This window comes from Brevundimonas sp. UBA4553 (assembly GCF_002387245.1).
In the GTDB taxonomy this organism is placed as follows: domain Bacteria; phylum Pseudomonadota; class Alphaproteobacteria; order Caulobacterales; family Caulobacteraceae; genus Brevundimonas.
On sequence record NZ_DGLD01000012.1, the window covers coordinates 1 to 57671 of the forward strand.

At 62.8% G+C, this 57671-nt stretch carries 49 protein-coding genes (1 of these 49 running past the window's edge); 26 read left to right on the forward strand and 23 right to left on the reverse strand.

What is annotated here, in order from left to right; translation table 11 throughout:
- The first annotated feature begins 161 nt into the window (after positions 1 to 161).
- From B4A39_RS07345 to aguB, 4 genes are all read left to right on the forward strand, one after another.
- Positions 162 to 1406, forward strand: coding sequence for a capsular biosynthesis protein (locus B4A39_RS07345; protein ID WP_292034878.1), 1245 nt, complete (start codon positions 162 to 164; stop codon positions 1404 to 1406).
- Positions 1407 to 1600: 194 nt separating this feature from the next.
- On the forward strand, positions 1601 to 4120 hold the full coding sequence (locus B4A39_RS07350) for a TonB-dependent receptor (RefSeq protein WP_292034879.1): 2520 nt from the start codon (positions 1601 to 1603) through the stop codon (positions 4118 to 4120).
- A gap of 189 nt (positions 4121 to 4309) precedes the next feature.
- A complete protein-coding gene (locus tag B4A39_RS07355; protein WP_292034882.1) occupies positions 4310 to 5323 on the forward strand; it encodes an agmatine deiminase family protein in 1014 nt (337 codons plus the stop codon).
- Positions 5323 to 6189: an N-carbamoylputrescine amidase gene (aguB, locus tag B4A39_RS07360; protein ID WP_292034884.1), complete on the forward strand. Its 867-nt coding sequence runs from the start codon at positions 5323 to 5325 to the stop codon at positions 6187 to 6189. Before B4A39_RS07355 ends, aguB begins: the two co-directional genes overlap by 1 nt.
- Here aguB and B4A39_RS07365 read toward each other — a convergent pair whose 3' ends face one another.
- From B4A39_RS07365 to B4A39_RS07390, 6 genes are all read right to left on the reverse strand, one after another.
- On the reverse strand, positions 6190 to 7176 hold the full coding sequence (locus B4A39_RS07365) for a right-handed parallel beta-helix repeat-containing protein (RefSeq protein ID WP_292034886.1): 987 nt from the start codon (positions 7174 to 7176) through the stop codon (positions 6190 to 6192). It abuts the gene before it with no gap.
- Positions 7176 to 7991 carry a phosphatase PAP2 family protein gene (locus B4A39_RS07370; protein ID WP_292034889.1) on the reverse strand — a complete coding sequence of 272 codons (816 nt, stop codon included), beginning with the start codon at positions 7989 to 7991 and terminating at the stop codon, positions 7176 to 7178. Before B4A39_RS07370 ends, B4A39_RS07365 begins: the two co-directional genes overlap by 1 nt.
- Positions 7991 to 8488, reverse strand: coding sequence for a hypothetical protein (locus B4A39_RS07375; RefSeq protein ID WP_292034892.1), 498 nt, complete (start codon positions 8486 to 8488; stop codon positions 7991 to 7993). The genes B4A39_RS07370 and B4A39_RS07375 overlap by 1 nt, the downstream gene beginning before the upstream one ends.
- Positions 8489 to 8560: 72 nt before the next feature.
- A complete protein-coding gene (locus tag B4A39_RS07380) occupies positions 8561 to 8881 on the reverse strand; it encodes a ribonuclease (RefSeq protein ID WP_292034894.1) in 321 nt (106 codons plus the stop codon).
- A gap of 109 nt (positions 8882 to 8990) precedes the next feature.
- Complete coding sequence (locus B4A39_RS07385) at positions 8991 to 10043, reverse strand: 1,9-bis(guanidino)-5-aza-nonane synthase (RefSeq protein WP_292034898.1); 1053 nt, start codon at positions 10041 to 10043, stop codon at positions 8991 to 8993.
- Positions 10044 to 10159: 116 nt separating this feature from the next.
- Entirely contained in the window at positions 10160 to 11422 is a 1263-nt protein-coding gene (locus tag B4A39_RS07390) for a type III PLP-dependent enzyme (protein ID WP_292034902.1), read from the reverse strand.
- 262 nt (positions 11423 to 11684) lie between these two features.
- Between B4A39_RS07390 and phnC the strand changes: the two genes are divergently transcribed.
- The 4 genes from phnC (at position 11685) to B4A39_RS07410 (ending at position 15492) form a co-directional block, all read left to right on the forward strand.
- Positions 11685 to 12482, forward strand: a complete 798-nt coding sequence (gene phnC, locus B4A39_RS07395) for a phosphonate ABC transporter ATP-binding protein (protein WP_292034903.1) — start codon at positions 11685 to 11687, stop codon at positions 12480 to 12482.
- The gene (gene phnD, locus B4A39_RS07400) at positions 12479 to 13486 is read left to right on the forward strand and encodes a phosphate/phosphite/phosphonate ABC transporter substrate-binding protein (RefSeq protein ID WP_292034905.1); all 1008 of its coding nucleotides are present in this window, start codon (positions 12479 to 12481) and stop codon (positions 13484 to 13486) included. The genes phnC and phnD overlap by 4 nt, the downstream gene beginning before the upstream one ends.
- A 65-nt stretch (positions 13487 to 13551) precedes the next feature.
- Positions 13552 to 14295: a phosphonate ABC transporter, permease protein PhnE gene (gene phnE / locus B4A39_RS07405; RefSeq protein WP_292035000.1), complete on the forward strand. Its 744-nt coding sequence runs from the start codon at positions 13552 to 13554 to the stop codon at positions 14293 to 14295.
- Positions 14296 to 14409: 114 nt separating this feature from the next.
- Positions 14410 to 15492 carry a substrate-binding domain-containing protein gene (locus tag B4A39_RS07410; RefSeq protein ID WP_292034907.1) on the forward strand — a complete coding sequence of 361 codons (1083 nt, stop codon included), beginning with the start codon at positions 14410 to 14412 and terminating at the stop codon, positions 15490 to 15492.
- Between the two features lie 176 nt (positions 15493 to 15668).
- Here the strand turns inward: B4A39_RS07410 and B4A39_RS07415 are convergent, their stop codons facing one another.
- Positions 15669 to 16496, reverse strand: coding sequence for a phytanoyl-CoA dioxygenase family protein (locus B4A39_RS07415; protein ID WP_292034914.1), 828 nt, complete (start codon positions 16494 to 16496; stop codon positions 15669 to 15671).
- A 129-nt stretch (positions 16497 to 16625) separates the two neighbouring features.
- Here B4A39_RS07415 and B4A39_RS07420 point away from each other — a divergent pair, with 129 nt between their 5' ends.
- Positions 16626 to 19070, forward strand: a complete 2445-nt coding sequence (locus B4A39_RS07420; RefSeq protein WP_292034917.1) for a glycosyltransferase — start codon at positions 16626 to 16628, stop codon at positions 19068 to 19070.
- A gap of 1 nt (position 19071) precedes the next feature.
- Here B4A39_RS07420 and B4A39_RS07425 read toward each other — a convergent pair whose 3' ends face one another.
- Positions 19072 to 20157 carry a glycosyltransferase family 4 protein gene (locus tag B4A39_RS07425; protein WP_292034920.1) on the reverse strand — a complete coding sequence of 362 codons (1086 nt, stop codon included), beginning with the start codon at positions 20155 to 20157 and terminating at the stop codon, positions 19072 to 19074.
- 73 nt (positions 20158 to 20230) lie between these two features.
- Positions 20231 to 20692 carry an Lrp/AsnC ligand binding domain-containing protein gene (locus tag B4A39_RS07430; protein ID WP_207823431.1) on the reverse strand — a complete coding sequence of 154 codons (462 nt, stop codon included), beginning with the start codon at positions 20690 to 20692 and terminating at the stop codon, positions 20231 to 20233.
- 117 nt (positions 20693 to 20809) lie between these two features.
- Between B4A39_RS07430 and putA the strand changes: the two genes are divergently transcribed.
- The 12 genes from putA (at position 20810) to B4A39_RS07490 (ending at position 37995) form a co-directional block, all read left to right on the forward strand.
- A complete protein-coding gene (gene putA / locus B4A39_RS07435) occupies positions 20810 to 23926 on the forward strand; it encodes a bifunctional proline dehydrogenase/L-glutamate gamma-semialdehyde dehydrogenase PutA (RefSeq protein WP_292034925.1) in 3117 nt (1038 codons plus the stop codon).
- Between the two features lie 145 nt (positions 23927 to 24071).
- Positions 24072 to 24848, forward strand: a complete 777-nt coding sequence (locus B4A39_RS07440; protein ID WP_292034927.1) for an ABC transporter permease — start codon at positions 24072 to 24074, stop codon at positions 24846 to 24848.
- A gap of 30 nt (positions 24849 to 24878) precedes the next feature.
- A complete protein-coding gene (locus tag B4A39_RS07445) occupies positions 24879 to 26036 on the forward strand; it encodes a chain-length determining protein (RefSeq protein ID WP_292034929.1) in 1158 nt (385 codons plus the stop codon).
- Positions 26037 to 26086: 50 nt separating this feature from the next.
- Positions 26087 to 26713 (forward strand): ABC transporter ATP-binding protein, encoded by a 627-nt coding sequence (locus tag B4A39_RS07450; RefSeq protein WP_292034931.1) that lies wholly within the window; start codon positions 26087 to 26089, stop codon positions 26711 to 26713.
- 24 nt (positions 26714 to 26737) lie between these two features.
- Positions 26738 to 27631, forward strand: coding sequence for a hypothetical protein (locus B4A39_RS07455; RefSeq protein ID WP_292034934.1), 894 nt, complete (start codon positions 26738 to 26740; stop codon positions 27629 to 27631).
- A gap of 142 nt (positions 27632 to 27773) precedes the next feature.
- On the forward strand, positions 27774 to 28400 hold the full coding sequence (locus B4A39_RS07460) for a D-sedoheptulose-7-phosphate isomerase (protein ID WP_292034936.1): 627 nt from the start codon (positions 27774 to 27776) through the stop codon (positions 28398 to 28400).
- A 785-nt stretch (positions 28401 to 29185) separates the two neighbouring features.
- Positions 29186 to 31564, forward strand: coding sequence for a glycosyltransferase (locus B4A39_RS07465; RefSeq protein ID WP_292034937.1), 2379 nt, complete (start codon positions 29186 to 29188; stop codon positions 31562 to 31564).
- A 64-nt stretch (positions 31565 to 31628) separates the two neighbouring features.
- Positions 31629 to 33593 carry a glycosyltransferase gene (locus B4A39_RS07470; protein WP_292034939.1) on the forward strand — a complete coding sequence of 655 codons (1965 nt, stop codon included), beginning with the start codon at positions 31629 to 31631 and terminating at the stop codon, positions 33591 to 33593.
- Positions 33594 to 33598: 5 nt separating this feature from the next.
- The gene (locus B4A39_RS07475) at positions 33599 to 34567 is read left to right on the forward strand and encodes an NAD-dependent epimerase/dehydratase family protein (RefSeq protein ID WP_292035002.1); all 969 of its coding nucleotides are present in this window, start codon (positions 33599 to 33601) and stop codon (positions 34565 to 34567) included.
- A complete protein-coding gene (locus B4A39_RS07480) occupies positions 34567 to 36186 on the forward strand; it encodes an HAD-IIIA family hydrolase (RefSeq protein WP_292034942.1) in 1620 nt (539 codons plus the stop codon). Before B4A39_RS07475 ends, B4A39_RS07480 begins: the two co-directional genes overlap by 1 nt.
- Before the next feature lie 23 nt (positions 36187 to 36209).
- Positions 36210 to 37166: a hypothetical protein gene (locus B4A39_RS07485; protein WP_292034944.1), complete on the forward strand. Its 957-nt coding sequence runs from the start codon at positions 36210 to 36212 to the stop codon at positions 37164 to 37166.
- Between the two features lie 97 nt (positions 37167 to 37263).
- Positions 37264 to 37995, forward strand: a complete 732-nt coding sequence (locus tag B4A39_RS07490; RefSeq protein WP_292034946.1) for a class I SAM-dependent methyltransferase — start codon at positions 37264 to 37266, stop codon at positions 37993 to 37995.
- 55 nt (positions 37996 to 38050) lie between these two features.
- Here the strand turns inward: B4A39_RS07490 and rfbA are convergent, their stop codons facing one another.
- From rfbA to rfbC, 4 genes are read right to left on the reverse strand one after another with little or no spacing between them, the layout of a single operon-like run.
- Positions 38051 to 38920, reverse strand: a complete 870-nt coding sequence (gene rfbA / locus B4A39_RS07495; protein ID WP_292034948.1) for a glucose-1-phosphate thymidylyltransferase RfbA — start codon at positions 38918 to 38920, stop codon at positions 38051 to 38053.
- Positions 38917 to 39819, reverse strand: coding sequence for a dTDP-4-dehydrorhamnose reductase (gene rfbD, locus B4A39_RS07500; protein ID WP_292034950.1), 903 nt, complete (start codon positions 39817 to 39819; stop codon positions 38917 to 38919). Before rfbD ends, rfbA begins: the two co-directional genes overlap by 4 nt.
- Positions 39812 to 40870, reverse strand: a complete 1059-nt coding sequence (gene rfbB / locus B4A39_RS07505) for a dTDP-glucose 4,6-dehydratase (protein WP_292034952.1) — start codon at positions 40868 to 40870, stop codon at positions 39812 to 39814. Before rfbB ends, rfbD begins: the two co-directional genes overlap by 8 nt.
- Before the next feature lie 14 nt (positions 40871 to 40884).
- Positions 40885 to 41460 (reverse strand): dTDP-4-dehydrorhamnose 3,5-epimerase, encoded by a 576-nt coding sequence (rfbC, locus tag B4A39_RS07510; protein WP_292034955.1) that lies wholly within the window; start codon positions 41458 to 41460, stop codon positions 40885 to 40887.
- A gap of 52 nt (positions 41461 to 41512) precedes the next feature.
- On the opposite strand from rfbC, the gene B4A39_RS07515 reads away from it, so the two are divergent.
- Positions 41513 to 43450 carry a tetratricopeptide repeat protein gene (locus B4A39_RS07515; protein ID WP_292034958.1) on the forward strand — a complete coding sequence of 646 codons (1938 nt, stop codon included), beginning with the start codon at positions 41513 to 41515 and terminating at the stop codon, positions 43448 to 43450.
- On the opposite strand, the gene B4A39_RS07520 is transcribed toward B4A39_RS07515, so the two are convergent.
- From B4A39_RS07520 to B4A39_RS07530, 3 genes are read right to left on the reverse strand one after another with little or no spacing between them, the layout of a single operon-like run.
- Positions 43447 to 44763 carry a glycosyltransferase family 4 protein gene (locus tag B4A39_RS07520; RefSeq protein WP_292034961.1) on the reverse strand — a complete coding sequence of 439 codons (1317 nt, stop codon included), beginning with the start codon at positions 44761 to 44763 and terminating at the stop codon, positions 43447 to 43449. The genes B4A39_RS07515 and B4A39_RS07520 overlap by 4 nt on opposite strands.
- Positions 44764 to 44814: 51 nt before the next feature.
- Positions 44815 to 45738, reverse strand: coding sequence for a hydroxymethylglutaryl-CoA lyase (locus B4A39_RS07525; protein ID WP_292034964.1), 924 nt, complete (start codon positions 45736 to 45738; stop codon positions 44815 to 44817).
- Complete coding sequence (locus B4A39_RS07530; protein ID WP_292034967.1) at positions 45738 to 47411, reverse strand: ArnT family glycosyltransferase; 1674 nt, start codon at positions 47409 to 47411, stop codon at positions 45738 to 45740. The genes B4A39_RS07525 and B4A39_RS07530 overlap by 1 nt, the downstream gene beginning before the upstream one ends.
- Before the next feature lie 105 nt (positions 47412 to 47516).
- On the opposite strand from B4A39_RS07530, the gene B4A39_RS07535 reads away from it, so the two are divergent.
- Both B4A39_RS07535 and B4A39_RS07540 read left to right on the forward strand, forming a co-directional pair.
- Positions 47517 to 48269 (forward strand): glycosyltransferase family 2 protein, encoded by a 753-nt coding sequence (locus tag B4A39_RS07535; RefSeq protein WP_292034970.1) that lies wholly within the window; start codon positions 47517 to 47519, stop codon positions 48267 to 48269.
- Between the two features lie 67 nt (positions 48270 to 48336).
- Positions 48337 to 48762: a hypothetical protein gene (locus B4A39_RS07540; RefSeq protein WP_292034973.1), complete on the forward strand. Its 426-nt coding sequence runs from the start codon at positions 48337 to 48339 to the stop codon at positions 48760 to 48762.
- A gap of 148 nt (positions 48763 to 48910) precedes the next feature.
- Here the strand turns inward: B4A39_RS07540 and B4A39_RS07545 are convergent, their stop codons facing one another.
- Together B4A39_RS07545 and phaR are read right to left on the reverse strand one after the other, a co-directional pair.
- Positions 48911 to 49273: a hypothetical protein gene (locus B4A39_RS07545; protein ID WP_292034976.1), complete on the reverse strand. Its 363-nt coding sequence runs from the start codon at positions 49271 to 49273 to the stop codon at positions 48911 to 48913.
- On the reverse strand, positions 49270 to 49890 hold the full coding sequence (gene phaR / locus B4A39_RS07550) for a polyhydroxyalkanoate synthesis repressor PhaR (protein WP_292034978.1): 621 nt from the start codon (positions 49888 to 49890) through the stop codon (positions 49270 to 49272). The genes B4A39_RS07545 and phaR overlap by 4 nt, the downstream gene beginning before the upstream one ends.
- Before the next feature lie 206 nt (positions 49891 to 50096).
- Between phaR and galE the strand changes: the two genes are divergently transcribed.
- Positions 50097 to 51068, forward strand: coding sequence for a UDP-glucose 4-epimerase GalE (gene galE / locus B4A39_RS07555; RefSeq protein ID WP_292034981.1), 972 nt, complete (start codon positions 50097 to 50099; stop codon positions 51066 to 51068).
- Here galE and trhA read toward each other — a convergent pair.
- Complete coding sequence (trhA, locus tag B4A39_RS07560) at positions 51065 to 51769, reverse strand: PAQR family membrane homeostasis protein TrhA (RefSeq protein ID WP_292034984.1); 705 nt, start codon at positions 51767 to 51769, stop codon at positions 51065 to 51067. The genes galE and trhA overlap by 4 nt on opposite strands.
- A gap of 148 nt (positions 51770 to 51917) precedes the next feature.
- Here trhA and B4A39_RS07565 point away from each other — a divergent pair, with 148 nt between their 5' ends.
- Positions 51918 to 53093, forward strand: a complete 1176-nt coding sequence (locus B4A39_RS07565; protein WP_292034987.1) for an acetyl-CoA C-acetyltransferase — start codon at positions 51918 to 51920, stop codon at positions 53091 to 53093.
- A 75-nt stretch (positions 53094 to 53168) separates the two neighbouring features.
- Here the strand turns inward: B4A39_RS07565 and B4A39_RS07570 are convergent, their stop codons facing one another.
- From B4A39_RS07570 to argB, 4 genes are all read right to left on the reverse strand, one after another.
- On the reverse strand, positions 53169 to 55241 hold the full coding sequence (locus tag B4A39_RS07570; protein ID WP_292034991.1) for a S8 family peptidase: 2073 nt from the start codon (positions 55239 to 55241) through the stop codon (positions 53169 to 53171).
- Positions 55242 to 55580: 339 nt separating this feature from the next.
- Positions 55581 to 56450, reverse strand: a complete 870-nt coding sequence (gene dapD / locus B4A39_RS07575; protein ID WP_292034994.1) for a 2,3,4,5-tetrahydropyridine-2,6-dicarboxylate N-succinyltransferase — start codon at positions 56448 to 56450, stop codon at positions 55581 to 55583.
- Positions 56447 to 57145: a pyrimidine 5'-nucleotidase gene (locus tag B4A39_RS07580; RefSeq protein ID WP_292034996.1), complete on the reverse strand. Its 699-nt coding sequence runs from the start codon at positions 57143 to 57145 to the stop codon at positions 56447 to 56449. Before B4A39_RS07580 ends, dapD begins: the two co-directional genes overlap by 4 nt.
- Before the next feature lie 8 nt (positions 57146 to 57153).
- Positions 57154 to 57671, reverse strand: the 3' portion of a protein-coding gene (argB, locus tag B4A39_RS07585; RefSeq protein ID WP_292034998.1) for an acetylglutamate kinase. The gene runs 412 nt beyond the window's last position; the window shows 518 of its 930 coding nt (coding positions 413-930); its start codon lies beyond the right edge, outside the window; its stop codon occupies positions 57154 to 57156.

The following is a 57671-nucleotide window of genomic DNA, read 5'->3' on the forward strand; positions in this document are numbered from 1 at the left end:
CCCGATGATCTTGAAGGTCGAGAATCTGGCCGCCGACTTCTTTTTGAGGCGGCGGCTTCTTTCTGCACAACGTTGTTCTTTTTCCTTTGCTCAACCGTCTTGTCATAGGCGAGGGGTTGGCCCTAGGAAGGGGGCTCGTTCCTTGGAAAGACACCCCGCGTTTGCTCGCGCCATTTGATCCCGATCAGCCGAACGCGATGCCGCTGGTACAGGCGGACTTGCGCGGCCGCCGCTTCCTGATTGTCACGGCCCCCTTCGGCGGCTTTGGGCGCCTGCTGGCCCAAGCCATCGTCGATCGCGGCGGTGAGGTCAGCCGCATGATTTTCAACGCCGGCGACTTGGCGACCTGGCGTCGGCCAGGTGGCGTGGCCTTCCGCCAGGATGTCCGGCGATGGCCGGCGCGTGTTCGCCAACTGGGCAACCAATTTACCGACCTCATCGTCTTCGGCGAGGGCGGTCCCTACAATCAAGGGGTGCTGTCGCAAGCCGGGACCTTGAACGCCCGGGTCTGGGTGCTTGAGAACGGCTATTTCCGCCCGGACTGGATCACGCTGGAGAGAAACGGCGTCAACGGCAGCAGCAGCCTGCCGCGAACGGCGGCGGGTTACGCTATGCCGGGACCCGAGTTGCCGGTGACGCGGCCTGTCGGCCGGATCCTGCCGCATCACGTCGTCAACATCAGCCTTTACCACGCCTTGCAGGCTCTGGGCTCGGTGGCTTTCCCTCGCTATCGCCAGCCCTATACGGTTTCGCCATGGCGGCAGTTCTTCGGGCACATACGCCGCTATTTCGGTCTGGCGACGCGGACGAAACATGCCTGTGACGCCGATCTGATCGGCGGTCGTGGCCCCTTCTTCATCGCCTGCCTGCAGCGAGAGGGCGATGCCCAATTGCTGCGTTATTCTTCCTACGCGGACAACACGGCCTTTTTGGCCGAGGTGATGGGCAGCTTCGCCCGCCATGCGCCCAAGGATTGCAGGCTCGTCGTCAAGAATCATCCGCTGGACCCAGGTCTGTCGGACCTGGAGCACATCACCCGCTGTCTGGCGATCGAGCGAGGGTTGGACGACCGGGTCGATTTCATCGATGGAGGCAACCTAGCCCAGTTGTGTCGCGCGTCGCGCGGCATGGTGGTCAATAACTCCAGCGCGGCTCTCTCGGCCCTTGGTTTCCGCACGCCCGTCAAGGTGCTGGGCGAGGCATTCTTCGATTTCGAAGGCCTGACCGATCAGCAGCCGCTTGATGGGTTCTGGGAGGAGCCTGTCGCCGCCCACGCCGAGCTGTTTGCGGCCTTCCGGGCGCATGTGATCGCGCGCAGCCAGATCAACGGCAACTACCATGAGCCGCGCGCAATGCGGCCCACGGCGGGGTTGGTGGCGGACGCTTTCGCCGCGCGCGCAGGCTAGCGGCCAGGCATTCGTCTCGGGATGTGAATGGTCCACAGGGGTGTGGCGTTATGGCAACCCCTGGGGTTTGTCATATCACTGTCACATGACTGTCGCCCAACCTTCCCTCAGCGGCCTTAAGGCCCAGCCCATCTCGACAGGCGCCACGGCCTGCCGTCATGGCGCTACGCCTTCATCACTGGGGATACCAACAGATGACCAACCGCAAACAGCTCTTCTGGGCGACCACCGCCCTCATGAGCGGCCTTCTCATGGCCGGCGCCGCTTCGGCCCAGTCGACCGGCACCGAAGCTACGGAAGTTAGCGACGTGGTCGTCACCGGCCAGCGCGGCCCTCGCAACATCGAAGGCCTGGCTGTTGCTGAAACGGTCGCCAAGACCCGCAACACCGTCAACCAGGAATTCATCGCCACCCAGGCGGCGGGTCAGACCATCCTGCAGACCCTGAACCTGACGCCCGGCCTCAGCTTCACCAACGCTGATCCCTATGGTTCGTCGGGCGGCAACATTCGTCTGCGCGGCTTCGACGGTGCTCGCGTTTCGCTGACCTTCGACGGTATTCCACTGAACGACACCGGCAACTATTCGTCGTATACGAACCAGCAGATGGACCCGGAACTGATCGAGCGCGCCTCGGTCAACACCGGTTCGACCGATGTCGACAGCCCCACCGCTTCGGCCACGGGCGGCACCATCAACTACGTGACGCTGCGCCCGACCACCGACATGGGCGGCTGGGTCCAGGGTTCGCTGGGCGATTTTAACTATCGCCGCATGATGGGCCTGTTCAACACGGGCGAGTTCGGCCCCTGGGGCACGACCGCCTGGTTCGCCGCCTCTTATCAGAACTATGACAAGTTCAAGGGCATCGGCGAACTGGAGAAGGTTCAATACAACGCGCGCATCTGGCAGCCGCTGGGTGACAACGGCGACTTCGTGGCCCTGTCGGGTCACTACAACGAGAACCGCAACAACAACTACAACGGCCCGAACCTCGGCACCTCCACCGGCTTCTGCGACGTCGCCAAGACCCAGGTTTGCGTCGATCAGGTCAATGATCCGACGAACCCGTTCGGCTGGGGTGTCGACTTCGACCGCACCTATGTCGCGCCGACCTTCCGTAATGGCGTTGCCGACAATGACGCCAACGGTTCCAACTACTGGGGATTGCGTGTCAACCCGTCGAACACGGGCAACATCCGCGGTAACTCGCGCTTCACCCTGCGCGACGGTCTGACCCTGACGGTCGACCCCTCGTTCCAGTACACCTTGGCCAACGGCGGGACTCAACAAACGGTTCTGTCCGAAACCGACCTGTTGCTGCGCGGCACGAAGACCACGGGCGGCGTCGACCTGAACGGCGACGGCGACACCCTGGACCGCGTGCGCGTCATGTCGCCGTCCAACACCAACACCCATCGCTACGGCCTGAACAGCTCGCTGATCTGGGAGTTGAACGACAATCACCGTCTGCGCGCCGCCTATGCGCTGGACTGGGGTCGTCACCGCCAGACCGGCAACTACGGCTTCGTCGACTTCTCGAACCCGTCCAACCCGACCTTCGTTGACGTCTTTGGCGGCCGCAACAAGACGGACAACCGCGTCATCAATCTGGACGGTTACGACCTCCAGTCGCGCGATCGTCTGTCCATCGCTTCGCTGAACCAGTTCTCGCTCGAGTACCGCGGTCGCTTCCTGCAGGAAGCGCTGACGGTCACCCTGGGCGTTCGCGCTCCCTTCTTCAAACGTGAGCTGAACCAGAACTGCTTCACGCAGAACGGTTCGTCGAACGTGCTCTGCACCTCGGAAGTGCCGAACGCGACCCTGGCCAACGGCAACGTCACCTTCGCTGGCCGTGGCACGACGCAGTATATCAAGCCGTACTCGCGTGAAGTGAAGTTCGACGACATCCTGCCCAACGTCGGCGCCACCTACCGCTTCGGTGAAGGCCACTCGGTCTTCGGTAGCTACAGCGAGTCCCTGTCGGCTCCGCGTACGGACAGCCTGTACGCCGTCACCCGCTTCGCTGATGGTTCGATCGGCAACCCGACGGTCCAGCCGGAAACCTCGAAGAACATCGACCTGGGCTATCGCTACACGACCTCGACCATCGTGGCCCAGGCCTCGGTGTTCCAGAACCAGTTCGACAACCGCATCGTCAGCACCTGGGATGAAGACCTGGGTCAGTTCGTTGATCGTAACGTCGGCTCGGTTGAAAGCCTCGGCTTCGAAGCGTCGCTGGGCTGGTCGCCGACTGAAAATCTGAACCTGTACGGTACTGTGTCGCTGCTCGACAGCGAACTGCAGGACAACTACCGCTACAACGCTGCCGGCGCCGAGCTGCAGACCAAGGGCAAGAAGCAGGTTGAAACGCCGGAACAAATGTTCTCGCTGCGCGCCTCGTACAAGTTCAACGACGTCTTCTCGGCTGGCGTCCAGGGCAAGTACACCGGCGAGCGCTGGGTCACCGACGTCAACGACCTGAAGGTTGACGCCTTCACCGTCGTCGATCTGGACGCCCGCTTCGACTTCTCGACCCTGGGCCTGGACGGCACCTACCTGCAACTGAACGTCATCAATCTGTTTGACGAGCAGTACTACTCGACCCTGGGCACCCGCGCTTCGGCGACCCCGGGCCAGCTGGGTTACAGCCGTCCGTTCGCAGGTGTCGGCGCTCCGCGCACCGTCATGGCCTCGATCCGCTACAGCTTCTAAGCTCCAGCTTCGACCTGATGGGGAAGGGCGGTCCGGAAACGGGCCGCCCTTTCTTTTTGACCTATCGCGCTTTGCGTTGCTTGAGGCCGTATTGGGCAGATGCGGCGTTTGGCCCGCAAACATTGAACCCGGGCATCTCTCGGCCTATCTGCCGCGGTCAGCCTCCTTGCAGCCGGATAGACTTCGCCCATGACCTCGCCCCTGACCTTGGCCATCCCCGCCGAATGGACGCCGCATCGCGCCATGTGGGTCGGCTGGCCGAGCCACGCCGAGCTGTGGGGCGGGGACTTCGAACAAGCTCAGAACGAGGTCGAGGCTCTGGTCCGCGCCCTGGCTGGTCCGGGTCGCGAGCAGGTCAAGCTGATGGTCGGCAGTGACGAGGCTCTGCCAGGCGCCCGCGCGCGTCTGGGCGGCGTTGACGGGATCGAGATCGTGCCCGCCCGGTTCGGCGACATCTGGCTGCGCGACACCGGCCCGATCTTCAACGCGGGTTCGACGACGGCCCAGGCCTTCGCCTTCAACGGTTGGGGCGGCAAGTACGACTATCCGCACGACGACGAGGTCGCCGACCAGATCGCCGAGTTCTCGCGCGTGCCGACGACGCGCCATGACTTCATCCTAGAAGGCGGCGCCCTGGATCATGACGGCGAAGGCACGGTCCTGACCACGCGCCAGTGCCTGCTAAACCGGAATCGCAACACCGGTTGGACCCAGGCCGACGCCGAGGCCGCCCTGGCCGCCTCGGTCGGCGCCAAGGTGGTGGTCTGGCTGGGCGACGGTCTGCTGAACGACCACACCGACGGCCACGTCGACAACCTGGCCCGCTTCGTCGCGCCGGGCGTCGTAGCCTGCCCCATCGCTTTCGGCCGCAAGGATCCGAACGCCGAAGTCTATGACGAGACCGCCCGTCTTCTGTCGGAAACCACAGACGCCATGGGCCGCAAGCTCAAGGTGCTGCGCATCCCGTCGCCCGGCCTGGTGCTGGACGCGGACGAGCGCCCGGTTCCTGCCAGCCATATGAACTTCCTGATCGCCAACGGCGCCATCGTGGTGCCGACCTATGGCGATGACGTCGCCGCACGTCTGGCAGGCGAGGCCCTGGCCACGGTCTTCCCCGACCGTGAGATCGTGCTGTCGCCGTCGAACGCCGTCCTGACCGGGGGCGGATCATTCCACTGCATCTCGCAACAGGAGCCCGCATAATGGCCCGCACCGTCACGGTCGCCGCCCTGCAGACCGCCTATGGCGAAGACATGCAGGCCAATATCGACAAGACCATCGACCTGATCCGTCAGGCGGCGGCCAAGGGCGCGCAGGTCATCCTGCCGTCGGAGCTGTTCCAGGGGCCTTACTTCTGCGTGACGCAGGAGGAGCACTGGTTCGCCTCGGCCTATCCGTGGCGCGAGCATCCGGCCGTTGTGCAACTGCAGCCGGTGGCAAAGGAGCTGGGTGTCGTCATCCCCGTCTCGATCTTCGAGAAGGAAGGGCCGCACTACTTCAACTCGATGGTCATGCTGGACGCCGATGGCGAGGCCCTGGGCGTCTATCGCAAGAGCCATATCCCTGACGGTCCCGGCTATCAGGAGAAGTACTACTTCCGGCCCGGCGACACCGGCTTCAAGGTCTGGAGCACCCGCTTCGGCCGCATCGGCGTCGGCATCTGCTGGGACCAGTGGTACCCCGAGAGCGCGCGCGCCATGGCTCTGCAGGGCGCCGACATCCTGATGTATCCGACCGCCATCGGTTCGGAGCCGCATGACGCGGAACTGGACACCGCCCTGCCGTGGCAGCGCGCCATGCAGGGGCACGCCGTGTCCAACGTCGTACCAGTCGTGGCCGCCAACCGCATCGGCCACGAGACCCTGACGGAGGCGGGCCAGACCTTCTATGGCCACTCCTTCATCGCCAACCACCGCGGCGATCTGGTCGAGAGCCTGACGGGCGAGGAGGGGGTGCTGGTCCACACCTTCGACCTCGACTTCCTAGATCAGTATCGCGCCGCCTGGGGCTTCTTCCGTGATCGACGTCCGGAACTGTACGGCGCGCTGGCGACGGGCCGGCCGGTCTAGTCAGCGACGCGTGTTCCGCGCCACGACATTGTTCGTGGCGCCGTCGCCGTCGTCGGCGCTGCTGCCCCAGGGGTAGCCGCGATCCGCGCCGCAATAGGCGCGGCGACCTTCGCGTGAGCCGACGACGACCAACCGGGGCCGCAGTCGTGCGGCGCCGGCGAAGACATTGTCCATGATCTGATTGCCCGACGGCGTCTGGTGCCGGATCACGCCGCGCTCGCCGCAGTTGCGATAGAGAAATATTCCGCCGCGACCGCCAAGGGTGAAGCGATTGCCGGTGATGCGGTTGCTGGCAGAACCATCGACGGCGACAGCCTCGCGCCGGGTCGCCACAGCAATGGTGTTATTCTCGATCACGTTGTCGGCGCTCTCGGCGTCCAGATAGAGGGCCGTAGCGTCGCTGCGGCCGCTCAGCGCCGAATGAGTCAGGCTGAGGCTCGTCACCCCCGGCCCGACGTAGAGGGGGATGGAGCCGGTCCCCACGATGGTCACCCGGTCCATTGTGATATGCGAGGGCGCTGCCCCCTGCGTGGTTGCGATATGCCTGGCCGTGCGCGAAGAGGCCCGCAGGTCGTCATAGCCACCGTCCGCCCCCATCCCCCAGACGCGCACCGCGCCGTGGATCATGCAATTCTCGATGCGGATGTCGGTAGGGCGGCTCCAGTGCTCAGCCGTGATGCGGCGTGACCAGATGGCGATGGTCGGCTGACGGGTGGTCGTCGCGGCGCCCGGCTGGCCGACCGAAGCGCCCCTGCAGTCAAGCCCGGCGCCCGAGGCCTCGGCGCCTTCGATCAGAAGGGGGCGCTTGATCGCCTGCCCTGGCGACAAGACTGCGCGGCAGATCAGGCGATAGGGCGTGGCGGCGTCGGCTGTCAGTCCATCCAGCTCGGCCGCGGTGCAGGGACGGGCGGCAGGCAGGGACCAGCCAGCCGGACTCCCGGCGTCGGGCGCGGCGCCGAGGAGCAGAGCCGCCAGCCAGGCCGTCATCAGGGCAGGGGTGTAGCCAGGGCCAGACGCTCGGACGCGCAGCCGGGGTTGGTCAGGCCCGTGGACCGAGCAGCGGCCAGCTCAATGCGGGCCGCCGCCAGATCGGCGTCGAAGTCCGGCGTCGCTGCGGCTGCGTCGAACACGGCCTTGCCCAGCACCTCGCCAGCGGCGACGTCGCTGGGATAGTGCATGCCGCAGACCAGACGGCTGAGGCCCATTTCGTGGGCGATGCGGCGGACCTCGACGGCTCGCCCAGGTTCCAGCGCGGCGAAAGCCTCGCCATAGACGGTCGCGACCGTGGAACTGCCGGAGGGGTAGGAGGCGCTCTTGCGGCCCGCCTCGCTGACACGCTGGCAGGAACGGCGGGCAGGGTCGTCGCCCACGGGGCGGGCGCGGAAGCCGCGCGACTTGACCAACTCGGCGGCGGCGTCGGAATCGTCGAACAGGCGCTGCATCAGGCGGTTGAGATTGGGCGTCGTGGCGGAGCCCAGCCGCACGCCCAGAGCACAGTCGAAATGCTGCAGCGCCAGCGGCGGACGCAGTTCGGCATGGGCTGTGGCCAGAAGCCAGCGGTCACTGTCCTCCAATGTCCTGAACTGGTTGGAGCGCGTCTTGTCCGCCAGATCGACGGGCGAACCGGCGACGGGCGGCGGAGGCATGGCGTCGGCCAAGGTCCGGATCAGGGAAGGGGTGAGATAGCCCTTGGTCTCCACCGCCTTGGCCGCCTCGGGGCGAAGAGCGGCCGGTGTGCCCGCGCAGGCTGAGAGCAGGGCGCCTGCGGCGAAGACGGTGATGAAGCCCCCCCGGGTTCTCATCAGACGCCGGCGCTCCAGGTCAACTGGACCGAGGTCACGCCGCCTTCGCCGGGCGAGGCGACGACCTGGAGGCTGGGGCCGTTGTCCTGGCGGGCGGCGGCGCCATAGGCCCGGGCCTCGCCCTGGTTCATCGCCATGACGGGGGCCAGGCCAGCGGCCTCGGCGCGCTGTCGATAGAAGGCGACGACCGCGTCGGGCGCGGCGTCGGTGGTGAAGGTGATCAAGCCGCCGGGCCCAGCCACGCCGGACGCCAGGGTCGCCGGGCCGTCAGCCTCCGCCCCGGGATAGAGAACCGCGAAAGCGGGGGCGCCGTCGATGGCCGTGCGGTCGGCGCCCACGTCCGCAGTAGAGGACGGGGCGACGGACGGCGCCGCTTCGGCCATGGGGGCTTCGGCGGCTGGCGATGGGCTGGACTCAGGCGCAGCCTCACTACGCTCGTCGCATCCGATAAGACCGACCGTGAGGGCCACGGCGACGGCTGCCACGCTACGCTTCATCCCGCCTACGTCCTTGAGACTGTTCAACTTGATGAACACCGTGGCGCATCCGTGCGGCGGCAGCAAGGCGCTTCAACCGGTTGGAGCGTCGACATCATCCCCGGGCTGTCCGGTCGACTTGCGCGCTTCGGCCGGGCCACCCGCCGGTCTCGAACCCGCATCCTTCGAGCGCTGGCCTTCGGCGGCCAAGGCCGCGTTGATGACGTCCTGGTCCGGATCAATGTCCGAGCCTGACGCCGAGCCGCCGCGCAGCGATCCGGCGCGGGTGTCGGACCCCATGTCCGTGCCCTCCAGGGCCTTCTTCAGGGCATCCTCGGTGTGACCGAGATCAGGCTTCTCGCCCATTGCGGCGGCCTCGCGGGCCTCTTCGGTTTCGGTTTTGGGATCGGCCATCATCGTCTCCTTGTTGCAGGAACAACGCGGAGCAGCGGGGCGAAGGTTCCCCTAAAGAAAGAGGCTGGGGGATCGCTCCGCCAGCCTCCGATCCGTGGTCGGATCTTTCCTACTTTCCGAACAGCTTGTTCCAGCGACGTTTCTCGCGGGTCTTCCAGGCCCCGCGGTGATAGGCGTCGGACCCGATCAATGGCACGACGGTCGTGGCCTCGGCGAAGACCATCTGTTCGTGCGTAGTCTGGACCTTGCCCCAGGACGCTGCTTCCTTGAGCGTTGAGGACGAGCAGGCGCCGTCACGGACGTCGGCGACAGTGATCTGGACGGCATAGCGGTGCATCTCGGCCTCAACGCCCAGAATTTCGGCGCAGACCACGGTGTCCTGGGCGAAGTTCTTCGGCACGCCGCCGCCGACCATGAACAGACCGGTTACGCCAGCAGCGATCTTGATGTCGGTCAGTTCGCGGAAGTCGGCGATGGCGTCCAGCATCAGATAGGGCAGGCCGGCGGCCGCGCGCTCCTTCTGGTGCTTGACCAGGCCGAAACCGGCTGAGCTGTCGACGAAGGCCGGGCAGAAGATCGGCACGCCTTCTTCATAGGCGGTCTGAATCAGCGAGCCGGGCTTTTTCGCATTACCTTCGGACAGCCACTTGCCCATCTCCCAGATGAACTCACGGCTGGAATAGCCGCGCGGCTCCAGACGGTTGGCGATCTCCAGAATGGTATGGTCGCAGGCTTGGAGCTCTTCCTCGTCGATATAGGTGTCGTAGATCCGGTCGATGTAGTTGTCGCGCAGGACGTTGTCGTCCACCTCGCCGGCGGCCTGGTAGTGCTTGAAGCCCAGGGCCTCGAAGAAATCCATGTCCACGATCGAGGCGCCGGTGGCGACGATGGCGTCGACCATGCCGAACTTCACCATGTCGCGGTAAACATGCATGCAGCCCCCGGCCGAGGTCGATCCGGCCAGGATCAGCCACGGCGAGCAGTCCTTGTCCTCGAGCGCCATGTTGAAAATGTCGGCGGCGCGGGCCGTATCGCGCGAGCTGAAGGACATCTTGCGCATGCTGTCGATGATGGGGCGGGCGTCGAAGCTGGTCATATCGACGTGCTCGACGGTGTTCTGCAGCAGCGCAGCCTTCTGGTTCGACTGAACGGGAGCGTTCATTTCGGCGGTTTCCCTGAGATATGAGCGCCCGTCGTCAAGAAGACGCAGCGGCCCGGACGGAGCGACGGGCCGCTGCAGATCATACCAACGTCCGAAGACGGTTTTGGGTCAGTTGATCAGCGCTTGCGCTTGCGCACGCCGGCCTTGCCCTTGGGGCGCGACAGGCGAACGACCTTGCGCGCGGCTTCCTCGGCCGAGGTCCGGACCGTAGGAATCGAGCGCGGCGCCAAGCCGTACATCGAGCCCATGGGGGCGTCCTCGACCACGGCGATCTCGTGCTCGCCATAGCCGTTGAAGCCCGTCGTCATGGCCACGCCATAGGCGCCGAGCATGCCGATCTCGATGAAGTCGCCTTCCTGCACATCGGCCGGCAGCCAGAACGGGCCCGGCATGTGGTCGATGCTGTCGCAGGTCGGGCCGTAGAAGCGGAAGGGCTTCAACTCCGATGAGGCTTCGGCGTCCCGGACCAACTTGGTCGGGAAGGGCCAGCGCGAGTGGGTGGCGTCGAACAGCGAGCCGTACGACCCGTCATTCAGATACAGGGCGTCGCCCTTGCGCAGGTCCACACGGCACAGCACGGACGAGGACTCGGCGACCAGCGCCCGGCCGGGTTCGCACCACAGCTCGGTCGTTTCGGACACCGGCATCTCGTTGAAGCCGCGATGGATGGCGTCGGCGTATTCGCTCAGGTCCGGCGGAACCATGCCCGGATAGACCGAAGGGAAACCGCCGCCGACGTCGACGATGTCGACGAAGACGCCCGCCTTCTTGATGGCGCGACCAACCTGCGACATCGCCGCTTCATAGGCCGAGGGCCGCATGCACTGCGAACCGACATGGAACGACACGCCCATCAGACCGTCCTGAACCGCCTGGCGCACGGCCAGCAGCAGGGCGGGGGCGGCGTCCGGCGTGACGCCGAACTTGCCCGACAGCGAATAGGCTGCGCCGTCCGCCGACACGCCCATTCGCACGACCAGGTTCAGGTCGTCGGCGCCGTCGGTGGCCTCGATGATCTTCTGCAACTCGTCATGGCTGTCGAGCACGAAGGTGCGCACGCCGTGGTCGGCGTAGGCGGCGCGGATCGCGCCACGGCTCTTGACCGGGTGCATGAAGGCCAGGCGCGCGTCCGGGCTGACCGAACGAACCAGCTCGATCTCGGCCAGAGAGGCGACGTCAAACGCATTGACGCCCTGCTCGACCAGGGTCTCGATGACCCAGCGCGACGGGTTCGCCTTCACTGCATAGAAGACGTCGGCTTTTAAATTATCCTGGAACCAGCGCGCCGCTACGGAAACCGAACGCGGTCGCACGAGTGCGACGGGACGTTCAGGGGACCGCTCACGGACCAGGTCCAGGGGAAGTTGGTACGTGCGCAATTCACGTAACCCCCTGCTAATTGTTAACCCAGACCGGCGTTAGCAGCGCTTAACGGTTAGACCACGGGGTCCGCCGGAACGCGCGATGTAGGGACGCTGAACTGTCATGTAAAGCGGTAATTTCATGACGCGTTCCACAGGGGAACCGTGCGGAAGGGGCCTCGCACTGGACGAAAACGACGCAGGCGTGCCATTAAGACTTGTCGAAACGCGCGTGGCGCGTCATGCGGCGCCCCCTGTTGCAACCGCCACCCACGGGTTCATGAGTTCTTCAACCGCCGCTGTCGCGTCCGTACGGGATGTGTCAAAGACCTACGGAGCCCGAAAGGCGCTCGACGGCGTGTCCGTCGAAGTGGCCGCCGGCGAGATGGTCGCCCTGATCGGTCCATCCGGATCGGGCAAGTCCACCCTGCTGCGCTCCATCACCGGCCTGCATCCGATTGATCCCGGCAAGGGAACGATCCAGGTGTTCGGCGAGACCGTTCAGCAGAACGGCCGCATCACGGGTTCCGTGCGCCGGGCGCGCGGCAAGCTGGGCATGATCTTCCAGCAGTTCAATCTGGTGGGGCGTCTGTCGCTCTTCTCCAATGTCATGCTCGGCGCGCTTGGCCGTCTGCCGGGCTGGCGCGGCGTTTTCGGCGTCTGGCCCAAGGCCGACAAGGCGCGGGCCATGGCGGCCCTGCACCGCGTCGGCGTCTCCGACTACGCCGCCCAGCGCGCCAACACCCTGTCGGGCGGGCAGCAGCAGCGCGGCGCCATCGCGCGCGCCATCGTGCAGGGGGCGAAAGCCATCCTGGCCGATGAGCCCGTCGCCTCGCTGGATCCGGTTTCGGCCCGCAAGGTCATGGAACTGCTGGTCGAACTGAACAAGCGCGACGGCATGGGTGTGATTGTGACCCTGCACCAGGTCGACTACGCCATCCGCTACTGCAACCGCGTCATCGCCCTGCAAAAGGGCAAGGTGGTCTATGACGGCCCCTCGACCGGTCTCGATTCCAAGCGCCTGATTGAAATCTACGGTCCCGAGTACGAGGACGCGTTCTGGGAAGCCAAGGCATGACCCGCACCGCCATCACCCGCCGCCTTCTGGGCGTCGCCGCCGTCGCCGCCCTGACCCTGGGCCTCTCCGCTTGCGGCAAGGGCGAGGAAACCAAGGCCGGAGGCGTTCCCGCCGAGATCACCTTCTCCATTCTGTCGGCCGAGGGGCAGGCATCGTCGGGCCCGCTGTGGCAGCCGCTGCTGGACGACATGTCCAAGGCGATCGGCGTGCCGGTGAAGCCCTATTTCGGTTCGAACTACACGGTTCTGGTCGAAGCCATGCGCGGCAACCACACACAGGTCGGCTGGTTCTCGGCCAAGCCCGAGGTCGAGGCCATTGATCGCGCCAACGCCGAAGTCATCGCCCGCACCGTGAACCGCGAAGGGCTGGATTCGTACCAGTCTACCCTGATCGTCAAAAAGGGTTCGGGCATCACGCTGGACAAGGTGCTGGCCTGCGGCAAGCAGTACAACTTCGGCATCGGCGACGCCCAGTCGACGTCGGGCACCCTGGCTCCGATGACCTTCCTGTTCAACGCGCGCGGCGTCGTGCCGTCGCAGTGCTTCAAGACGGTTCGCTCGGCCAACCACCAGGCCAACGCCTTCGGCGTGGCCACGGGCGTGATCGACGTCGCCACCTCGAACAGCGTCAACACCGTCTTCATCCGTCGCGAAAACCCGCAACTGGCCGATCAGATCGAGGAGATCTGGGTCTCGCCGCCGGTGCCGGAGAGCGGCATCGTCGTGCGTGAGGACCTGGATCCCGCGTTGAAGGAGAAGATCCGCAGCTTCTTCCTGACCTATGGCCAGGGCGAAGGTCCTGAAGCCGAGCGTCAACGCAAGGTGCTGGCGGGACTCGAGTATTCGCGCTTCGCCGCCGCCGACGACAGCTATCTCAATCCCATCCGCGAAATGATCGCCGACCAGAAGCGCGGCGAGGCCGAAGCCAAGGGCGACAAGGCCGGAGCCGCCGCCGCCGCCGCCGAACTTCAGCGCCTGCGCAGCCTGCGTGAGGTCCAGCCTTGACCTCTGCTCCGCTGACGCCGACCGCCGTTCCGGCGGCTCCGCAAAAATCCGCCGTCTCCTGGGCCATGGACCTTCTGGTCTGGGGCGGGGTGATCGCGGTCCTGCTCTACAGCATCGACGCCGTCGATTTGGGCAACATTTCCCGCCTGTTCTCGGGCAACGACAGCACGCGCCTGTTCGTCCACGACCTGCTGCGCCCGGACTTTTCCGAATGGAAGATGTTCGTCGGCAAGATGTGGGAGACGGTTCAGATCGCTCTGTGGGGCACCTTCCTGGCGGTGCTGTTTGGCATTCCACTGGGTCTGGCCGCCGCTCGCAACATGGCCCCCGCCTGGGTGGTGACCCCGGTGCGTTGGGTCATGAACCTGCTGCGTTCGGTGCCCGATCTTGTCATTGGTCTGCTGTTCGTGACCGCCGTCGGCCTGGGTCCTCTGGCCGGCGTGCTGGCCATCACACTGAACACGGCCGGGGTGCTGGCCAAGCTGTTCTCGGAAGCGGTCGAGTCGATCGACAAGGGACCGGTCGAGGGCGTGCGCGCTACGGGCGCCTCCAAGCTGCACGAGATCGTCTGGGGCGTCATCCCGCAGGTGGCGCCGCTGTGGACCTCGTTCGCCCTCTATCGCTTCGAATCCAACAGCCGCTCGGCTACTGTGCTCGGCCTGATCGGCGCCGGCGGTATCGGCCAGGTGCTGTTCGACAGCATGAACGCCTTCAACTTCCGTGCGGTGTCGGCCATCGTCATCATCGTCGTCATCGCCGTGACCCTGATCGACAGCCTGTCGCAGGTCATGCGCAAGCGCCTGCTGTAACAAGGGCTTTCCGGGCGACTGAAAGGTTTGCTCTGACTGTCACAAAGGTCTGGCCGGACCGTCACACTCCGCTGCTCTAAGCGTCGCATACTGACGACTTGGAGAGGTCCGGCCATGATCCGTTCCCTGAAACTCACCGCGAAATTCGGCGTCTGCGCCGCCGCCATGGTGGCGCTCGCCGCCTGCGGCGACAATGAAGGCGGCGCCGCTCCGGGCAGCCAGAAGGCTCGCGCGGGCATCTGGGCCGCCGGTTCCTCGACGGTCTTCCCCTTCGCCACCCGCGTGGCCGAAAACTTCGCCCGGACCTCGGGCGGTTCGGCGCCCCGCGTCGAATCCCTGGGCACCGGCGGCGGCATCCAGGCCTTCTGCGCCGGCGTCGGCCCTTCGACCCCGGATATCGCCAACGCCTCTCGTCCGATGAAGCAGGGCGAGTTCGATCGTTGCGTCGCCAATGGCGTCACCGACATCGTCGAGATCAAGATCGGCTATGACGGCATCGTCATCGCCACCGCCCGCACGGGCAACAGCTTCAATTTCGAACTGAACGACCTCTACGAGGGTCTGGCCAAGGACGTGCCCGGTCCGAACGGAACCTTCATCGCCAACCCGACCAAGACGTGGAACGACGTCAACAAGGGTTTGCCGACCCAGCGTATCCAGGTTTACGGCCCGCCGCCCACTTCCGGTACGCGCGACGCCTTCCTGGAACTCGGCATGGCGCCGGGCGGAGAGCTGGTTCCGGCCGTGGCCGCGCTGAAGAACGACAAGACCCGTTTTGAAACCCTGACCCACACCCTGCGCGAAGACGGCGCCTGGGTGGATTCAGGCGAGAACGACAACGCCATCGTTCAGACCCTGACCCGTACCCCGGGCTCGCTGGGCGTGTTCGGCTTCTCCTTCCTGGAGCAGAACATGGACACGGTGAAGGCCGAGACCATCGACGGCGTCGCCCCCTCGGCCGAGACCATCGCCGACGGTACCTACCCCCTGGCCCGCAGCCTCTACATCTACGTCAAGAAGGCCCACGTGGGCGTGACGCCGGGTCTGGAGCAGTTCGTCCAGGAGTTCATGTCCGAGGGCTCGGCCGCGCGTGGCGGCTATCTGCAGGACCGTGGTCTGGTGCCGCTCCCGGTCGCCGAACTGACCGCCGAACGCGCCAAGGCCGCCGCCATGACCTCGATGGCCCGTCCGAACTAGTCCAACCCGATAGCGCCTCTCCGGAGTCCGTGCTTCGGGGAGGCGCTAGAACGGCAAGAATGAAGCTGGGCGCTGAGCCAGAGTTCAGTTCTCTGCGTCAGGTGCGTTTTCGGTCTGGCTCGTGAGGCTGTCGGGCCGCGTGATGCAGGCGCGGCCGGCGATTGCGCTGGGGATCTTTAGAGGTTCAGTTCTCCGCGCAAGGTGCGTCGGAGGTAGGCCCCGCGACTGTCGCGAATGACATGCGCGGGCTCGACATCGGCCACCCGCCAATAATGAACGACGAGGCTCTTTCGAGTCAGGGAGAAGTCCTGAATGGCCGATCCTCCATGAATCAACTGGCCATGCCAGATAAAAGCATCGCCAGAATTGCAGGTTAGATTCTTGCGCTGCAGCGCTCGTTTCCTGATTTCATTTTCCAGATAGTCTCCACAATGCTCCGCTTCATCTGGAATTATATTGAGGCGACCATCCGAGAATTTGTATGGAGGTATGCGTTGGCTTCCGGGGATGAAGAATATGGGGCCATTGTCGGTGTGTACGGGTTCAAGAGCGATGCTGACGGCGACCATGGGGCCGGCATTGGGTGCTGGCATGTACCAACTGTCGATGTGAGCATCCTGTTGACTGCCTCGGGCGAAATTCAGCGAATTGCAGATAATCGGCTCACCACCCAGGAAATCGGCAACGGCTTTTCGTATCCGGGGGGCATAGGCCACGTCCCGAATGGCAGAGTTGTGTAGAAAGAGGTTGTTGAGTTTGTAAGCTTCGTCGCGGACTTCGGCAGGCGCTTCTTGCATCAGAAAGGTTCGGCCGGCGTGGCTGCCCGTCAGAACATCCACTTGGTGGACATTCCCTGCGCGACATTCCCATTGCTCGTCGATCACGGCTTCAACGGAGTCGATTTGAATGGGGCTGACAGCGCTCTTGAGCAGGGCGTAGCCATCATTGCGCCACGTCCTTTTTAGGGACGATGAAAGCGGCAAAAAACGATGAAAATCCAGCATTATATTCGTTCTATAGGCTTCAAGTCTGTTCGCCGATTTAGCCCTGTTGGGGTTAGAGCCAATCGAGCCGCGACGATGTATATGGCGCGTACGGGTCAATGAGGCCCGTGTGTACGAGGGAGAGGGGCGTTGCAAGCGTTCAAGCGTCTGGCGCGTTGGTTTGCCGGTTCAAACGATACTCCGCTCAGAGCGCGGGGCCGGGTTGCCGCGTCAGAGCGTCGCTGGAACGACGCGATCAACGCCTTCCGTAGCCATTTGAAGATGCGTCCGAAAGATACGCAGACGTGGCTGAGGTTGGCGAATGTGCTGAAGGATGCGGGCGAGCTTGCGGAAGCCGAGCGGATTTATGAGCATGTCATCACGATCTGCCCTGAAAATCCTCAAGCATGGCTGAATCGCGGTCACTTGGCGAAGATGGACGGCCGCATTCGGGATGCGCTCCAGTACTTTATTCTAAGTTTCCAGCTCGATGGTCATGGTGATGCCGGGCGCCAGGTGCGAGCCTTGCATCCCCACATTGATCCTGCAGCAACTCCTGTGGCGCGGAGAGCCGGTGGCTTGATGTTTGGGCGCGTCGATGCCTTGAATGGTCGGATCCTGACAGGATGGGCTGTTGATCCTGATCGCCCCGCGGAGCCGGTGGAGGTGGAGGTTCGCCAGAAGGGGGCCGTTGTCGGGCAGGCAATGACCGATGTTTCGCGTCCCGACGTTTCCGCAGCTGGGCTGGGCGGGGGGAGCGCGGGCTTTCGTGTCGTTCTCTCTCCGCTTTATAATCGTGAGAACGGACCTTTAAGTGTTAAATTGTCCCGACGGGACGCCGATCTGATTAATTCTCCATTTGTTCCACCTGTTCATGATGTTGTGTCTCTATGGATAGATCGCTGGTCATCAGAGCGCGTATCTGAAATTAAAAATCTAGATGCGTATACTAGGGTTAGTGCTGGGGGCGCCATGCTTAGCATAGTTATGCCTATTTATAATCCAAGCATTGATTGGCTTTCTGAGGCCGTGAAAAGTGTAGTGTCTCAGATATATGGATGCTGGGAGCTCATTTGTGTAGATGATGGTTCCGATCAGGTTGATGTAGGTGGAGCCCTAAAAGAATATATCGAAAAGTATGACAATATTAAATACATAAGACGCGCTGAAAACTGCGGTATATCTACTGCCACAAATGTTGGCATATCATTAGCTTCGGGTGATTATGTATCCTTTATGGATCAGGATGATATTCTAGAACCGGATGCTGTTTTTAGAATTATGGATGCGGCGCGTATTGGTGCTGATTTAATTTACAGCGATGAAGCTGTGGTTGAAATGGACCGAGACTGTGTTGTTGGCTTCGCCATTAGGCCATCATTTTCTTATGACTATTATTTGTCTCATCCTTATTTTGTTCATTTCGTAGCGGTTCGTAGGTCAATCGCCTTGGAGGTAGGCGGACTTGACGAAAGCATGAACATATCAATGGATGTCGATTTTGTTTTGCGCGTTATTGAGAAGGCCTGTTCTGTCGCTCACGTTCCGGCGGTGCTCTACCGTTGGAGGACGCATCCAGGAAGTGCGGGGCATAAGAGCGCTTCCGTTGTAACTGAGGCTACAATAGCAGCGCTTGAGCGGCATCATGCTCGCATGGGGCGTGACGTGGTCGTTTCGCCCGGAAAAACGTTTAATACGTTTAAAGGTGATAAGCTCAGCGCTTCTGGTCGCGTCTTGGCTATTGTTCCAACCAAGGATCGAATAGACCTTATAAGGCCGTGCATAGAAAGTGTTCTAAAGACGACGGGGCGTGATACTGACGTTGTCGTGATTGATCATCAGTCAGTTGATCGTGCTGTGGTTGAATTTATCAATAATTGTGACCCTCGGGTCAAGTCTATGATCTATGAGGGTAGCTTTAACTACTCCAGGATGAACAATCTCGCATTCAGGGAGTTCGGTGAGGGGTACGATTATGTCCTTTTTCTGAACAACGACATTGAAGCCATTGAGTCTGGCTGGGTCGAGCATATGCGGGGGCTCTGCAGTCGGGATGGGGTAGGCATTGTGGGTGCGGTGTTGTTGTATGGTGACGATAGCGTTCAGCACGGCGGGGTGGTTCTGGGTGTAGGCGGGCCGGCTGAGCACCTCTACCGCGGCGAGCCTCTCATGCACGGTGGAAGCCGAAATCCCGGCTACTTAAGTGGGTTGGTTTCCGTCAGGGACTGTATGGCGGTTACCGGGGCGTGTCTGATGATCCGCGCCGAGACGTTCAAGGCCATGAATGGCTTTGATGAAAAATTACCGGTCGGATTTAACGACGTTGATCTGTGCTTGAGGGTAAGGCAGGCGGGCGAGAAGGTGCTGATCGATGGCCACGCCGTATTGCATCATTACGAATCCGCCACGCGTACGCACTCCCGGCAGTTGGAGCACCCGCTGGATACGGCAAGAATGATCCAGAAATGGTCGACCCTAATTTCGGAGGGTGATCCTTTTTACCACCCCTTCTTTGGTTTGGAGGGGCGTGCGATGTATCTTCCAGTTGGAACACTGTCGGAATACCACGCGCCACGCGTCACCAAGCTGCGGTAGTTTAGGCGGCCGCCTTGCGACGTAGTCGAGCGATACGGCGCAGGCGGCGCCAGAAGCGGCCGCGCGCGGGCTCGGGATAGGGCTGCAGGTTCTCGACGAATTGCTCAGCCGAGGCGCGCCAGCTGAACTTCTCGGCGTAGGCGCGCACGTCCTTGCGATCCAGTTCCAGGCATTTCAGGCAGGCGGTCTTCAGATCGTCGTCGATGGCTCCGGCGTTCGAGCCCGGGATGATGTCAATGGGGCCGTGGGCGGGATAGGCGGCGACCGGTGTGCCGGCGCCCATGGCTTCGAGGATGACCAGGCCGAAGGTGTCGGTCCAGCTGGGGAAGACGAAAACGTCGGCGTCGGCGAAGCAGCGGGCCAGGTCTTCGCCGAATCGGGCGCCCAGGAACTTGGCCTCGGGGTATTTCTCTTCCAGTTCGGCGCGGGCCGGGCCGTCGCCGACCACGATCTTGGTGCCGGGAAGGTCCAGCTCAAGGAAGGTCTCGATATTCTTCTCGACGGCCACGCGACCGACATTGAGGAAGAAGGGGCGGGGCCATGCGTCGCCGCCCATCTCTTTGTAGATGGGCTCCAGGTCCGGGCGGAACAGCTCGGTGTCCACGCCGCGCGTCCACGGCGAGACGTTGCGGAATCCATGCTCGACCAGTTCGTCGCGCAGGGTCGGCGTGGCGACCATCAGCCGGCCCGACGGCTTGTGGAACCACTTCATGTAGGCGTAGCCGACCTGGACCGGGATCGGGAACCGGGCCGAGACATATTCCGGGAACTTGGTGTGATAGCTGGTCGTGAACGGCAGCTTCCATTCCACGCAAATGCGGCGCGTGGCGATGCCCAGCGGCCCCTCGGTGGCGATGTGAACGGCCTCGGGCTCAAAGGCGCGCAGGCGTTCGCGAATCTCTTCTTCGGCGCCCAGAGCCAGTCGAATCTCGGGATAGGTCGGGCAGGGAATGGTCTTGAACTGGCTGGGCTCGATGACCTCGACCTCATGACCCATGGCGCGGCATTCGGCCACGGTGCGGGTCAGGGTGCGGACAACGCCGTTGACCTGCGGCTCCCAGGCGTCGGTGACCAGTACAATGCGCATGAAGTCGAGTGGGCCCGGGCCGTTTCGCTGAGCCGGAAGTTCTAGCCGCTTCGCATGACGAAGGCGAGACGGCTTACAACGGGAGGACCGTCGTCGACTTCACCTCTTCGAGAACGGCATAGGTTCGCGTTTCGCGCACGCCGGGCATCCGCACCAGAATGTCGCCGAGAAAGACGCGGTAGGCGTCCATGTCGGCCACCCGCGCCTTGATCAGATAGTCGAAGCCGCCAGCCACCATGTGGCATTCCAGAACCTCGGGCTGGCGGCGCACGGCGTCGGCGAAGGCGTCGAAGACATCCCCGGTGGTCCGGTCCAGCAGCACCTCGATGAAGATCAGCAGGGCGCGATCGGCGGAGGCCGGATCGATCAGAGCGGCGTAGCCTGTGATGACCTTCCTGTCCTTCAACCGCTTGACCCGCTCGAAGCAGGCAGCGGGCGACAGATTGCACCTTCGGGCCAGTTCCGCGTTGGAGATGCGGCCGTCGATCTGCAAAACGCGCAGCAAACGGCGGTCGGTATCGTCAAGAATTTGCATGGCGAATGAGCCTGATTGCCGAAGGATCGCTGGTCCAGACCGCCATCATACAATGCACATTCGGCCAAGTCCGCCATATATGCCGCAAATCGAAGGGTTTGATCCCAGGGTGAGATAATGACGCCGACCGACCTGAAGCACTGGGACGATCTGGACCGGAACAAGTTCCGCGACGAGCGCGCTGTCGTCGCTGAACTGCTGGCCAACCCTGGCCTGACGACGGCCGAGCGCGCCGATGTGTTGCGCGACGCCATCGCCCTGGTCGATCAGGCCCGCGCCAGCCAGAAGAAGCAGGGCGTGGTCGAGAGCTTCCTGCAGGAATTTTCGCTCGGCACCCGCGAGGGTCTCGCTCTCATGTGTCTCGCCGAGGCCCTGCTGCGGACCCCCGACGCCGACACGCGCGACCGCCTGATCGCCGAGAAGATCGGCTCGGCCGACTGGGCCTCGCACATGGGGCAGTCGGACAGCCTGTTCGTCAACGCCTCGACCTGGGGTCTGATGTTGACCGGCAAGCTGGTCGACGTGGACGAGGAAGCCAAGACCGATCTGTCGGGCTTCCTCAAACGCATCGCTGGGCGTCTGGGCGAGCCGGTCATCCGTCAGGCCGTGGCCACCGCCGTCAAGATCATGGGCGAACAGTTCGTGGTCGGCCGCACCATCGAGGCGGCCCTGAAGCGCTCGGACCGCGAGGGCTGGCTGTGCAGCTTCGACATGCTGGGGGAAGGCGCCCGTACCGTCGCAGACGCCGAACGCTATGAGAAGATCTACGCCGACGCCATTGAGGCCGTGGGCAAGACCGCCAAGGGCCAGGGTCCGGAAGCCGGCCACGGCGTGTCGGTCAAGCTGTCAGCCCTGTCGCCCCGCTATCAGGCGGTGCAGGAAGACCGGGTCTGGGGCGAGCTCTATCCTCGCATCCGGCGCCTGGCCCTGATCGCCGCCAAGTACGACATCAACTACACCATCGACGCCGAAGAGGCCGACCGTCTGGCCCTGTCGCTGAAATTGTTGGAACGGCTGGCTCGCGAGCCGGAACTGGGCGACTGGAAGGGTCTGGGCCTGGCCGTTCAGGCCTATCAGAAGCGCACGACCGAAACTGTGCAGAAGCTGGCTGAACTGGCCAAATCCTCAGGCCGCCGCCTGATGGTGCGTTTGGTCAAGGGCGCCTACTGGGACACCGAGATCAAGCTGGCCCAAGTCAACGGCCGCACCGACTATCCTGTCTTCACCACCAAGCCCGCGACCGATCTCAACTACCTGGTCTGCGCCAAGGCGCTGATCGAGGCCTCGCCTTACATCTACGCCCAGTTCGCCACCCATAACGCCCACACCCTGGCCGCCGTGCGCCGCATGGCCCGCGACCGCAACGTGACCATCGAGCACCAGCGCCTGCACGGCATGGGCGAGGCCCTCTATGACGCCGCGCACGAGGCCTGGGCTGACAAGCAGGTCATCGTCCGCGCCTACGCCCCCGTCGGCGGCCACGAAGAACTGCTGCCCTATCTGGTGCGCCGCTTGCTGGAAAACGGCGCCAACTCCTCCTTCGTCCACGCCCTGCTGGACGAGCGCGTTCCTGCGGCCGCTGTCGCCGCCGACCCTATCACCGCCGTCGAGGCCCAGCCCGACCGTCACCCCAGGATTCCGGTTCCCATGAACATCTACGGCGATCGTCAAAACTCCCTCGGCCGCGACTACTCGCAGGCCGCCGACCGTGAACGCCACGCCAAGGCTCTGGAGCGCGTCGACAGCGAGAAGCTGACGTCCGGCCCCATCATCGGCGGTAAACTGCGGGCAGGCGTGAACCCGCAGGACGTGACCAATCCCTTCGACCGCTCGCAGGTTCTGGGTCATGTCTCCGAAGCCTCGGTCGAGGATGTGGACGCCGCCGTCATGGCTGCCGCCAACGCTCAAGTCGCCTGGGACCGCATCGGCGGCGCTGGTCGCGCGCCCGTCCTGCGCGCCATGGCCGACGGCCTGGAAGCCGACATGGACCGTCTGGTCGCCCTGCTGTCGCGTGAAGCGGGCAAGACGCTGAACGACGGCGTGGCCGAGGTGCGCGAAGCCGCCGACTTCTGCCGCTATTACGCCCTGCTGGCCGAGCGCGACTTCGGCGGCGCCCAGACGCTGAAGGGTCCGACCGGCGAGACCAATCAACTGGTCCTGCATGGCCGTGGCGTCTTCGCCGCCATCAGCCCGTGGAACTTCCCTCTGGCCATCTTCACCGGCCAGATCGCAGCCGCTCTGGCCGCCGGCAACGCCGTGGTCGCCAAGCCCGCCGAGCAGACCCCGCTGATCGCCGCCGAGGCTGTCCGCCTCTTCTACAAGGCCGGCCTGAACCCTGACCTGCTGGCTCTGGTCCCCGGTCGCGGCGAGATCGTCGGTGCGGCGCTCACCAACCACCAGGGCATTGATGGCGTGGCCTTCACCGGCGGCACCGACACGGCCAGCGCCATCAACCGCGGTCTGGCCGCGCGCCCCGGCGCCATCATCCCCTTCATCGCCGAGACCGGCGGCCTGAACGCCATGTTCGTGGACACCACGGCGCTGAAGGAACAGGTCATCGACGACGTCATCCTGTCGGCATTCGGCTCGGCCGGTCAGCGTTGCTCGGCCCTGCGCATCCTTTATGCACCCAAGGAAGCCGCCGACGCCCTGATCGAAGGCCTGAAGGGCGCGCTGGCGACCCAGGTCTTGGCCGACCCGACCGATCCGACCACCGACATCGGCCCGGTGATCGACGCCGAGAGCCGCGCCAACCTGGAAGCCCATGTCGCGCGCCTGTCCAAGGAGGCCAAGATCGTCGCCCGTGGCGAACTGGCCCCCGGCGCCGACAAGGGCGACCTGTTCGCCCCGACCATCGCGGAAATCCCCACGCCCGACTTCCTCGAGCGCGAGGTCTTCGGCCCGATCCTGCACGTCTATCGCTATGACTCGAAGGATCTGAAGTCGGTCGCCGCCAAGCTGGCCGCGCGCGGCTACGGCCTGACTCTGGGCGTTCACAGCCGCATCGAGGCCTTCGCCGACGAGGTCGTGCGTCTGGTCCCGGCGGGCAACGTCTACGTGAACCGTTCGATCATCGGCGCCGTGGTCGGCGTGCAGCCCTTCGGCGGCGAAGGTCTATCCGGCACCGGCCCGAAAGCCGGCGGCCCCAACAGCCTGATCCGTTACGCCGCCGAGAAGGCCATCAGCGTCAACATCGCGGCCCAAGGCGGAGATCCGGCGCTGCTGAACCTGTAAGTATGGAGGGGTCTGGCTATAAATCGAGAAAGACTCAAATCGGACTCACGAAGTTTCCAGATCGGCTGCCTGTACGTCCCGTCTTCGGGCGTGCTAGGCAGCGACACGCCGCCTTTGGCTGAGGCTATTTATGAACGCGCCGAGTATGTATTTGGGGTCCATTTCAAGGCAGTTCAGCATCATCAGGGCGCTGATGATGCGCGAGATGGTCACTCGGTTTGGACGAGAGGGCTTGGGTTTCCTATGGCTCATAGGCGAGCCGCTGATGTTCTGTGGCGGCGTGTTGATCATGTGGTCGATCATCAAGCCAAGCTATGAGCATGGGATCCGCGTAGGCCCATTCTTGATGACTGGCTATATGTCGCTTCTACTGCTTCGACATCAGATCAGCTATCTGCAGGGCACCATTCAGGGAAACATAGGTATTTTGTACCACGGCAAAGTAAAGGTGTTTCATCTATTCTTTTCTCGAATAGCATTGGAATTCTGGGGTGCCACCGGCGCGTTCTTGTTTGTTTACATAGTTTTGATCATTCTAAATCAGGTTGGCCTGCCAAAGGATATTCTTTTACTTTATTCTGGGTGGGGCCTTATGGCGCTCGTCAGTTGCGGTACTGGGCTTGTTATGGCAGGGGTTTCATTAAGGTCGGAAATTGCTGAACGTATAACCCCGCTGCTGACCTATCTTCTTATCCCGATCTCTGGGGCCTTTTTCATGGTTTCGTGGATTCCAAGCCAGTACCGAGATCTTTATCTTTTGATCCCATTCCCGCATGCAATCGAAATGATCCGGGCGGGGGTTTTTGGCGAGTTCGTGGAAACCCACTACAACCCCGTGTATGTCTTTTGCTGGGCTGTCGTGCTTAATGTTTTTGGGCTTCTTCTGGTGTCGGATGCCCGTGATCGTGTTGATATTGAGTAAGATGGATGTGGATAGCCTTATGGAACTGAAATGACCCAGTCCCGCCTCGAGTATCTTGGTCCCTCGGCGGGGCAGGCTCCGAGAGTTGGGCCCACGATTTGGACCCGGCTTCCGATCGCCTTTATCGTTGTCGTGGTCGTCCCCACGCTTCTGGCGGCCATTTACTACCTGCTGATTGTTACGCCGCGCTATGTGTCTGAAGCTCGGTTTGTCGTTCGTTCTGCTCAATCAGGGGGGCCGGGCGCCATCGGCGCCGCCCTGCAAGGGGTTGGATTGGCGCCCGCTCAGGTTGAGACCTTTGCGGTTCATGAGTACGCGACCTCTTCAGACAGCATTCGCAGCCTCAAGCAAAACTACAATCTTGCAGAAATCTATGCGCCGCGCGGTCTGGATATGCTGTCTGGGTATCCTCGCCTTGGCGAGGCCGCCAATGCGGACGCGCTTCAAAAGGCCATGCGACGGTATGTGGCTGTTGGTTATGATTCGACGACGGGCATAAGCACAATTCGTGTCCAAGCTTTCCGACCTGCCGATGCGCGCAATCTGACGGCGGCTTTGTTGGAGAGCGGAGAGGCGCTCGTAAATCGGCTTAATGAGCGCGCGACGAATGATGCGGTGCAAGCCGCACGTCAGGCCCAGGCGCGGGCGACCGAGCGCCTTGCCGAGGCTCAGAGTAGCATGACGGCGTTCCGCAGTGAGGAGCGCTTTATTGACCCGGCGACCACGCTGAATCCCACCAGTCAGGTGGTCGGTAGCCTGATGGCTTCAGTTGCGCAGTTGCGCGCGGAGCGTGATCAGGTGGCGCGCGAGGCGCCGCAAAGCCCACAACTCGCGGTGCTAGACGGCAGAATTGCGGGTCTGGAAAAGCAGATCGCGGGTGCCCAAGAACGTATGACCGGCGGAGCGGAATCTTTGGCTCCGCAGGTCGGGGCCTACGAGCGCCTGGTCTTCAACCGGGAACTCGCGAGCCGTGAGTTGGCCAGCGCATCTGTTGCCTTGCTCGCTGCCGAACAGTCGGCAGGCCAGAAGAAGCTCTACCTGGAGCGCATCGTTGAGCCGAGCCTTCCAGAGGCTTCGTCGAAGCCTCGCCGCTGGTTTTCCATTCTCTCAGTTTTCGTGTCCACGCTGTTTGCCTACGGTCTTGGCTGGTTGATCTGGTCCGGTGTTCGCGAGCACAGGCAGGATTGATGTCGGACTCGTCACCCGAAGTTCTCGGGCTTAGGGTCGAGGGTCTGGGCATGACCTATCGCTCTGCGTCTCGTCCGGTCTTTTCTGGACTGGAGTTTGACCTCGCTCGGGGGGGCAGGCTCGCCATTCTGGGGCGAAATGGACAAGGGAAGTCCACGCTGATCCGTATCCTTGGTGGGGTGATGTCACCATCCGAGGGACGACTTCATTGGAGTATGACGTCGTCCTGGCCCATCGGTTTTGGGGGAGGATTCCAAGGCAGTTTGACCGGGATCGACAACATCCGATTCATCGCTCGATTGTATGACAAGCCCTATGCCGAGTTGCGTGATCACGTCGATGATTTTGCCGAACTTGGGCGAGCTCTTTATCGACCGGTGAAGCACTATTCCTCTGGTATGAGGGCGAGGCTTGCCTTTGGCTTGTCGCTTGCAATTGAGTTTGACTGCTATCTCGTCGATGAGGTTGTCGCTGTCGGGGATGCGCGGTTTCAGCAGAAGTGCCGAGACGAACTCTTTGATAGGCGTCAGCAGAGAGCCTACATGCTGGCGTCTCACAGTGAAGATTTGGTGCGCGAGCAGTGCGACCGCGCCCTTCTGATTGAAGGCGGACGTGCCAAGGTTTTCAGTAATATAGATGAAGCGCTCGACATCTATAGATGGCTCAGGGCGAGTTGATTTTCCTGGGTAGGCGATAGTTTTATGCAGCGCTGTATTCTTCTTGTGCACTCAGCGCAGAACGCTGAATGGATTGATTATCTCGACGCGGCAATGAGATGCTGTGGCCTGGAGCTTATGCTTGTCGGAGAAGAACCGCCGGTAAGAGACGAGGCTTGGGATAGGCGCGTTTTTGTTGCGTTCCACCAGTCGCATCTCACGCCGGCTTCAGGTGCAAGCCGAGCGGTGATAGCGGCGACCCCGGTCGATTGGGACGGCGCCATCAGTCCACACGATCTGGGCAGCGTTCGCAACATGACCGCTGAGTACGCGGCCGCTCTCACTTGGCCGGCGGACGTCTACGTTACGGACGAAGTCGCCATAAAGGCGGCTCTTGCTGCGACGGAGATCGAACTGTTCCCTGGCGTCTTCATCCGGCCGCCGATGCCCAAGAAGGATGAGGGTCTCCGAGAAGGGCGACGTGTTGCAAGGGTTGCAGAGTTGTTTCGCCATGGCCTGCCCTCGGTCGGGCGCGGGACAGGGTGGGATCCTGGCTTTCTTACAGCTCACTCCTACCGGGGAGACCCGATCGATGCCGGTGCGCCAATAGATATGGCTGGCCCGCCGCGGGCCCTGGTCAAAGGTCCGTATTTTACCCTCACTCCGGGTCGGTGGGAGGTCACGATCCAGTTCTCGCTCGACGAGTTGGGTTCTGGCAATGACCTGCGGATAGAGTGGGGCCCTCCCGAACAATTTGTCTCTGTTCGAGCCCGGCCGAAATTAGCCGGATTGTATCAAGCCGTTCTGGAGCAGGAATGGAGGGAGGTCGGATTCGCCGAGCTCATCGTCGAGCTTATGAACGGTTGCATAGGCGGGACCTTCAAGCTTTTGAAGGTGGATGTTAAGCTGATCGAGGGGCCCAGCGCTGTTCTGAGATAGGCGTGATGTAGGAACAAGGTCGTCTGCAGAAAGGTGAAAATCCCATCTGCGTAGCGCTGGTGTCTGACGAGCCGATAGATGATTGTGCGCGACGGGAACTGTGGCTAGGACATCATCTGAATGATGGTTGGAGGTTGAATCAGTGAGTTTTTTCCCAGATTGCCGCTACGGGGACGCGGGGGGCTACGCCAAAGAATATTTTAAGCTTCTGGCGGATGCTGCGGCGACTGTGGACGGTGGCGCTTTGGACGATGCTGCGCAACTTCTAGCGAGTTGCTCCGGTAGAGGGGGCATGATTTTCTCATGCGGCAATGGTGGTTCTGCTGCGATCGCCAATCATCTTGTGTGCGACTGCATGAAGGGTGTGCGCTCTAACAGCACGCTGCGTCCGCGCGTGCATAGTCTCTCCAGCACGGTTGAGACGATTACAGCGATCGGCAACGACATCGGCTACCAGGACGTCTTTTCGTTCCAGCTCGAGTCTTTGGCTCGCTCGGGAGATGTCCTGGTGGCCATCAGTTCCTCCGGCAGTTCGCCGAACATCGTCAATGTTTTGGAGATGGCGCGGTCGATGAGTGTTTCCACGATCGCTATGACGGGCTTTGATGGGGGGCGGGCTTCAGAGCTTGCCGATGTGAGCCTGCATGTCGCGTCGCAGAACTACGGTCTTGTTGAAGACGTGCACCAGTCTCTTATGCATATTCTGGCGCAGTACCTCCGCCACTCGCATCTTGAAGATGGTGCGATCCTCGGTCAGATCAAATTCTGACGAGTGTCGTCACGGCCAAATCATGCGGACGGGGGATGCGTGAGCATTGAGTCATACGTAGTCGGCCGCGGCCTGGTTGTGGGCGCGCGGGATCGATGGAGTGCGTTGCCGCCAAGCGCCGACGCGTGCTTTGTCGACAGGTGTGACCTCACGCAACTGCGATTGGAAAATCCGGCCTGGAGAGAGGCGGCGCTATCTCCGGTCGATGTTGTCGATAAATCGGGCGAACTGTCGATGATCACGGGTCGATCGGTCGACTATGTCATCGACTGGGGGGCAAGGCCCGAGCAGCCTGACTGCTCCGCGCGGCTCTTAGCGGCTGCTAGGGTCTTGAAGCCAGGCGGCGCGTTGCTCTTGCCCGTCCGTGACAGTCGATACAGCGGGACGTTTGCAGGTCAAAAGCGTCGGGATCCCGTAGTTTGCGACGAGGCGGTGTCTTCTTTCCCCTCCTTTATAATAGACGTCGTGAATGTTGCGCGCTCTTGCGAGGCTGTTCTCGCTATTGAGGTGCTGACGCGACATGGCGAACTCAATGTCGCGGTCCTTCGTCGTGTGAGCGACCTGTCGCTACACGCTCCGGCGATTGTTTCCTGTGGCTCACATGTCTACCTGATGGACGGACTGTATCTGCGTCACATCACCAGTCTAGGCGCGCTTGAGCGCCTGCGGTCGGCTCACCTGCCGATGTTTGAGATCGAAGCGGCCGAGAGGTCGCTATTCGCTGACGGGAGCCCTCTCCATGAAGGGGGGGTGTCGGCTCTTCTCGCCACAATGGGCACGAAACCATGAGCAACAAACTCGATCCCAAACACCATGTTGTGCTGGTTTCCGACTCTGGCCCGATCCCTTCTTATTACGTGCGGTTCCTCGACCCGATCGGACTGGTCACTCAGAATTACAATGTCATGCCGGTGTATGAGGCCGGTGCCGAGGTCGTTGCGGGCAGAGCGGACCTCCTCGTGGTGCAGCGTTGGCTTGGGGATTCTACCCTACGAATAGTCGAAGCTGCCAAGGAGCGTGGCGTTCCAATCGTATATGAGACGGACGATAATCTGCTCGATCTACCCAAGGCTTCGGGCATGGTCATGTCTGAAGGCCATATAAGAAATATCGAGTCTGTACTGTCCATGGCAGATTTAGTTGTTTGTTCGACGAATTCCTTATCTAAGGAGATGATCGATAGAAACGAAAACATCGTTGTTATAGGCAACTATGGGCTCGATAAGCCGGCGGTCAACGTTGGGGGCGATCCGCATCTTGCCGTAGTAAATACGGATTATTTTAAGCTCGGAGATTCTAAGGCCTCATTCTTCAAGGCTTTGTCTCAAGCTATTGAAGATTTGAAATACAAAATTACGTTTTTCGGCAGTGTTGATGCCGAGATGACGGCCATGCATGCTCGCTTCCCTGAGGCGGTCAGCATTGTTGATGGCTTTATCGATAATCGTTCTGCATTTTTGGATTTGCTAGCAGCGCGTGGCGTAAATGTTGCCGCTGTTCCATTAGACGACACTGATCAGCATCTCATAAAATCGGATATAAAATTCTTAGATTTTGCCTCTCTTGGCGTGCCGGCTATATTCAACAATAGCCGAGTGTACGCGAGTGTCCGCCATGAGGTGGATGGGTATCTTACGGAAGACAGTCAAGCTGGATGGTTTGAGGGTCTTGAGTATTTCGCTCATCAAGCAAACAGGAAGCGCTGTGGTGCGGCGGCTCGCAAGGTAGTCGTGGAGACGCGAGGTATATCCCAGTACGCTGATCGGCTATCTGAAGCGTACGCTCGTGTGCTCGATAAAAAGATGGGTAAAAGCGCGTTGCCGCCTATAGACCGAGATCGATCAGGGCTTTTCTGGCAGGCTGGCCATCTCGTGCTTTTGCATGATGGCGTGAAGCGCCACGTAACAACCAAGCCGTTGATTGCTGATCTAGTTGACGCAGGTTTTGGTTTTGTCGACCCTCGTCCTGAGGAATATCTGCTTCAGATGGCCTCGAAGCCTCTGAGCAATCCAGCTCAAGTTAGGGCCTTGCCGCCTCTTGCGCGCCGAACCTCGTCACGGATGCCGATCTCGCCAGCATCGGGTCGACCTTTGACGATATCGTGGATTGTGCCGGGTCTTATCATCGGTGGTGGTGGGCATAGAAATATTATTCGATGTGCCTATCACTTAGAAAAATTGGGTCATCGAGTCAGTCTTCACTTCATCGACTCCGCCGATAGCGGAGAGGTCGTTAGGGAGCAGGTTCGAGAGCATTTTTATCCTTTCGATGGGCACGTTGGTCTGCTCGGCGAGGACTTGCCTCCTAGCGATATTGTGTTCGCTACGCACTGGACGACCGTGGCTCATGCCGAGAGGTTTTCTGACCGCATAGGTGAGATTGTTTATTTCGTTCAGGACTTTGAACCATATTTTTACTCTATGGGCTCAGAGTATGTCATGGCCGAAAATACTTATCGGAAGGGTTATTACGCCGTAACATCAGGTATATGGTGCGAGCATTTCCTTAGGAATGCCTACGGCGGAGAGGCTGATCATTTCCAATTTCCCATTGATAGGGAGATTTACTTCAATCGAAGTGCTGTGCGGCGGAAAGATCGGGTTATATTCTTTGCGAAGCCGGAAATGCCGCGTCGGTGCTACGAGCTTGGCGTGCAGGCGCTCCGGGCGCTCCACAAGCTCCGTCCCGACATCGAAATCGTCTTCTTCGGCTCATCCCATCAACGCCCTGTGGACTTCCCGGTCCTGCAACTGGGGATGCTGCCCGGTCCACACGATCTTGCGAAGCTCTACAATGAGGCGACGGTTGGTCTGGCCTTCTCGACGACCAACCCCAGCCTAGTGCCCTACGAAATGATGGCGTGTGGGCTGCCCGTAGTCGATCTCGCCCGGCCGGGGAATGAGACGAACTATGATAACGGCTTTGATCTCGCTCGCCTGGTTGATCCCGATCCTCTGAAAATGGCGCAGGAGATAGCGGCGTTCATTTCAGATTCTGACGATCTCAAGGGACGGTCGGAACGTGGGCTGGCCTTTGCCGCGACCTTCCCTGAAGAGGAAGGGGTTGGGCGTCGTATCGAGGGGTTGTTGATGAAACGGGTGCAAGCTTGGGACGATCACGCTCTTCGTCGCGCGACAAGCGCGCCGCCGGCGATCGCCAGCTGAATATTCAACGACCCGCTCATCGTCGGTGATGCGGGTGGACGGTTAAACGGACGACAGACAAGTCATGGCACCCTTCAAAAAGCGCGTTAGGTCGCGCCCTTCGGCCGATGTTCTGCGGGCTCGTATCATCCGGGAAAGCAAGCTGTTCGACGCTTCCTGGTACCTGAAGCGATATCATGATGTCCTCCAGGCTGGCGCCGACCCGGCGCTGCACTACCTTCGGCATGGGGGAGGGGAAGGTCGCGATCCGGGCCCCGATTTCAGCACGCGCTATTATCTGACGAGCAACCCGGACGTGGCGGCAAGCGGTATGAATGCGCTGCTCCACTATATCGAGCATGGCGAACGTGAGGGGCGCAAACCCAGCCCGTCTGCGAGCGGTCAGGCGAGTGCTATCGATACACTGGCGATTTCCGGCCTATTCGCGGGAAGCAAATTTGAAGAGTTGTCCATCGTGGATCCGGGCGAGATTGCCCGTTTCCTCATGCGCTCGGCTACGCCTGCAGAAAAGCTGGCTCGGGTGGATGAGGCGCGCTTTTCGCCAAAAATTTCGATCGTCATCCCCATTTACAATACGCCGCCGCGTTTCTTCCGCGAAATGCTGCAGTCTGTCTTTGCCCAGACCTATGTGAACTGGGAGATCTGCATGGCGGATGATGGCTCGTCATCTCCGGCCACGATCGCCATATTTGACGAGGTGGCGCGGTCTCACGACCCGCGCATCAAGGCTGTCCGTCTTGAAAAGAACGTTGGAATCGCTGGTGCTTCGGACGCAGCTTTGGCGCTGGCGACCGGCGAGTTTGTCAGCTTCCTCGATCATGATGACCTGCTGACCCCGAATGCGCTGTCGGAAGTCGTGCACTGCCTGCGGGATGATAAAGGTCTCGACTTCATCTATACTGACCATGTCATGGTTGATGAGGACGGTTATCCGAAGCACTTTACTCACAAGCCGGAATGGTCGCCGGAGTTCTTGCTGTCCACAAACTATGTTGTCCACTTCAAGGTCGTGAGAACGAGCCTGCTCCGCTCGCTCGGCGGGCTAAAGAATGAAATAAACAACGTACAAGATCTTGGGGTTACCTGCACATTGGCTGCGGCGGGCGCGCGGGTGAAATATCTGCCGAAGCCGGTCTATCTCTGGCGGGCGCATCGCACCTCGGTGGCGCTTAGTACTGAAGCCAAGCAGGGTATCGAAGGCTTGTTGATGCAGGTCTACGATCGTCACCTTGGACAAATCGGGGTTGAGGCCAAGCAGACTTGGCCGGTTAGGTACAGGAGCTCCCGCACGGGGGTGTTCCAGATCGAGTTCACCGGGCCGTCGCCTAGCGTGGCGCTAGTCCTTATCGAACGAGGGGTTGGCGACGATGAGGCGAGCATACGCGCGCGATTCGAGCCGCTGCTGGGCCCGTCGGTCGAGTTGCATGTTGTGTCGTTGGCGAAGGCGGGGCCTGGCACAGTCGGCGTAGCCATCGAGAGCGACGCCGCCATGCTGGACTTTGTGCGCTCCTTGACTGCTGAGGTTGTCGCGTTTTCGACCACGACGGCCCAGTATATGGGCATCGACTGGGTGTCCCGTCTTGCGGGCTACACTGTAATGGACGACGCAATCGGCGCCGCTGGCGGAAAGGTTCTGGATCCCTGGCTTCAGGTCGTGAGCGGCGGAATGTTTGTCGACGCGGCGGGCGAGTATGCGACGATTGCCGGCGGGCGTTTCGATAGCGAGCCTGCGCACTGGTTCGTTGGACAGGTCGCGTCGAACGTTGACGCCATATCATCCCAGATGATGGCGACGCGGCGCCTTACTTTGATCGAGGCGGGCGGCATCAAATTCCACACCTTCGGCGACGCGGCTGGCGCGGCCTACAGTGCCGAACTGGTGCTGAAAGGGTATCGCATCGTCTATGATCCCCATTCACGCCATTGCGATAGCGGGCGGGTTTCTGCGCCACCTGCGGCTTGGCCTCGTCTGCGTGAACTAAGCCGCAAGGCTGCTAAGATGCGTCGCTATCGAAAGTTGGGAGCGTGATCGCTATGCGTCGACATGTAATTACTGGTGGCGCGGGCTTCATCGCCGTCACACTCGCTCGGCGCTTGTTGGCTGCGGGGGACACAGTTGTCGCACTCGACGATTTGTCTCGTGGACGGCGAGAGGCGATCGCGGAATTCGAGAGCGATCCTAGCTTTGCCTTTCATGTAATCGACTGCAGCGACAGCGGCGCCATGATCGCTCTGTTCGGTCAGTTGGGCACCATAACCGACGTTTGGCATCTCGCGGCCAATTCGGACATTCCGGCTGGTATCGAAGACCCAACGATTGATCTCGAGCGAACCTTCTTGACGACTGTCGCTACCTTGGCGGCGATGAAGGCGCACAATGTGCCGTCGCTGCACTTTGCGTCGAGTTCGGCAATTTATGGCGACCTCGGCGATCGGGAGATTTTTGAGGACATTGGTCCTCTCCATCCGATCTCCAATTATGGCGCGATGAAACTTGCATCCGAGGTGCAGATCCGGGCGGCTGTTGAAGCCTACCTGCCTCGCGCGGACATCTTCCGCTTTCCCAACGTGATCGGCGTGCCGGCGACGCACGGAGTGATCATGGATTTCATGATTAAGTTGCGAGAGACGCCCGGTAGCCTTGATGTCCTCGGGAACGGCACGCAGCAAAAGGCCTATCTTCATGTTGAGGATCTGATCGATGGGATGCTGCATATCGCCAATCTTGAGGGGCGCTACCTCGTCTACAATATCGGTCCTTCTGACGACGGGGTGACGGTCCGCTGGATCGCCGAGACGGTGCGCGACTACGTGGCTCCTGACGCGGCGATCCACTATGGCGAGGGCGCGCGCGGTTGGGTCGGCGACGTGCCGCGGTTCCGCTACTCGTGCGCTCGCCTTCAGTCGACGGGGTGGCGTCCTCGCCTTGGGTCGGAAGATGCGGTCCGTCGAGCTGTGATTGAGATCGCTGCACAGTTCGCAACTGAAACGCCGGTCGCGTAATGCAGGCGGTCATTCTCGCAGGGGGCAAGGGCACCCGGTTGGCTGAGCGCTTGGCCGGTAAACCCAAGCCTCTGGTGGAGGTGTGCGGAGTGCCGCTGCTCGAGCGCCAAGTGCGGATGCTTGAGGCCCACGGTGTCGATGACGTCGTCGTCCTAGTGAACCACGCAGCGGATCAGATTCGGGATTTTTTCTCGGCTAACGAGTTTTCGGCCAAGGTTCAGATCGTGGATGACGGCGAACCACGGGGAACCGCTGGAGCTGTTCTTGCCTGTCTCGATCTTCTGCAGCCGAGATCGCTAATCATCTATGGCGACACCCTGTTCGATATCGACGTGTCACATATGGTCGCTGCTCACGTCGCCGCTGGCGCGGAAGCCACCCTGTTGTTGCACCCCAATGACCACCCCGCTGACTCGGACCTGGTCGCGCTCGACGCCGACGGATTTGTGAGCGCCTTCCATGCTCACCCGCACCCGATCGACGCATACCGTCGCAACCTCGTAAACGCCGCCTTCTATGTGGTGGAGCGTGAGGCGCTTCTTCGCTGGCGGGACATACGGGTTCCCAGCGATTTCGGGCACGATCTGTTTCCGGTGATGATCGAGGCGGGCCAGCGCCTCCTGGGCTATGTCAGCGCGGAATACATCAAGGATCTCGGCACGCCGACCCGTCTGGACAAGGTGGAGCGGCATCTCTTGTCGGGACTGGTCGAGGGGGCGAGCCGGCGTCGACCGCAACGCGCTGTATTTATCGACCGCGACGGGACCCTGAATCAGCCTGCCGGACATATAGCCACGCCGGAAGCTATCGAGTTGATACCGGGGACTGCTGCAGCCTTGCGCCGTCTAAACGATACGGGCGCGCGCACCGTCCTGATTACGAACCAGCCCGTTATTGCACGGGGGGAATGTGATCTAGCGACGCTCGACAGAATCCACGGACGACTGGAGGCGTTGCTTTCTGAGGCCGGGGCCTACCTGGACCGCATATTCGTCTGCCCGCACCATCCCGATGGAGGCTATCCGGGCGAGGTCGCCGCACTCAAGATTGCCTGCGACTGTAGAAAGCCGGAGCCGGGGATGGTCGAGGCGGCGATCGCCGAGGTCAATATTGACCGGCATCGCAGCTGGATGGTGGGGGACAGCAGCAGAGACATGAGTATGGCTCGGCGGGCCGGTCTTCTGTCCGTGTTGGTGCAGACCGGTGAAGGCGGGCGTGACGGGGAAGAGGGAGGCGATTTCGACGTCGAGGTGGCTGATTTTGCCGACGCTGCTGATTTCATTGTCGATCGATATCCGTCCCTGGCCCGTGCTGCGGCTGCGTATGTGGCAAGCATTCGGCCAGGCGATATCCTCCTCGTGGACGAGACCGAAGCCGTTGGGCTGGCTGCAGTGCTTCGAAATGAACTGCAGTCATCCGGTCAGCTTGCTGTCACTCCCATGACAGGGCGGAAGCGCGGTCTTGAGCCTTCGCTTGCAGGGCGACTGGAGACGCTGGATGGTCCCGACGCCGGTGTGATTTTCATCCTGCATTGGCCTGCAGACATGCCGCCGCCTAATACTCAACGGCGCATCCAGCGGATTCGTCTGACAGACATGACAGAAAGCCTTCCCTCGTGATTATCAGTAGAACGCCCCTACGTATGAGTTTCGTCGGCGGCGGAAGTGATCTTCCGAGCTACTATCGTCGTCACGGGGGAGCAGTGCTTAGCACTGCGATCAATAAGTACATCTACGTCAGCGTTAATCAGAAATTCGATGGCGGAATTCGACTTGCTTACTCGAAGGTCGAGGAAGTCGATAATCTGGCTCAGGTCGAGCACCGCCTGGTGCACGCCACCTTTGAAATGCTGGGCTTGAATGGCGGTGTCGAGGTCACGACGACCGCTGATATTCCTGCTCGTGGCACGGGCCTCGGATCGTCGAGTTCTTTCACGGTGGGTCTGATCCAAGCCGTGTCGGCCTACCAGGGCAACCATACGTCCGCTGATGAGCTTGGGCGGCGTAGCTGCGAAGTCGAAATTGATCGGTGCGGTGAACCGATCGGCAAGCAGGATCAGTATGCTGCGGCTTTCGGGGGGTTGAACCTCATCGAATTCAACGAGGACGACAGCGTCCGAGTGTCCCCAATCATCATGAAGCGTGAGGATCGCGACATGATCGAACGACGCATCATCGTCTTCTATACGGGCATCACCCGAAGCGCGTCGGGGATATTGCAGAAGCAGTCCGAAGAGGCTGAAAGCGACGTACGAAAGCAGGCTGTGCTTAAGCGGATGGTGGATTTGACCTATCATCTCCGAGACGAGTTTGCTCGTGGACAGATCGATTCACTCGGCGAGATCCTGCACGAGAACTGGATTCTCAAGAAGTCTCTTACAGAGAGCATCAGTTCGGAGCAGATCGACGGCTGGTACGATGCGGCGATCAAGGCTGGCGCCTTGGGCGGTAAGCTTCTGGGCGCCGGAGCTGGTGGTTTCCTGATGTTCTATGCGCCCGTTGATCGTCACGAAGCGATCGCGCGGGCGGTCGGGTTAAGGCAGATCGATTTCGGTTTCGAGCCGCTCGGAAGCAGGATCCTATTTTATAATCCGGGATGAAGGCTGACGACCTTTGCGTTGACGCCATGTGTCTCGGTTGACTAGGCTCACGCTAAGTTGTGGCGTTGGGTTTTGTTTGGCTGCTTGGGGTGAAACTATGAATCTTCCAGAACGCGTACTTTCCGTAATCGCGGCTTACGATGCAGCCTCGGGCTGCTATCGGCGAGAAGATGGGTCTCTTGATCCTTGTCACACCGAAGTCGAAACGCTCGAGATGTGGAATGGCTTGCTCAAGTGTATAAAGCCAAAAACTGTCGTTGAGACGGGTGTATATTTCGGTCTGTCAACTTGTTACATAGCGGCCGCCCTGAGGGACTCGGGCGTGCAGGATGCTAAGGTCTATTCGATAGACCCGTGGGACCTAGATCACTACTGGCGTGAGTCTGACCTGGAGCAATATATTGAATTCTTGCAGATGACGACTCAGGAGGCTGCTCCCAAGTTGGCTGGCCTTGAGATCGATGTCCTCTGTATAGATTCAATCCATACCTATGAGCAGTCGAGTTGGGAGCTGGCGACGCTAGAACCCCAGGTCCGAGAGGGAGGGTATATTATCATGCACGATAGCCTCTTTTTCGACGGCGTAGGCCGGACGGCCAAGCATCTCTACGATAGCCCGCGTTTTGAGGTGATGACCTTCGAAACGCCTCGAACCAGCAGAGTTCCAACCGTCGATTCGCCGGTGCCTATGGGGTGCACCATAGCAAGGAAGATCCGGAACGGCGCTCCCTTCACGCGTGATCCTGCATGGCTACCTGTGCCGGAGGGCCTGCCGGCGGGCCCGCTTCCTCTTTTGCGTCTTGATGCCTTGATGCGATCTGGGGTGTAAAAAAAGGGGCCGCGAGGCCCCTTTTCCGTCTTCCGGTCAGGCATCGCCAGCGGTTCTATCCGTTAGAGATGATGCCCCGAAGATACGCGCCATATGCGCTCTTTCCTAGCTTGTCGGCCAGTTCTTCGAGTTTAGCGGCGTTGATGAAGCCCTTCTGGAAGGCGACTTCCTCGGGGCAGGCGATTTTGAAACCTTGGCGCTTTTCAAGAACGCGAACGAACTCCGCCGCCTCCAGGAGGCTATCCGGCGTGCCAGTATCGAGCCAGGCGTAGCCGCGGCCCATGATCTCAACCGATAGCTTGCCGCGCTCAAGGTAGATGCGGTTGATGTCTGTGATCTCCAGTTCACCGCGCGGCGATGGTTTGAGATCGCGAGCAATTTCGACAACGTCGGAATCGTAAAAGTAGAGGCCTGTGACGGCCCAATTCGACTGCGGCTTCGCTGGCTTCTCTTCGATGGAGACGGCGCGCATCCGCTCATCGAAAGCGACTACGCCGTATCGTTCGGGATCATTGACGTGATAGGCGAATACCGTTGCGCTGTCCGGTCGGCTCATGGCGCTGGTGAACAGGTCGGTGATGCCGTGGCCATAATAGATGTTGTCGCCGAGGATCAGGGCTGACGGATTGTCCCCCACGAAGTCCGCGCCGATGATGTAGGCCTGAGCCAAGCCGTCGGGGCTGGGCTGGACAGCGTACTGTATCTCCATGCCCCACTGCGAGCCGTCTCCCAGAAGCGCTTGGAAGCTGGGCACGTCGCGCGGTGTTGAGATGATCAGCACCTCGCGGATGCCGGCCAGCATCAGCGTCGATAGCGGATAGTAGATCATCGGTTTGTCGTAAACCGGCATCAGCTGTTTCGACGTGACCAGTGTCATGGGATGCAGGCGCGTGCCGGACCCTCCGGCCAGGATGATGCCCTTCATGCGGGGGTCCCTTCAGCGTGCAGTTCGGTGATGATTTCGGAGACAGCCATCTGCCAAGGGCGGGGTGCGATCGCATAATCGCGGGTCAGTTTCTCGGTGGACAGGCGAGAGTTCGACGGACGCTGCGCTGGCGTTGGGTAGTCGACTGAAGGGATGCCCTCCACGGTGGCGGACGGGCCGCCAGTTGCGGCGCTAAAAGTGAAGATCTGCTGCGCCAGTCCGGCCCAACTGGTCTCGCCGGCATTGACGAAATGATAGATGCCGGTTGGCGCGTCGGTGTCCGCGATCATCTTCAAGGTGATGGTCTTCAAAGTCTCTGCGATGTCGCGTGCCGAGGTGGGGCAGCCATGCTGGTCCTCGACGACGCGCAGGGTCGGGCGATCGGCGGCGAGACGAAGCATGGTCTTCAGGAAGTTGGACCGGTGGACGCTCAGGACCCAGGCCGTGCGCAGAACGACTGAACGCGGATTGCCGCTGCGGACTGCGAGTTCCCCGGCCAGTTTCGAGGCGCCATAGACGCCCAGCGGGCCGACGGGATCGTCCTCAATGTAGAGTGTCTCCTTCGCCCCATCGAACACATAGTCGGTGGAGACCTGGATCAGCGGGACGCCGGCCTTGCGGGTCACCTCAGCCAGGACGGCGGGGCCTATGGCGTTGGCGGAGAAGGCGGTCGCGATCTCATCTTCGGCCTTGTCCACGGCGGTGTAGGCACCCGAGTTGATTACGGCGGCGAAGGGCGTTTGGGCGAAGGCGGCCTTGACCGAGGTGATGTCGCCAAGATCCATCTCCGCCCGCGTCGGGGCATGGATCACGACGTCCTCGGGCCAATTGGCGGCCTGCAACTCCAGCCCGACCTGGCCGGCCCCGCCTGTGATCAAGATGTGAACTGGCTCAGCCATGGGCTACGCCCAGGCGCTGGGTCGAATAGCGGGCGTCGAGGATGTCCTGCCACCAATCCTGATTGTCCAGATACCAGGCGACCGTCTGTGCGATGCCCTCTTCGAAAGTCACCGACGGGGTCCAGTCCAGGTGGGTGCTGATCTTGGACGCATCGATGGCGTAGCGTTGGTCGTGGCCTGGTCGGTCGGTCACATAGGTGATTTGGTCGGCGTAGGCCTTGCCGTCGGCCTTTGGCCGCAGGCGATCCAGAATCGCGCAGATGGCCGTCACCACCTCTATGTTCTTGCGTTCGGCGTTGCCGCCGACGTTGTAGGTCTCGCCGGGCGTGCCGGTCTCAAACACGGCCTGTAGCGCGCGGGCGTGATCGTCGACGAACAGCCAGTCGCGTACGTTGGAGCCGTCGCCATAGACCGGCAGCGGCTCGCCGTTCAGGGCGCGAATGATGATCAGCGGGATCAGCTTCTCGGGGAAATGATAGGGGCCGTAGTTGTTGGAGCAGTTAGTCACCAAGACCGGCAGGCCATAGGTGTGACCCCAGGCGCGGACCAGGTGGTCCGATCCGGCCTTGGAGGCCGAATAGGGCGAACGGGGATCGTAGGCCGTTGTCTCGGTGAAGAAGCCGTCTTCGCCCAAAGACCCAAAGACTTCGTCAGTCGAGATGTGGTGGAAGCGGAAGGCGGCCTTCTGCGCCTCAGGCAGGCTTTGCCAGTAGCCCAAGGTCTGGTTCAGCATGACGAAGGTGCCGACCATGTTCGTCTGGATGAAGGCGCCGGGCCCGTCGATCGAACGGTCGACATGGCTCTCGGCTGCGAGGTGAGCGACGACTTCTGGCTTGAACTCGTGCAGGGCGCGAGACACGGCGTCGGCGTCGCAGATGTCAGCCTGAACGAAGCTGTACCGGCGATCTTGCGCCACCGGCTCCAATGAACTCAGTACGCCGGCATAGGTAAGCTTGTCGAAGACCAGTACTTCATGGTCGGTGTGTTCAATCAGACGTCGCACCAGAGCCGAGCCGATGAAGCCGGCGCCGCCGGTAACCAGGATACGCATCGGGTTTCTCTCAGTCAGAGTGCAGCCAGCGGCTCAAGGGGCTGGCCATCATATTCAAAGGGGCTGTCGAACTCGGCCAGGGTCGGCAGGATCTTGTCCTTGTCGGACAGGACGGCCCCTGAGGCTGGTAGAGGCCAGTCGATATTGATGGTCTGATCGTTCCAGACGATGCCGCCGTCGCAGTCCGGCGCATAAACATCGGTCACCTTGTAGGCGACTTCCACGTCTGGCTCGAGAGTGATGAAGGCGTGTCCGAAGCCGACGGGCACGAAGAGTTGTTCTCCCCCCTCAGCAGTCAGCTTGGCCCCTACCCACTTGCCATAGGTAGGCGAGCCGCGCCGCAGATCGACCGCATAGTCCATAATGGAGCCACGCACGCACCTTACCAGCTTGGCCTGTGCGTGCGGGGGGCGCTGGAAGTGGAGCCCCCGAATGGTTCCTGTATTCGCCGAGAATGATTGATTGTCTTGCACGAAGTGGACATCGAAGCCGGCGGCCCGACCGCGAGCCTCGGAATAGGTTTCCATAAACCAACCGCGAGCGTCTCCGAAGCGCGGCGCGCGAAGAAGGGCAGGAGTGGAGTTTTTCATGCCGGGGATCACGATCGAAATATTGTTTTGATGAGCGTGGGATGCCTAGGGGATGTCTTTCCATGGTATGAGAAATGAAATCAACACATCGGCGCTATTCTTCGTGAGTCTTTTGCATAAGCTGAAGGGGAGCCTGCTTGAGGCGCGGCGAGAGAGAATGCGTCGACGCTTTGGTGCGGCAGCGGGTGATGAAGCTCGACGTTTCAATCGGCTGAATGAGGCCATTGCAGCGTACGAATCCTATCTGAAAAAGGCGCCGCAGGATTTGGGCATCCAGCTTCGTTTGGCAGGCGTGCTGCGCGAAGCAGGGCGTTCGGAGGATGCTGCTGTTCGGCTGATGGCCTTGGCCGCAAATCGGCCCGACAAGGTGAAGGTCAAGCTTGCCTTGGCGGACACGTTGGATGAGATCGGATCGATCGACAGGGCCCAAGTCACCTATTCCAGTATCCTGGATGATGATCCGTCGAATGTGCTAGCGCAGGAGGCTTTGACGAAGATCGGCCATGCGGCCATGGCTGACTTGGTCCCGTCTGCGCCCAGGTCCGCGAGACCCGGCGTGAAGTATGTCAACCTCCGGATCGCAGCGGCGGGAGCGTCCGCCGCATCTGTGCTGGCGACCGTCCGGTCAGCCCGATGTGCGTCGAACGTGGCGTGGTTTGTGTCGGTTCTGGATTTCGAGGGGGAGCTTCGTAACAAGGATGACTTCGCCTTAGACCATGGCGAGGCCAATGAGGCTGAAAGGGCCGTTGTCGATCTCCATGTCGAGGCTGGCGTGGTTCTAAAGGCCGGCGCTCTGGACTGGCTTCTCTGGGCGATCGACCAGGGGGCGACGGCCGCCTACGCTGATCATGAAGAACTCAGCGGCAAGGTCGTTCTTCAGTCGGCGCCTAACCGTTTTGATCTCGCGACAAACCCCGCCCCACCGCCCCTCGCCATCTTCGCGAAGACAATGTGCGCATCGAGCAGGCACATCTATGATTGGCTTGGCGAGGCCCTCGTGGCGGGCGTGGTTATGCACATACCCTTGGTGTTGTCGCGCTTGAGCGAGTCGCGCCCCACACCGCCCGCGATAGGCTTCGAGAAGGGCGCCGAAGATCAGGTGCTCGTTGTGATCCCGACGCGAGATGCGGTGGATGAGCTCGTGGTGATGGTTCGAAGTCTCGTCAACTTGGCCGAGCATCCGAAAGCGCTCGAAATCGTCGTCGTCGATAATGGGAGTCGGCCAAGGATACTCCCGGAAGTGTTCGGAGATGTGCGCGGCGCTGAGGTCAGCGTCGTCCGCATCGATGAACCTTTCAACTGGTCAAGACTGAACAATCAGGCTTGTGAGGGACGTGCTCAGCCGATCATCGTTTTCGCCAATAACGACATGGAAATGCGGGCGCCCGGATGGGATGATCACCTTAGATCGCTTCTGAATATGGAGGGTGTCGGCGTCGTCGGCGCGCGACTGCTCTACCCCAACGGTCTGTTGCAGCATGGCGGTATCGTCATGGGGGCGCTCAACGGTGAACCGCTGCATGACGGCTGGCGCGCCAAAGGCGACGACGCCGGCCCCCTTGATCGGTGGACGCGACGGCGACCGGCGACGGCGGTGACCGGAGGGTTCATGGCGATCCGCCGCGCCCTTTTTGAAGCAGTGGGCGGCTTTGACGAGGTGGATTTGCCGATCTCCTGCAGTGACGTGGATCTCTGTTTAAAGGTGGGGGCACGGGGCTGGGCGGTGTTGTACGCGCCTGAAATCGAACTACGGCACCATGAGTCGCTAACACGCGGTCACGCTCAGGACGGCGCGCAGCGGCGTCGCGCCGAAGCGGAAATGGCCATCTTGCTGACGCGATGGGGCGCGCGAGCCGCCTATGATCCGACCAGGAACCCTCAATGGGAGGCAAGGGGTGCTCGCCTCTATGCCGGGCTGCGGCCTCTGACGACGGATCAGGCGGCTGATTGGGCGCTAAAGACCGCCAGCCGTCCCGCGACCCTGTCCTAGGCAGATACGCCCACTTTGGCGTAGAGATCGCGGAGCCTGTCCTGGTAGGCTGCCTGGCTAAACTTCGCCGCCTGGACGCGACCTCGGACCGAGGCGTCAGCTCGCCAGTCAGTGTCGGCGTCCAACTTCCGTATGCCTTGGCTGATGGCTCGCACGTCATAGGGATCGATCTGAAGGGCGGCGTCGCCCGCGACCTCCGGCAGCGACCCCTGATCGGAAGTCAGCACGGGCGCCCCAAGGCTCATGGCTTCGAGAACCGGCAGTCCGAAGCCTTCGTAGAGGGAGGGAAACAGGACGCCCTTGGTCCCTCGGATCAGGCTGATCAGCATTGCGTAGGACATGTACTCGTACTGATGGATACGGCTGGCGGCGCCGTGCACCCGCTGCGCCTGTTTCAGGAGCGCCGTCTCAGGATCAGACATCCAGCCCGGTCCGCCGACAACCACCAGGGGAGTTGAAACGCCTGACGCCAGATAGGCCTCGACTACCCGGCCCAAATTCTTCTTGGGCTCGACGGCGCCGAAGTGCAGGAAGTAGGAGCCCCATTCCAATCCGAACGCGGCTTCCAGCTCGGTTTCTACTTCAATTTGGGGGCGATCCATCAGGGCCGGGGGGAGGCTGACGGACTGATAGGTGTTGGTGACCCGGTCCTCCGGTACGCCCAACATACGGATGACATCTTGTCGCGTGGCCTCGGAGACCACGGCGATATGATCAGCTCGCCGCGCCACTTCACGGCACATGTCGAGAAACAGCGGCTTGTTGTTCAAAGTCGTGTGCGGCAGACGCAACGGGATCAGGTCGTGAATGGTGTAGATGTTCGGCGCGTTTCGCGCATGAACTGGCATCAGAGTCGTCCAGTGAGCTACAGCCGGCGCAGCCGAATGCCTGTCGTCAAAGGTCACTGGCGTGCCTTGCCCGTGCAGTTTGAAGGCACGGTGCGCGCGTTGAAACAGGTCGCGCGCCACCCAGCACTGATCTACCGGAGGCCGGGTGGCGTCGCCGCCGGGCCAGATGACGTCGTCCGAAACCTGAATAGCGCGAAGCATGCGGCCTGCGGGACTGAGGCGGGTGCTCAGATCACGTGCAATACGCTGTTTCAGGCGTAGAGAGGTCGCGGGGCGCTCGGGGTCCAGGAGAGCGACTGTCTCAAACCCCCTTAGCGCGTCGGTCGACAGGGCGGGACCGAATATGGCGCTGGTCCCGAAGCCGAGCGAGCGCGCAGTATACAAGAGGTTCCGGCTATAGGTGGCGATGCCGGTGCCCTGTGGGCGCACAAGGTTGAAGCCGTCGATGCAGATGGCGCTCGTCATGATCAAGCTCTCGGGTAGCGGACGTGGCGAGGGCCGCGATGGCGTTGAAGGTCAGAAGGATGCGGATGGCCAGCCACCCGCTCGGCTCAGTGCGCTGAGCCGGGGCTTGTCGATCCGCTCGCCGATCCAGCGGGCGGCCGCGATCAGTTGGTCGAGGTTGTAGCCGGTCGAGAAGCCGGCGCGCTCCAGCATGTAGACGAGATCTTCGGTGGCGATGTTGCCGGTGGCGCCGGGCGCGAAGGGGCAGCCCCCAATGCCGCCGACAGAGGCGTCGAGGATGTCCACACCGGCTTCGACCCCGGCGTAGGCGTTGGCCAGGCCGGTGTTGCGGGTGTCGTGGAAATGCAGGCGCAGGGTGGCGTCGGGGGCGGCCTTGCGGGCGGCCTCGACCTTTTTCGTCACGCTCCAGGGATCGCCGACGCCGATGGTGTCGGCCAGAGCGATTTCCTCGACGCCCAGGGCCGCGATGCGGGCCACCAGTTCGCTGACCTGCTCGACCGACACCTCGCCGTCGAAGGGGCAGCCCCAGACGCAGGACAAGGTGGCCGTCAGCTTCGGCGCTGCTCCAGGCGCGCCCTCGGCATTGCGACGGCCCGCCATGATGTCGGCCAGCATCTGCACCTGCTGATCGACGTTCAGACCCTGGTTCTTCAGGCCAAAACCGTCGGTGGCGGACATGGCGACATTGACCTCGTCCACCGCCGTGCCCAGCGCGCGATCATAGCCCTTGCCGTTCAAAACGAGGCCGATGCGGCTGTGACCCTCAGAGTGGGGCAGGGCGGTCATGACCTCTTCGGCCCCCGCCATCTGTGGCACGTATTTGGGGTGGACGAAGCTGACGGCCTCGATGCGCTTGGCGCCTGCGGCTTCGAGGCGGCGTACGAACTCGGCGCGGAGGGCCGGTTCAAGCACCGCCTTTTCGTTCTGAAGGCCGTCACGGGGGCCGACCTCGACAATCTGGATGAAGCGTCCCATCAGCGGGCGCTCCGCTCGCCGGCCCCTGCGGGGGCGTAGACGGTCAGGCGCACGTCGTCGCCCGAGGAGTAGTTGTGGCCGCTGACTACGCCCACGGCCCGTCCGGCAGCGCCGAGATCGGCCAGAGCGCGGCGGAAGGCCTCGTCGTCACGAGCCTCGACGATGGCGGGGCGGCCCTCGGCCAGGGCCCGGGCGGCGCCAGGGCCGTCGGTCAACTGGGTGTCGCGGCCGGTCAGGAAGACGAAGCTGGGCTCATGGAAGGTGGTGATGGCCACGGGGCCCGGATAGCGGCCCTGGGCTGGGCTCAGCTCGGCCGATTCCAGCGTCTTCACCAGGCGCGGCGCGATGGACAGGGGGCGCAACTGGCGGATGGTCCCGGCTAGGCCGGCATGGGCGATAACGCCGCACAGAATGGCGGCCAGAACCCCGGTAATCGCGGCGCGGTTGACCAGCAGGAAGCCGCCGACCGCCGCCGCCATGACGGCGAAGACGATGGTCATGGTGGCCCAGGTCTGGGCCGTCGAGCGCCCGAACTCGGTCAGGCCATAGACGGTGATGGCGCAGATGACGACGGCGGCGAACAGGCCGAGCAGGGCGCCGGAAATGCGCGACACCTTGCCGATCGGCTGGGTCAGGGCGGCGGCGGCCAGCAGGGCGATCGCGCCGAAGGTGGGCAGGGTGTAGTGCCACAGCTTGGTCGGGGCGATCTCGAACATCAGCCAGGCGGGGATCAGCCAGCAGACGGCGAAGCGGATGGCCGGCTCGGCGCGTCGATGCCAGCCGGTCGACAGGGCGGCCGGCAGCATCAGGGTTACGGGGAAGAGCAGCAGTGGCGACAGCAGAACGTACATGCCGATGAAGCCGCCGTGGCTTTCGTGGGCGCCGGCCAGCTTGGGCGCCAGATCGCCGCCGATGGCTTCGCGCCAGAAGCCGCCGTCGGTGGCGATGGTGATGGCTATGGCCCAGGGCCCGACCAGCAGGGCCACAAGTGGGAGGCCCCAGCCCCAGCCCAGCTTGCCCAGCCACCTGATGTTCCGGTCCCACACCGACAGGGCGATGATCGACAGGGCCACGACCAGAAGGCCGATCGGTCCCTTGATCAAGATCGACAGACCGATGCCCAGCCAGAACAGGAGCTTATGCCAGCGCACCGGCTTTTCGCCCGCCCGCGTGGCCATATAGATCCGCGCCAGGGCCGCCATCGACAAGGTGGTCAGACCGCACAGCATGGCGTCGGTCTTGGCGATGCCCGCCTCGGTCGACAGGAGGAAGGTGGCGCCCAGCATGGCGCCGGCCAGGAAGCCCGCGCGATTGCCGAACAGGGCGGCGCCCGCCCAGGCGACGGCCCAGGCGGCCAGCATGGCCCCGAACAGCGACGGCAGGCGATAGGGCTGGATGTTGCGGTTTTCGACGTCTGAAGTCAGGCCGACGGCGACGGCCTGCATCCAGTAGATGCCGACCGGCTTCTTCCAGCGCGGTTCGTCCTGAAAGCGAATGTCGACGTAATCGCCGCTTTCCAGCATCTGCGCGGTCGCCTGGGCGAATCGGCTCTCGTCGCGATCCAGCGGCGGCAGCAGCATCAGGCTGGGCAGGCCCGCGATCAGGGTCAGCAGGGCCGCCAGAACGGGGCCGCGCCAGCCGGCGATGAGGTGATCCAGGTTCGGGCGGTTCATGGCGCTGTCGTATCACGCCGACGCCGCCCCCCGGAAGCTTCAGCTTTGCATCGGTCGCGCGGCTCCCGTTTTCCTCGGCCTCGTCGATGCGCTACAGAGCGACAAATGATCGACAGTTCCGCCTCAACGCCCGAAATCTCCGTCCCCGATATTTCGGTGGTCGTGCCGGTCCACGATGAATCCGGCGCGGCCGTGCCTCTGGCGCGAGAGATCGCCGAGGCCTTCGCCGGTCGATCCTACGAGATGATCTTCGTCAACGACGCCAGCCGGGACACGACCCTGGCCGAGCTTCAGGCGGCGATGGCGGAACTGCCGGCCCTCCGGGTGCTGTCGCACGCGACCAACGCCGGCCAGAGCCGCGCGGTGCGCACCGGCGTTCTGGCCGCGCGCGCTCCGATCGTCGTCACCCTGGACGGCGACGGTCAGAACCCGCCCGCCGACGCTCCGCGGCTGGCCGACGCCCTCATCGCCGCGCCGCCCAGCGTCGCTCTGGTGGGCGGGGTACGCGCCAAGCGTCAGGACACCAACGCCAAGCGTCAGGCCTCTATCTGGGCCAACCGCATCCGCCGCAAGCTTCTGTCTGACGACGCGGATGATACGGGCTGCGGGCTCAAGGCCTTCCGCCGCGACGTCTTTCTGCGCCTGCCCTACTTCGATCACATCCATCGCTACCTGCCGGCGCTGACGATCCGCGAGGGCTATGAGAACCGCTACCTCGAGGTGGATCACCGTCACCGCGAAACCGGCCGCTCGAAGTACACCAACTGGGGACGGTTGCGGGCCTCCTTCTCGGACCTTCTGGGCGTGATGTGGCTGAAGTCACGCTCGCGTCGTCCCGGCGCGATCAGCGAGTTCTAGGGCCGTCCGGCCAATATGGCGGCCAACCCGAAACAGGGTTAAGCAGGGCGATCTGGAGGGGCCGTCCATGCTGATCGCCATACCGCTGCTGGTCGTTCCGGTGGTGATTTACAATCTGGTTGTTCTGCTGGGCGGAAACGCCGCTGACGCAGCCCTGGGCCAAGGCTCGGTGCTGGGCGAGGTGCTGTTCCGCGTGCCCATGACCTCGGGCGTGGTCTGGAGCATCAGCGTCGGGGACCTGATCCTCTTCCTGTCGCTGCTTCTGCTGTTTGTCGAACTGTTGAAGTCGACCTCCAGTCAGCGGGTCGCCATCGTCAATCACGCCCTGTCGATGGTCCTGTTCGTGGTCTGTCTGGTCGAGTTCCTGCTGCTGCCCGGTTTTGCGGGATCAGTCTTCTTCCTGATCCTGACCATGGTGCTGCTGGATGTGCTGGCGGGCTTCATCGTCACCATCATCGCCTCGCGGCGCGACTTCGACATGAACCCGCGTTGAGGCGCGAGCCCTAGCTGAAGGCGACGAAGACGAGAGCGACCACGGTCACGTCGAACAAGCGGGCGGCGAGATTGAGGACGGCCATGGGCGAAACTCCGGTCGAAGACCTCGGAGCCATCGCAAGCGGCGTGCCATGGAGTGGCGCGCCCTAAACCTCGGTCTGTTTCGCCTTGCCCGCGCGGGGGCGTCGGTCGCGCTTGCCCGAATATTCCGCTCCCAGATAGGTCGAGCGCGCGGCGTCCAGCACTGGCGGCCCGCCTTTCAATCCACGCTTCTGCCCCTTCTGACCCAGCACTTGGGCGGCGAACAGGGCGGGCGGCGCGAGGGGCGACACGGCAGGCTTTGCCGGGGAGGCGGCATGATCGACCCGCTCGCCCGCCGGCACGACGGCGCGCGACGCCTTTTCGGCCTGGGTGGCCGCGCGACGATCGCGCTCACGCCGATCACCCTCGCGTCGTTCCTGCACCGTCGGGCCTTCCAGCGGGCCGATCGGGCGGACGCCGTCGGTCACTTGCCGACGCCGGCCAGACGGTCGATCTGGGCGCGCATTTCATCCATCTGACGCCGCATTTCGTCCAGGGCCGGATCAGCCTTGGCGGAGGCGGACGCGGGCTCCGCCGCCTTCTCAACCTCGGCCTCGGGACGTGCGTAGGCGGTCATGCCGGGGAACATCTTCATGGCGCGTTCGAACATGGCCATGTTCTGACGCACGGCTTCTTCCATCAGGCCGCCGCCCGGCGTGCCGGCGAAGGCACGGGTGAACTGGCTGCGCAGTTGCTCCTGCTGACGGGTGAAGCTGTCCAGCGACATCTCCAGATACGACGGCAGGACCGATTGCATGGAGTTGCCGTAGAAGCCGATCAGTTGACGCAGGAACTGCACCGGCAGCAGGGCCTCGCCCCGGCTTTCCTCTTCGAAGATGATCTGGGTCAGGATCTGACGCGTCAGCTCGTCATTGGTCTTGGCGTCGTAGACAACGAATTCGACCCCCTCGCGCACCATCTGCGCCAAGTCTTCCAGCGTCACATAGGCGCTGGTGGCGGTGTTGTAGAGCCGCCGGTTCGCATACTTCTTGATGACGACGACGCCGTCATGGGTTTTTCCGCCCTCGGATTTTTTATCGGCCACGCTTGTTCTCGCGTTGTTGCAGCGCCGCACTATCACGCGTTGCGGCCGCGAAGGCGAGTCCTGCTGTCCATGCGCGGCAAGAAGACTGCAGCCGCCGCAAAATCCCGCTTGCGGCGAGCGGACGCATTGTAGGAAGGAGGCGAACGGCGCGCGGCCGGCTTGCGGTTCGATCTCAGGAGGCGGCCATCTCTCGTGGTGCGATATTGGTGGCCGGCGGTGCTGGGTATATCGGCTCGCACGTCTGCAAGGCCCTTGCGACCGAGGGCTACCTGCCGGTGACTCTCGACGACCTCTCCAGCGGTCACGCCGGCGCGGTTCGCTGGGGCCCCCTGGTTCAGGCCGATATCGCTGACGCCGCCGCGGTCGCCCACGCCGTGCAGACGCACAATGTCGTTGGTGCGCTGCATTTCGCGGCCAAGAGTCTTGTCGGCGAGTCCGTGCGGGATCCTTTGAAGTATTACCGCGAGAATGTGGGCAAGGGCGTCGCCCTGCTTGAGGTTCTGCAAGCCACGGGCGTCGACGCCATCCTGTTTTCCTCGACGGCTGCGGTCTACGGCAGTCCCGCCGCGCCGGCGCCGATCAGGGAGGACGACCCGACCCGGCCGATCAATCCCTATGGGGCCAGCAAGCTGGCGTTCGAGGACGCGTTGCGCAGCAGCGCGCGCGCGTCAGGCGGGCGTTGCGCTGTCCTGCGCTATTTCAACGCGGCTGGCGCCGACAGCGACGGCGAACTGGGCGAGGACCACGATCCCGAAACCCATCTGATCCCGCTGATCGTCAGGGCCTCGCGCGGGGAGACCCCGCCTCTGACGGTCTTCGGCGACGACTATGACACGCGCGACGGCACGCCGATTCGGGATTACGTGCACGTTGAGGATCTGGCTGCGGCGCATCTTCTGGTGCTCGACCAACTGTTTCAGGGGCAGACCGATCTGGTGTTGAACGCAGGAGCCGGGGAAGGCGTCTCCGTGCGCGAAGTGCTTCAGGCCGCAGAGACCTGCCTTGGGGGTCCAACCCCGGCGGTGATCGGCGCGCGCCGCGAGGGCGATCCGCCGATGCTGGTCGCCGACACGAGCCGTTTGACCGCCCTGGGATGGGCGCCGCGCAAATCCCTTCAGGACATGATCAGCAGCACGGCCGCCTGGCGTGAGAAGACGGGGCCGATCGCTTCCGCCTAGGAGCCGACCAGAACGACGCCTACGAGGATCGCCGCCCAGTGGACGCCGGCGCCGGCCACGACGAAGCCATGCCAGATGGCGCGACGGAACTTCACGCGCTGGCTGATGAAGACAAAAACGCCCGAGGTATAGATCAGCCCGCCGGCGACCAGCAGGCCAAGGGCCAGCGGGTGAACCGTCTCAATCATCGGCTTCAGTGCGAAGATCGCCACCCACCCGAACAGGACGTAGACTGCGCTCCAGAACGCATCCGAGATGCGCGGTGCGAACATCTTCACCGCCACGCCGGTCAGGGCCATGGCCCAGACCGCTATGCTGAAGCTGATGGCCCAGCCGCCTTCGAACCTTTGGGTGGTGAAGGGGGTGTAGCTGCCTGCGATCATCAGAAAGATGGCGGCCTCGTCCAGCCGTCGCAAAACGGGTCGGGCGGCGCAGGGGCGAGCGAGATTATAGATGGTCGATGCCGTCAGCATGGCCACCAGACACAGGGCATAGATGGCTGTGGCCACGACCGCGCCGACGCCGACATAGACGGCCGCCAGCACCGCCAGCACCACCCCGCCAACCGCCGCCAGGGCCAGGCCCACGGCGTGGACCCAGAGATCGGCCAAGCGTTCCGCACGCGTCTGATAATGCTCGATCATGTCGAGTTCATCGGGCGTACAGACCCGCGTCGCCAAGGATTTCAGCCGCACCAGCATCAGCCCAAAAAGGCGCGTGCGTCGCGAAATGTTCCCTGCGAAATCTTTGTCGCAGCGCGAAAAATGAACTTCGCACTTGCGAGACGTGACGCAGGGTGCGGAATACGGCACAACCTCCCGCAAAATAATTCCTCTTGGAGTGAATATCGTGACTGATGTAGTGATCGTCGCCGCCGCGCGGACCCCGGTCGGTTCGTTCCTGGGCGCCCTGTCCAGTCTACCTGCCTCCAAGCTGGGCGAGGTCGCCATCAAGGCGGCGTTGGAACGCGCCGGTGTGGCGGCCGCCGACGTCGACGAGGTCATCCTGGGTCAGGTCTTGCAGGCCGGCGCAGGGCAGGGCCCGGCGCGTCAGGCCGCCATCGGCGCCGGTCTTCCTGTCGAGACCCCGGCCTGGAGCTTGAACCAGCTGTGCGGCTCGGGCCTGCGGGCTGTGGCTCTGGCCTATCAGCAGATTCGCGAAGGCGATGCGAAGATCGTCGTCGCCGGCGGACAGGAAAGCATGAGCCAGGCGCCGCACGCCCAGCAACTCCGCTCAGGCCAGAAGATGGGCGATCTCGCCTTCGTCGACACCATGATCAAGGACGGCCTGACGGACGCCTTCCACGGCTATCACATGGGCCAGACGGCCGAGAACATCGCGAACAAGTGGTCGATCGACCGCGCCGCTCAGGACGCTTTTGCCGTCGCCTCGCAGAACAAGGCCGAAGCCGCCCAGAAGGCCGGCAAGTTCGTTGACGAGATCGCGCCTGTCACCATCTCGGGCCGCAAGGGCGACGTGACCGTGGATCAGGACGAATACATCCGCCACGGCGCGACCATCGAGGCGATGGAGAAGCTGCGTCCCGCCTTCGTCAAGGACGGCTCCGTGACCGCCGCCAACGCCTCGGGTCTGAACGACGGCGCCGCCGCTCTGGTGTTGATGTCGGCGGAGGAAGCCAAGGCGCGGGGGCTAGAGCCCCTGGCCCGCATCGCGTCCTGGGCCACGGCGGGGGTCGATCCGTCGATCATGGGCACCGGCCCGATCCCGGCCTCCAGGAAGGCGCTGGAGAAGGCGGGCTGGACCGTCGCCGACCTGGACCTGATCGAATCGAACGAAGCCTTCGCCGCCCAGTCGCTGTGCGTGGTCAAGGAGCTGGGTCTGGATACGGCCAAGGTGAACGTCAACGGCGGCGCCATCGCCATCGGCCACCCTATCGGCACCTCGGGCGCCCGCATCCTGACCACCCTGTTGCACGAGATGAAGCGCTCGGGCGCGAAGAAGGGACTGGCCACCCTGTGCATTGGCGGCGGCATGGGTGTGGCGCTGTGCGTCGAGCGCGGCTGACGTCAAACCTAAAGGCTGAAATGCAAAAGGCCGGCGGAGCGATCCGCCGGCCTTTCCCATGCTTGCATCAGAGGATCAGAAGCCGCGTCGCCAGCTGCCCAGGAGGGCGTAGCCGGTCGGGGCGCCCGCCCGATGTTGTTCGTCGCGGCTGGCGACGGCCTCCAGTTGCAGCGCCGAGCCGCCGGGCAGGAGGTGCAGGCTGCGGAGGCTGAAGTCGATCTGACGTCCGGACGGGCTGGCCGAGAAGCGTCGCTCCGAGAAGGTGACCGGGTCGAAATAGTCCAGCGGCACATCGGCGAGGAAGGCGCTGAAGGTGCCGCTTTCGATCCGTAACGGTTGCGAGACTTCCCAGGTCAGGCGGCTGCACCCGAGCGCCCAGGACGGGCAGTCCGACTGCAGGGCCATGCGCCAGGTCGAGCTGACGGCGGCGCTCGACAGGTTGAGGAAACGACCCTCGATCTCGGTGCGGCCGAAGCCGGCCTCGCCGCTCAGCACCAGGCCATGGCCCAGAGACAGATCGCCGCCGAAAGCCGCAAACCGCGTGCGCGACGGCAGGGCGAAGTCCGAGCGCGTCGGCATGTAGGCGCCCAGCGGCCCCATCTTCTCGTCCAGCGCGCCCATGCTGAAGGACAGGCCGCCGTGCGCGCCGCGCCAGTCAAGGGCCGCGCGGGCGTATGAGGAAACGTCCTGCTCGACCGAGCGCAATGGGGCGCGGCGGTCGCCCGCGCCGGTCTCGGCGCTGAGCGTCAGGGGACCGAAGCCCAGACCATTGAGGGCCATGGCGCCGCGCACCGCGTGGTCGGCCTGGGCCAGGGCGGCGAAGCCGTCTCCCGAGCCGGTGCGGAAGGGTGAGCGGGAGCCGCCCTTGCCCTGCCAGGCCGCGAAGGACATCCGTCCGGCGGTGACGTCGAACAGGGCCTCCTGCCTGATCTCGTCGCCCAGCCAGGGCGCGTCGAAGGGGGTGTAGCGGTTCAGAATCGGTTCCGGTGTCTCGACCGGCACGGTGGCGACCAGCGACAGGCGCGCTCCGCCGGGACCGTCCATGATGACCTGCGACTGGCGCATGGGCGTGGGGTTTTCCGGTTGATAGCTGCGCCGCGGCGCGGTGCGGTAGGCGGCGCCCATGTCGATGCGGAACAGGCGCTGATACGCGTCATAACCGATCGTGCTCAGGGCGTCTGTGCGGCCCATGGCGTCGCCGAACGGGCCGCCGACATAGGCGCCAGGTTCGATGGCGACCCGCACGGCCGAACCCGTCGCCTGGGGTGAAGAGGTGGCGCCTACCGGCTGGAAGGCCCTGGCGATATCCAGCAGACCACGACCGTAGATGACGTCGGTTCCCGTATCGCCGGCTTCCCGCCCCGTTCGAAGCAGGATTTCGACGGCTTGCCGGCCGGTCAGATTGGGGAAGGCTTCCAGCAGCAGGGCCAGGGCGCCGGCGACGGCGGGAGAGGCGAAGGAGGTGCCGTTGACGCGCCAGCAACTCGTATCCTCACAATCCACAATAACCTCGACCCCAGGCGCCGACAGGAACCAGGACTGGGACACCCCCGCGCGGTTGGAGAAGCTCGCGATCTGGTTGGCGGCGTCATGGGCGCCGGTGACGATGATCCCCCCCTGGAAGCGCGGATCGCTGGCGTACCGCCCGGGCCATTCGGGATTGGCGCCGGCCTCGTTGCCTGACGCGATGGCGAAGACCACGCCCGTATTGATCGCCCGCTGCAGAGCGGCCTCGAAGGTTGATCCCAGCGCGCCCTCGCCGCCCAGCGATAGGTTGATGACCTTGGCGCCGTTCGCCACTGCATAGTCCAGGGCGTTGGCGAGATCGGAGCCGCGGAAGCAGACCGTATTGTCCGGGTCCCGGCAGTCGCTGATGTCGGCGCGGATCGACAGGATGGTCGCGTTGAAGGCGACGCCGACGGTGCCGAAGCCGTTGAAAGGCGCGGCGATGATGCTGGAGACGCGGGTACCGTGGCGGTCTTCTCCCTGGGGCTGGCCACGTCCGGTGATGATGTCGGTCGAGCGCGGCGAAATGTTCACCGCCAGATCCTGGTGGTCCAGCTTGATGCCGCTGTCGACCACGCCGACGGTGACGCCTCTGCCCGTGGCGCCCGTCTGCCAGGCGGCGATGGCTCCGGCGTTCACCACGCCATAGTTGCGCAGATACTCGGACGAGTTCGCCGAAGGAACAGCCGGGGGAGGGGGTGGTGGAGGAGGAGGAGGAGGAGGAGGTGGAGGAGGGGGCGGTGGTGGTGGCGGAGGGGGCGTCACCACGCCGCCGCCTGTCCCCCCGCCTCCTCCACCGCCGCCGCACGCAGCCAGGGGCAGGGTCAAAAGCGCGAGAACGCCGACCGAAACCGCTACTTTACGCAACCCCTTGAACGCCAACGCCGCCTCCCGAAACTCAAGGCGCCATTAGGCCATAGTTGACGGCCTTGGCGAGCCTGTTTCTGGGGCGCGCGGAGCAAATGCGCGCCGGCAGTCCCCTCAGTCGCGCAGCAGCTCGTTAACCCCTGTCTTGGCGCGGGTCTGGGCGTCGACGCGCTTGACGATGACGGCGCAGTAGAGCGACGGGCCGCCGTTCTTGTCGGGCAGGGCGCCGGGGACCACGACGGAATAGGCCGGAACCTCGCCACGGAAGATCTCGCCGGTGGCGCGGTCGACGATCTTGGTCGAGCCCGACAGATAGACGCCCATGGCCAGGACCGCGCCTTCGCGCACGATGACGCCCTCGGCCACCTCGGCGCGGGCGCCGATGAAGCAGCCGTCCTCGATGATGGTCGGGTTGGCCTGCAGCGGTTCCAGCACGCCGCCGATGCCGGCCCCGCCGGACAGGTGGACGTTCTTGCCGATCTGGGCGCAGGAACCGACCGTGGCCCAGGCGTCGACCATCGAGCCTTCGTCGACGAAGGCGCCGATGTTCACAAACGACGGCATCAGGACGACGTTCTTGGCGATATGCGCGCCGCGACGGACGACGGCGCCGGGCACCGAGCGGAAACCGGCGGCCTGATAGTCGGCGGCGCTCCAGTCACCGAACTTGTTGGGCACCTTGTCCCAGAAGGGGCCGACAGCGGCGGGGTGATCGGCCGACAACGGCAGGGTCGGGGCGTGACCCGCGCGCATGATGACGTTGTCATTCAGGCGGAAGGACAGCAGCACCGCCTTCTTCAGCCATTGATGCGTGGTCCAGACGCCGTCGGCGCCGCGCGTGGCGACGCGGGCCTGACCGGCGTCCAGCAAGGCCAAAGCGGTGTCGACGGCGTCACGGACCTCGCCGCGCGTCGCGGCGGAAACCTCGGCGCGGGCCTCCCAGGCGGCTTCGATCACGGATTCCAGATGGGTCAGGTCGGTCATTGCGGATCTCCGTCCAGCATGGCGGTGGTCAAGAAGGGACCGACGGTCGCGGCCCTGTGTTGGATGTGGTCGCCTTCAGCCGTGAAGGCCTTGGGACCGACCAGAACCGTGGTCATGCCGATGGCGTGCGCCGGCTCCAGGTTCCTGGGCGTGTCCTCGAAGAAGCAGGCGGTGGTCGGATCGACGCCGAACCGGGTCAGCATTTTCTGGAAGGTGCGTGGATCCGGCTTGGGGATCAGGTCGGCGTCCTCCAGGGCGAAGACCCCGTCGAAGAAGCGCGTCAGATCCAGCTTCTCCATCACCCGGCGAGCGTGGCCGATGGAGCCGTTGGTGAAGATCAGGCGCGGGCCTTGCAGACGCTCCAGCGCGGCGTGCAGGCCGGGATCGGGTTTCAGCACGTCCAGCGGCACGTCGTGGACCTCGGCCAGGAAGTCGTGCGGGTCGATCTGGTAATGCATCATCAGCCCGGCCAGAGAGGTGCCGTAGTCGTGCAGATAGCCGCGCTGCACGGCCAGGGCCTCGGCCGACTCCAGCCCCGAGGTGCGCACCACATAGTCGTTGATGCGCTGCTCGACCTGTTTCAGGAACAGGCTTTCCGGCGGGTAGAGGGTGTTGTCGAGGTCGAACACCCAGGATCGGATGTGGCGCAGATCGGCGCCGATCTCGGTGGCGGCCGTGACCGGCGAAGCCGTCATTTCGCTCGTCACCGCGCCTTCACCAGCGTGCCCGCCCCGAATTCAGTGAACAACTCCACCAACATGGCGTGGGGACGACGCCCGTCCAGGATGACCACGGCCTCGACGCCCGCGCGGACGGCGGCCATGGCCGTCTCAAGTTTCGGGATCATGCCGCCGTTGGCGACGCCGGTGTCGATCAGGTGTTGAGCCTCTTCCAGATTCATCTGGCGAATGATCTCGCCGTCCGCGCCCTTCACGCCCGCCACGTCGGTCAGCAGCAGCATCCGCTTGGCGCCCAGCGACCCCGCCACGGCGCCGGCGACCGTGTCGGCGTTGACGTTGTAGGTCATGCCGTCCTCGGCCACGCCGATGGGCGCGATGACCGGGACCCAGTCCTCGGTCTCGGAGGCGATCAGGCCCTTGATCAGCTTGGGATCGACCTTGGTCGGCTCGCCGACGAAGCCCAGGTCGACCTCGTGCTCGATCATGCTGTCGGGGTCGCGCTTGGTACGCTTGGTCTTTTCAACCGTCAGCAGGCCGGCGT

Excerpts from the sequence above, each read along its gene's own strand:
- B4A39_RS07450 (WP_292034931.1), top strand. The coding sequence starts at position 26,087 with ATGACCTATCGCTCTGCGTCTCGTCCGGTCTTTTCTGGACTGGAGTTT.
- B4A39_RS07540 (WP_292034973.1), top strand. The coding sequence starts at position 48,337 with ATGCTGATCGCCATACCGCTGCTGGTCGTTCCGGTGGTGATTTACAAT.
- B4A39_RS07470 (WP_292034939.1), top strand. The coding sequence starts at position 31,629 with ATGGCACCCTTCAAAAAGCGCGTTAGGTCGCGCCCTTCGGCCGATGTT.
- rfbA (WP_292034948.1), bottom strand. The coding sequence starts at position 38,920 with ATGAAGGGCATCATCCTGGCCGGAGGGTCCGGCACGCGCCTGCATCCC.
- rfbC (WP_292034955.1), bottom strand. The coding sequence starts at position 41,460 with ATGAAAAACTCCACTCCTGCCCTTCTTCGCGCGCCGCGCTTCGGAGAC.
- B4A39_RS07455 (WP_292034934.1), top strand. The coding sequence starts at position 26,738 with ATGCAGCGCTGTATTCTTCTTGTGCACTCAGCGCAGAACGCTGAATGG.
- B4A39_RS07490 (WP_292034946.1), top strand. The coding sequence starts at position 37,264 with ATGAATCTTCCAGAACGCGTACTTTCCGTAATCGCGGCTTACGATGCA.
- phnC (WP_292034903.1), top strand. The coding sequence starts at position 11,685 with ATGAGTTCTTCAACCGCCGCTGTCGCGTCCGTACGGGATGTGTCAAAG.
- dapD (WP_292034994.1), bottom strand. The coding sequence starts at position 56,450 with ATGACCGACCTGACCCATCTGGAATCCGTGATCGAAGCCGCCTGGGAG.
- B4A39_RS07445 (WP_292034929.1), top strand. The coding sequence starts at position 24,879 with ATGACCCAGTCCCGCCTCGAGTATCTTGGTCCCTCGGCGGGGCAGGCT.
- B4A39_RS07440 (WP_292034927.1), top strand. The coding sequence starts at position 24,072 with ATGTATTTGGGGTCCATTTCAAGGCAGTTCAGCATCATCAGGGCGCTG.
- B4A39_RS07355 (WP_292034882.1), top strand. The coding sequence starts at position 4,310 with ATGACCTCGCCCCTGACCTTGGCCATCCCCGCCGAATGGACGCCGCAT.
- B4A39_RS07520 (WP_292034961.1), bottom strand. The coding sequence starts at position 44,763 with ATGACGAGCGCCATCTGCATCGACGGCTTCAACCTTGTGCGCCCACAG.
- putA (WP_292034925.1), top strand. The coding sequence starts at position 20,810 with ATGACGCCGACCGACCTGAAGCACTGGGACGATCTGGACCGGAACAAG.
- B4A39_RS07350 (WP_292034879.1), top strand. The coding sequence starts at position 1,601 with ATGACCAACCGCAAACAGCTCTTCTGGGCGACCACCGCCCTCATGAGC.
- B4A39_RS07480 (WP_292034942.1), top strand. The coding sequence starts at position 34,567 with ATGCAGGCGGTCATTCTCGCAGGGGGCAAGGGCACCCGGTTGGCTGAG.
- B4A39_RS07580 (WP_292034996.1), bottom strand. The coding sequence starts at position 57,145 with ATGACGGCTTCGCCGGTCACGGCCGCCACCGAGATCGGCGCCGATCTG.
- B4A39_RS07525 (WP_292034964.1), bottom strand. The coding sequence starts at position 45,738 with ATGGGACGCTTCATCCAGATTGTCGAGGTCGGCCCCCGTGACGGCCTT.
- rfbD (WP_292034950.1), bottom strand. The coding sequence starts at position 39,819 with ATGGCTGAGCCAGTTCACATCTTGATCACAGGCGGGGCCGGCCAGGTC.
- rfbB (WP_292034952.1), bottom strand. The coding sequence starts at position 40,870 with ATGCGTATCCTGGTTACCGGCGGCGCCGGCTTCATCGGCTCGGCTCTG.
- B4A39_RS07370 (WP_292034889.1), bottom strand. The coding sequence starts at position 7,991 with ATGAGAACCCGGGGGGGCTTCATCACCGTCTTCGCCGCAGGCGCCCTG.
- phnD (WP_292034905.1), top strand. The coding sequence starts at position 12,479 with ATGACCCGCACCGCCATCACCCGCCGCCTTCTGGGCGTCGCCGCCGTC.
- B4A39_RS07475 (WP_292035002.1), top strand. The coding sequence starts at position 33,599 with ATGCGTCGACATGTAATTACTGGTGGCGCGGGCTTCATCGCCGTCACA.
- B4A39_RS07385 (WP_292034898.1), bottom strand. The coding sequence starts at position 10,043 with ATGAACGCTCCCGTTCAGTCGAACCAGAAGGCTGCGCTGCTGCAGAAC.
- B4A39_RS07535 (WP_292034970.1), top strand. The coding sequence starts at position 47,517 with ATGATCGACAGTTCCGCCTCAACGCCCGAAATCTCCGTCCCCGATATT.
- B4A39_RS07415 (WP_292034914.1), bottom strand. The coding sequence starts at position 16,496 with ATGCTGGATTTTCATCGTTTTTTGCCGCTTTCATCGTCCCTAAAAAGG.
- aguB (WP_292034884.1), top strand. The coding sequence starts at position 5,323 with ATGGCCCGCACCGTCACGGTCGCCGCCCTGCAGACCGCCTATGGCGAA.
- trhA (WP_292034984.1), bottom strand. The coding sequence starts at position 51,769 with ATGCTGGTGCGGCTGAAATCCTTGGCGACGCGGGTCTGTACGCCCGAT.
- B4A39_RS07410 (WP_292034907.1), top strand. The coding sequence starts at position 14,410 with ATGATCCGTTCCCTGAAACTCACCGCGAAATTCGGCGTCTGCGCCGCC.
- B4A39_RS07530 (WP_292034967.1), bottom strand. The coding sequence starts at position 47,411 with ATGAACCGCCCGAACCTGGATCACCTCATCGCCGGCTGGCGCGGCCCC.
- B4A39_RS07375 (WP_292034892.1), bottom strand. The coding sequence starts at position 8,488 with ATGAAGCGTAGCGTGGCAGCCGTCGCCGTGGCCCTCACGGTCGGTCTT.
- B4A39_RS07485 (WP_292034944.1), top strand. The coding sequence starts at position 36,210 with ATGAGTTTCGTCGGCGGCGGAAGTGATCTTCCGAGCTACTATCGTCGT.
- B4A39_RS07430 (WP_207823431.1), bottom strand. The coding sequence starts at position 20,692 with ATGCAAATTCTTGACGATACCGACCGCCGTTTGCTGCGCGTTTTGCAG.
- B4A39_RS07380 (WP_292034894.1), bottom strand. The coding sequence starts at position 8,881 with ATGGCCGATCCCAAAACCGAAACCGAAGAGGCCCGCGAGGCCGCCGCA.
- phnE (WP_292035000.1), top strand. The coding sequence starts at position 13,552 with ATGGACCTTCTGGTCTGGGGCGGGGTGATCGCGGTCCTGCTCTACAGC.
- B4A39_RS07515 (WP_292034958.1), top strand. The coding sequence starts at position 41,513 with ATGTCTTTCCATGGTATGAGAAATGAAATCAACACATCGGCGCTATTC.
- B4A39_RS07425 (WP_292034920.1), bottom strand. The coding sequence starts at position 20,157 with ATGCGCATTGTACTGGTCACCGACGCCTGGGAGCCGCAGGTCAACGGC.
- B4A39_RS07465 (WP_292034937.1), top strand. The coding sequence starts at position 29,186 with ATGAGCAACAAACTCGATCCCAAACACCATGTTGTGCTGGTTTCCGAC.
- B4A39_RS07365 (WP_292034886.1), bottom strand. The coding sequence starts at position 7,176 with ATGACGGCCTGGCTGGCGGCTCTGCTCCTCGGCGCCGCGCCCGACGCC.